The organism is Microbacterium istanbulense (genome assembly GCF_037204145.1).
GTDB lineage: Bacteria > Actinomycetota > Actinomycetes > Actinomycetales > Microbacteriaceae > Microbacterium > Microbacterium istanbulense.
On the sequence record NZ_JBBDGN010000005.1, the window covers coordinates 115344 to 172881 of the forward strand.

The 57538-nt window shown below is 68.7% G+C and carries 49 protein-coding genes and 1 pseudogene (2 of these 50 only partly in view); 17 read left to right on the forward strand and 33 right to left on the reverse strand.

Features of this window, described 5'->3' with window-relative positions:
• From WDU93_RS07105 to WDU93_RS07115, 3 genes are all read right to left on the reverse strand, one after another.
• Positions 1–1202, reverse strand: the 5' portion of a protein-coding gene (locus WDU93_RS07105; protein WP_337319009.1) for an iron ABC transporter permease. 853 nt of this gene lie to the left of the window's left edge; 1202 of the gene's 2055 nt are visible here — the first part of the coding sequence; its start codon is at positions 1200–1202; the stop codon falls past the left edge of the window.
• Between the two features lie 101 nt (positions 1203–1303).
• Complete coding sequence (locus WDU93_RS07110) at positions 1304–2338, reverse strand: iron-siderophore ABC transporter substrate-binding protein (RefSeq protein WP_337319011.1); 1035 nt, start codon at positions 2336–2338, stop codon at positions 1304–1306.
• Positions 2339–2394: 56 nt separating this feature from the next.
• A complete protein-coding gene (locus WDU93_RS07115; protein ID WP_337319013.1) occupies positions 2395–3252 on the reverse strand; it encodes an ABC transporter ATP-binding protein in 858 nt (285 codons plus the stop codon).
• A 29-nt stretch (positions 3253–3281) separates the two neighbouring features.
• Between WDU93_RS07115 and WDU93_RS07120 the strand changes: the two genes are divergently transcribed.
• The 3 genes from WDU93_RS07120 (at position 3282) to WDU93_RS07130 (ending at position 7232) form a co-directional block, all read left to right on the forward strand.
• A complete protein-coding gene (locus WDU93_RS07120; RefSeq protein WP_337319015.1) occupies positions 3282–4181 on the forward strand; it encodes a siderophore-interacting protein in 900 nt (299 codons plus the stop codon).
• A gap of 84 nt (positions 4182–4265) precedes the next feature.
• Positions 4266–6356: an APC family permease gene (locus WDU93_RS07125; RefSeq protein ID WP_337319016.1), complete on the forward strand. Its 2091-nt coding sequence runs from the start codon at positions 4266–4268 to the stop codon at positions 6354–6356.
• A 291-nt stretch (positions 6357–6647) separates the two neighbouring features.
• Entirely contained in the window at positions 6648–7232 is a 585-nt protein-coding gene (locus WDU93_RS07130) for a GNAT family N-acetyltransferase (RefSeq protein ID WP_337319019.1), read from the forward strand.
• A 160-nt stretch (positions 7233–7392) separates the two neighbouring features.
• On the opposite strand, the gene WDU93_RS07135 is transcribed toward WDU93_RS07130, so the two are convergent.
• From WDU93_RS07135 to WDU93_RS07150, 4 genes are all read right to left on the reverse strand, one after another.
• Positions 7393–9474 (reverse strand): heavy metal translocating P-type ATPase, encoded by a 2082-nt coding sequence (locus WDU93_RS07135; protein ID WP_337319021.1) that lies wholly within the window; start codon positions 9472–9474, stop codon positions 7393–7395.
• Positions 9467–11794 (reverse strand): heavy metal translocating P-type ATPase, encoded by a 2328-nt coding sequence (locus WDU93_RS07140; protein ID WP_337319023.1) that lies wholly within the window; start codon positions 11792–11794, stop codon positions 9467–9469. Before WDU93_RS07140 ends, WDU93_RS07135 begins: the two co-directional genes overlap by 8 nt.
• 41 nt (positions 11795–11835) lie before the next feature.
• Positions 11836–12045: a heavy-metal-associated domain-containing protein gene (locus tag WDU93_RS07145; RefSeq protein WP_337319025.1), complete on the reverse strand. Its 210-nt coding sequence runs from the start codon at positions 12043–12045 to the stop codon at positions 11836–11838.
• Between the two features lie 164 nt (positions 12046–12209).
• Positions 12210–13973, reverse strand: a complete 1764-nt coding sequence (locus WDU93_RS07150) for a glycoside hydrolase family 35 protein (protein WP_337319027.1) — start codon at positions 13971–13973, stop codon at positions 12210–12212.
• A gap of 95 nt (positions 13974–14068) precedes the next feature.
• On the opposite strand from WDU93_RS07150, the gene WDU93_RS07155 reads away from it, so the two are divergent.
• Positions 14069–15100 (forward strand): LacI family DNA-binding transcriptional regulator, encoded by a 1032-nt coding sequence (locus WDU93_RS07155; protein WP_337319029.1) that lies wholly within the window; start codon positions 14069–14071, stop codon positions 15098–15100.
• Between the two features lie 65 nt (positions 15101–15165).
• On the opposite strand, the pseudogene putP reads toward WDU93_RS07155, so the two are convergent.
• Positions 15166–16681, reverse strand: a pseudogene (gene putP / locus WDU93_RS07160) (sodium/proline symporter PutP).
• Positions 16682–16795: 114 nt separating this feature from the next.
• Here putP and WDU93_RS07165 point away from each other — a divergent pair.
• Positions 16796–17461 carry a DNA alkylation repair protein gene (locus WDU93_RS07165; RefSeq protein WP_337319032.1) on the forward strand — a complete coding sequence of 222 codons (666 nt, stop codon included), beginning with the start codon at positions 16796–16798 and terminating at the stop codon, positions 17459–17461.
• A gap of 359 nt (positions 17462–17820) precedes the next feature.
• Here WDU93_RS07165 and WDU93_RS07170 read toward each other — a convergent pair whose 3' ends face one another.
• Positions 17821–18930, reverse strand: coding sequence for a DUF998 domain-containing protein (locus WDU93_RS07170; RefSeq protein ID WP_337319034.1), 1110 nt, complete (start codon positions 18928–18930; stop codon positions 17821–17823).
• A gap of 17 nt (positions 18931–18947) precedes the next feature.
• Between WDU93_RS07170 and deoD the strand changes: the two genes are divergently transcribed.
• Both deoD and WDU93_RS07180 read left to right on the forward strand, forming a co-directional pair.
• Entirely contained in the window at positions 18948–19658 is a 711-nt protein-coding gene (gene deoD, locus WDU93_RS07175) for a purine-nucleoside phosphorylase (protein ID WP_337319036.1), read from the forward strand.
• 166 nt (positions 19659–19824) lie between these two features.
• The gene (locus tag WDU93_RS07180) at positions 19825–20862 is read left to right on the forward strand and encodes an FUSC family protein (RefSeq protein ID WP_337319038.1); all 1038 of its coding nucleotides are present in this window, start codon (positions 19825–19827) and stop codon (positions 20860–20862) included.
• Between the two features lie 13 nt (positions 20863–20875).
• Here WDU93_RS07180 and WDU93_RS07185 read toward each other — a convergent pair whose 3' ends face one another.
• Positions 20876–21895, reverse strand: coding sequence for a GGDEF domain-containing protein (locus tag WDU93_RS07185; protein ID WP_337319040.1), 1020 nt, complete (start codon positions 21893–21895; stop codon positions 20876–20878).
• Positions 21896–22013: 118 nt separating this feature from the next.
• Here WDU93_RS07185 and WDU93_RS07190 point away from each other — a divergent pair, with 118 nt between their 5' ends.
• A complete protein-coding gene (locus tag WDU93_RS07190; RefSeq protein ID WP_337319042.1) occupies positions 22014–22748 on the forward strand; it encodes an EAL domain-containing protein in 735 nt (244 codons plus the stop codon).
• On the opposite strand, the gene WDU93_RS07195 is transcribed toward WDU93_RS07190, so the two are convergent.
• The 6 genes from WDU93_RS07195 to WDU93_RS07220 form a co-directional block, all read right to left on the reverse strand.
• A complete protein-coding gene (locus tag WDU93_RS07195; RefSeq protein WP_337319044.1) occupies positions 22710–22919 on the reverse strand; it encodes a hypothetical protein in 210 nt (69 codons plus the stop codon). The genes WDU93_RS07190 and WDU93_RS07195 overlap by 39 nt on opposite strands.
• Positions 22916–24349 carry a glycosyltransferase family 2 protein gene (locus tag WDU93_RS07200; protein ID WP_337319046.1) on the reverse strand — a complete coding sequence of 478 codons (1434 nt, stop codon included), beginning with the start codon at positions 24347–24349 and terminating at the stop codon, positions 22916–22918. Before WDU93_RS07200 ends, WDU93_RS07195 begins: the two co-directional genes overlap by 4 nt.
• Before the next feature lie 134 nt (positions 24350–24483).
• Positions 24484–26031: a hydantoinase/oxoprolinase family protein gene (locus tag WDU93_RS07205; protein WP_337319048.1), complete on the reverse strand. Its 1548-nt coding sequence runs from the start codon at positions 26029–26031 to the stop codon at positions 24484–24486.
• Complete coding sequence (locus WDU93_RS07210) at positions 26031–27146, reverse strand: DUF917 domain-containing protein (RefSeq protein WP_337319050.1); 1116 nt, start codon at positions 27144–27146, stop codon at positions 26031–26033. The genes WDU93_RS07205 and WDU93_RS07210 overlap by 1 nt, the downstream gene beginning before the upstream one ends.
• The gene (locus WDU93_RS07215) at positions 27143–28462 is read right to left on the reverse strand and encodes a cytosine permease (protein WP_337319052.1); all 1320 of its coding nucleotides are present in this window, start codon (positions 28460–28462) and stop codon (positions 27143–27145) included. Before WDU93_RS07215 ends, WDU93_RS07210 begins: the two co-directional genes overlap by 4 nt.
• A 55-nt stretch (positions 28463–28517) precedes the next feature.
• Positions 28518–29096: a TetR/AcrR family transcriptional regulator gene (locus WDU93_RS07220; protein WP_337319054.1), complete on the reverse strand. Its 579-nt coding sequence runs from the start codon at positions 29094–29096 to the stop codon at positions 28518–28520.
• A gap of 83 nt (positions 29097–29179) precedes the next feature.
• On the opposite strand from WDU93_RS07220, the gene WDU93_RS07225 reads away from it, so the two are divergent.
• Complete coding sequence (locus WDU93_RS07225) at positions 29180–31693, forward strand: DEAD/DEAH box helicase (RefSeq protein ID WP_337319056.1); 2514 nt, start codon at positions 29180–29182, stop codon at positions 31691–31693.
• Between the two features lie 78 nt (positions 31694–31771).
• Here WDU93_RS07225 and WDU93_RS07230 read toward each other — a convergent pair whose 3' ends face one another.
• The 8 genes from WDU93_RS07230 to WDU93_RS07265 all read right to left on the reverse strand — a co-directional run bounded on the left by WDU93_RS07230 (position 31772) and on the right by WDU93_RS07265 (position 42059).
• The gene (locus WDU93_RS07230; RefSeq protein ID WP_337319057.1) at positions 31772–32419 is read right to left on the reverse strand and encodes a hypothetical protein; all 648 of its coding nucleotides are present in this window, start codon (positions 32417–32419) and stop codon (positions 31772–31774) included.
• Positions 32416–33429 carry a DUF1266 domain-containing protein gene (locus WDU93_RS07235; RefSeq protein WP_337319059.1) on the reverse strand — a complete coding sequence of 338 codons (1014 nt, stop codon included), beginning with the start codon at positions 33427–33429 and terminating at the stop codon, positions 32416–32418. The genes WDU93_RS07230 and WDU93_RS07235 overlap by 4 nt, the downstream gene beginning before the upstream one ends.
• A gap of 72 nt (positions 33430–33501) precedes the next feature.
• A complete protein-coding gene (locus WDU93_RS07240; protein WP_337319061.1) occupies positions 33502–35013 on the reverse strand; it encodes an SDR family NAD(P)-dependent oxidoreductase in 1512 nt (503 codons plus the stop codon).
• Between the two features lie 27 nt (positions 35014–35040).
• Positions 35041–35799 (reverse strand): SDR family NAD(P)-dependent oxidoreductase, encoded by a 759-nt coding sequence (locus tag WDU93_RS07245; protein WP_337319063.1) that lies wholly within the window; start codon positions 35797–35799, stop codon positions 35041–35043.
• 17 nt (positions 35800–35816) lie between these two features.
• Entirely contained in the window at positions 35817–36962 is a 1146-nt protein-coding gene (locus WDU93_RS07250) for an ATP-NAD kinase family protein (RefSeq protein WP_337319065.1), read from the reverse strand.
• Between the two features lie 8 nt (positions 36963–36970).
• Positions 36971–38557: an aminomethyl-transferring glycine dehydrogenase subunit GcvPB gene (gcvPB, locus tag WDU93_RS07255; protein WP_337319067.1), complete on the reverse strand. Its 1587-nt coding sequence runs from the start codon at positions 38555–38557 to the stop codon at positions 36971–36973.
• Positions 38554–39954 (reverse strand): aminomethyl-transferring glycine dehydrogenase subunit GcvPA, encoded by a 1401-nt coding sequence (gene gcvPA / locus WDU93_RS07260; RefSeq protein ID WP_337319068.1) that lies wholly within the window; start codon positions 39952–39954, stop codon positions 38554–38556. Before gcvPA ends, gcvPB begins: the two co-directional genes overlap by 4 nt.
• Positions 39951–42059 carry a beta-galactosidase gene (locus WDU93_RS07265; protein ID WP_337319070.1) on the reverse strand — a complete coding sequence of 703 codons (2109 nt, stop codon included), beginning with the start codon at positions 42057–42059 and terminating at the stop codon, positions 39951–39953. Before WDU93_RS07265 ends, gcvPA begins: the two co-directional genes overlap by 4 nt.
• A 147-nt stretch (positions 42060–42206) precedes the next feature.
• On the opposite strand from WDU93_RS07265, the gene WDU93_RS07270 reads away from it, so the two are divergent.
• Entirely contained in the window at positions 42207–42863 is a 657-nt protein-coding gene (locus WDU93_RS07270) for a GntR family transcriptional regulator (protein WP_337319072.1), read from the forward strand.
• An 11-nt stretch (positions 42864–42874) separates the two neighbouring features.
• Here WDU93_RS07270 and WDU93_RS07275 read toward each other — a convergent pair whose 3' ends face one another.
• From WDU93_RS07275 to WDU93_RS07290, 4 genes are read right to left on the reverse strand one after another with little or no spacing between them, the layout of a single operon-like run.
• A complete protein-coding gene (locus WDU93_RS07275; RefSeq protein ID WP_337319074.1) occupies positions 42875–44524 on the reverse strand; it encodes an amylo-alpha-1,6-glucosidase in 1650 nt (549 codons plus the stop codon).
• Positions 44511–45455: a carbohydrate ABC transporter permease gene (locus tag WDU93_RS07280; protein WP_337319076.1), complete on the reverse strand. Its 945-nt coding sequence runs from the start codon at positions 45453–45455 to the stop codon at positions 44511–44513. Before WDU93_RS07280 ends, WDU93_RS07275 begins: the two co-directional genes overlap by 14 nt.
• The gene (locus WDU93_RS07285) at positions 45452–46408 is read right to left on the reverse strand and encodes a carbohydrate ABC transporter permease (protein ID WP_337319078.1); all 957 of its coding nucleotides are present in this window, start codon (positions 46406–46408) and stop codon (positions 45452–45454) included. Before WDU93_RS07285 ends, WDU93_RS07280 begins: the two co-directional genes overlap by 4 nt.
• Positions 46409–46410: 2 nt before the next feature.
• A complete protein-coding gene (locus WDU93_RS07290) occupies positions 46411–47721 on the reverse strand; it encodes an ABC transporter substrate-binding protein (RefSeq protein WP_337319080.1) in 1311 nt (436 codons plus the stop codon).
• Positions 47722–47912: 191 nt separating this feature from the next.
• Here WDU93_RS07290 and WDU93_RS07295 point away from each other — a divergent pair, with 191 nt between their 5' ends.
• The 4 genes from WDU93_RS07295 to WDU93_RS07310 are packed head-to-tail and all read left to right on the forward strand — an operon-like array spanning position 47913 to position 50529.
• Entirely contained in the window at positions 47913–48983 is a 1071-nt protein-coding gene (locus tag WDU93_RS07295) for a M4 family metallopeptidase (RefSeq protein WP_337319082.1), read from the forward strand.
• The gene (locus WDU93_RS07300; RefSeq protein ID WP_337319084.1) at positions 48958–49371 is read left to right on the forward strand and encodes a protealysin inhibitor emfourin; all 414 of its coding nucleotides are present in this window, start codon (positions 48958–48960) and stop codon (positions 49369–49371) included. The genes WDU93_RS07295 and WDU93_RS07300 overlap by 26 nt, the downstream gene beginning before the upstream one ends.
• A 21-nt stretch (positions 49372–49392) precedes the next feature.
• Positions 49393–50286 (forward strand): VOC family protein, encoded by an 894-nt coding sequence (locus WDU93_RS07305; RefSeq protein ID WP_337319086.1) that lies wholly within the window; start codon positions 49393–49395, stop codon positions 50284–50286.
• A gap of 18 nt (positions 50287–50304) precedes the next feature.
• Positions 50305–50529, forward strand: a complete 225-nt coding sequence (locus WDU93_RS07310) for a hypothetical protein (protein WP_337319087.1) — start codon at positions 50305–50307, stop codon at positions 50527–50529.
• A gap of 6 nt (positions 50530–50535) precedes the next feature.
• On the opposite strand, the gene WDU93_RS07315 is transcribed toward WDU93_RS07310, so the two are convergent.
• Positions 50536–52518 (reverse strand): BCCT family transporter, encoded by a 1983-nt coding sequence (locus WDU93_RS07315; RefSeq protein ID WP_337319089.1) that lies wholly within the window; start codon positions 52516–52518, stop codon positions 50536–50538.
• A gap of 64 nt (positions 52519–52582) precedes the next feature.
• On the opposite strand from WDU93_RS07315, the gene WDU93_RS07320 reads away from it, so the two are divergent.
• Positions 52583–52909, forward strand: coding sequence for a hypothetical protein (locus WDU93_RS07320; protein WP_337319092.1), 327 nt, complete (start codon positions 52583–52585; stop codon positions 52907–52909).
• A 15-nt stretch (positions 52910–52924) separates the two neighbouring features.
• Here the strand turns inward: WDU93_RS07320 and WDU93_RS07325 are convergent, their stop codons facing one another.
• Positions 52925–53437 carry a hypothetical protein gene (locus WDU93_RS07325; protein WP_337319094.1) on the reverse strand — a complete coding sequence of 171 codons (513 nt, stop codon included), beginning with the start codon at positions 53435–53437 and terminating at the stop codon, positions 52925–52927.
• Positions 53438–53479: 42 nt separating this feature from the next.
• Between WDU93_RS07325 and WDU93_RS07330 the strand changes: the two genes are divergently transcribed.
• The gene (locus WDU93_RS07330) at positions 53480–54301 is read left to right on the forward strand and encodes a ribonuclease H family protein (protein WP_337319095.1); all 822 of its coding nucleotides are present in this window, start codon (positions 53480–53482) and stop codon (positions 54299–54301) included.
• A gap of 1 nt (position 54302) precedes the next feature.
• Here the strand turns inward: WDU93_RS07330 and WDU93_RS07335 are convergent, their stop codons facing one another.
• Entirely contained in the window at positions 54303–55337 is a 1035-nt protein-coding gene (locus WDU93_RS07335) for a mechanosensitive ion channel family protein (protein ID WP_337319097.1), read from the reverse strand.
• A 93-nt stretch (positions 55338–55430) separates the two neighbouring features.
• Here WDU93_RS07335 and WDU93_RS07340 point away from each other — a divergent pair, with 93 nt between their 5' ends.
• Complete coding sequence (locus tag WDU93_RS07340; protein WP_337319099.1) at positions 55431–56351, forward strand: SGNH/GDSL hydrolase family protein; 921 nt, start codon at positions 55431–55433, stop codon at positions 56349–56351.
• Between the two features lie 29 nt (positions 56352–56380).
• On the opposite strand, the gene WDU93_RS07345 is transcribed toward WDU93_RS07340, so the two are convergent.
• Together WDU93_RS07345 and WDU93_RS07350 are read right to left on the reverse strand one after the other, a co-directional pair.
• Positions 56381–57358 carry an SRPBCC family protein gene (locus WDU93_RS07345; protein WP_337319100.1) on the reverse strand — a complete coding sequence of 326 codons (978 nt, stop codon included), beginning with the start codon at positions 57356–57358 and terminating at the stop codon, positions 56381–56383.
• Between the two features lies 1 nt (position 57359).
• Positions 57360–57538, reverse strand: the final stretch of a protein-coding gene (locus WDU93_RS07350; RefSeq protein ID WP_337319101.1) for an ArsR/SmtB family transcription factor. It continues 283 nt past the right edge of the window; the window shows 179 of its 462 coding nt (coding positions 284–462); its start codon lies beyond the right edge, outside the window — the gene reads right to left on this strand; its stop codon occupies positions 57360–57362.

Here is a 57538-nt window from a genome sequence, read left to right on the forward strand (position 1 = left end):
TCGCCCTGCAGCCAGAGCAGGATGTCGCCGGTGAGCAACGGGGTGCTGCCCAGCAGCATCCCGCCGATCACCACGGCACCGACCGCGACGACACCGATGACGAGCACGACCCAGAAGCGGCGGTCACTGCGCACCCCGAAGCGGATGCTCGGCGGGCGACGCGTCGGGCCGGAGTCGCGCAGGCGCCGTGCCATCACCACGAGCACGATCGCGCCGAGCACTGTGGTCGCCACCCCGGTGGGCACCGCGATCGCGCCTTCGGCCCCGATGACCGCACGCAGCAGCGCATCGGCGAGAATCACGACGATCGCACCGATGAGGCCCGACGCCGGAATGAGCAGCAGGTGCCGACCCAGCGCCGGCACGATGCGCGCGAGCAGGCGCGCGAGCACCGGCGCACACAGACCGACGAAGCCGATCGGGCCGGCGAGGGTCACCGCCGTGGCGGTGAGCAGCACCGAGAGCAGGATGCCGAAGACCCGCGTGGAACGGATCGGCACCCCGAGCGACGAGGCGGTGTCGTCACCGAGGGCGAGCACGTCGAACCGGCGGGCCATCACGAGGGCGAGCGCCACCGCGACGAGCACGACGGGAGCGGCCCGCAGAAAGCTCTCCAGCCCCAGCTGCGACAGGCTGCCGCTGCCCCACGCGAGCAGTCCCTTGGTCTCTTCGGAGAAGAGCACGAGCAGCGCCGAGGTGCCGGCCTGGAACGCGAGCGCCAGGGCGGTGCCGGCCAGCACGAGGCGGGTCGTCGAAGTGCCCGCTCCGCCGGCGAGCCCCAGCACGATCACGGCCGCGGCCAGCCCGCCCGCGAAGGCGACGAGACCAGAGGCCCAGATCGGCACGGCGATGCCGAACGCCGCCACCGCCGTGACCGCCAGGTACGCACCCGCGGTCACGCCCAGGGTGTCCGGCGAGGCGAGGGCGTTACGGGCCAGCGACTGCATGAGCGCACCAGCCACGCCCAAGGCGATGCCCACCGCGACCCCGGCCGCGAGCCGTGGGATGCGCGATCCCCACAGCACGTCAGGGTCGGCGAAGATCGCCCCGCTCGTGCCCTGGGTGAGATGCCACCCGGCCACGAGGACGAGGCTGACGACGAGAGCGAGGAGGATGCCGAGACCCGCGGCCGTGCCCCCGAGGCGGGTGGCGCGCGGCGCATCCCGCCGCGCGTCGTTCCCGCGCGAGCCCGTGGGGGTCATCCGAGGGTCCGGCGTGGGTGGGGCATCCGCCCTGGGCGCGAGCCCGGCATCCTGCATCACTGGATCAGACTTTCGTGATCGTCCTTACTTGGTCATCACGCTTACTTGGTCATCACGCCGACGTAGGCGTCGATGATCTGCTCGGCCGAGCGCGGGCCGCCGAAGGTCCAGATGCCGGCGGGGAAGGCCTGGATGCGGTCCTCGGCGACGGCCGGGATGGATGCCCAGGCGGGGTTCTTGGCGGCGGCGTCGACGAAGCTCTCGGAGTCGGGGTCGGACGTGCCGGTGTAGAAGAGGTTGGCGTCACCGATCGTGGTCATGCCCTCGATGTCGGTCTGGCCGAGGCCGTAGGCCGGGTCGACCTCGCCGGTCCAGGCGTTGGTGAGGCCCAGTTCCTCGCCGAGCTCGCCGACCAGCGATCCCTGACCGAACGGACGCAGCGACACGTTGCCGCCGTCGACCCAGCCGTCGAAGAAGACGAAGTCGGTGACGGCCGGCTTGGCGTCGGCGACCTCGGCCTTGGCATCCGCGAGGTGCTGCTCGAACTCGTCCACGACGACCTCGGCACGCTCCTCCCGGCCGGTGGCCTGAGCGATGAGCTCGAAGGTATCGACCATCTGGCCGATCGGGTCTTCGGCGTTGGCGCCGATGGTCGCGAGCACGGGCACGCCGTACTTCTCGAGCTGGGAGATGATCGCGTCGTCGCGGGTGTAGGCCTCGACGATGACCAGGTCAGGTTCGGTGGCGAAGAGGGCGTCGAGGTTCGGCTCCTGCCGGGTGCCGACGCTCTCGACATCTTCGGGCAGCTCTTCGGCGGTGTCCCACGTGCGGTAGCCCTCGGCATCCGCCACGGCCACGGGGGTGAGGCAGAGCGAGAGAACGTCTTCGATCTGCTGCCACTCGAGCACGGCGACCTTGGATGCCGGCTTGTCGAGGGTGACCTCACGACCGAACGCGTCGGTCAGCTCGACCGGGCCGGTCGACGTCGTCGTGGTGTCGGCCTCGCAGCCAGCGCTGGTCGACGACGAGGCGGCGGGCGCCTCCGTCTCGGCGGCGGTCGGCTGGGTGGTGCCGCAGGCGGTGAGCGCGAGGGCGAGGGCACCCAGGGTCGCGAGGGCGGCGAGGGGCTTGTTCATCGGGGTGTTCTCCATGGGGTGGGGTGGCATCGCGGGATGCCGGGCGGGGGAGGGTGTCAGACCGAGACGGCGTCGGTGCGGCGGGCACGGTCGTGGTGGCGGCCGCGCGGGGTGACCCGCACACGCCCGGTCTCGGCATCTGTCGTGGTCTCGATCGGCAGGCCGTAGACCGCGCTGAGGTTGTCGGCGGTGAGCACCTCGGCCGGGGTTCCGGCGGCGTGCACGACGCCGCGGTGCATGAGCACGACCTCGTCGGCGATGGATGCCGCATGGTCGAGGTCGTGCAGGACGACGCCGACGGCCGTGCCCCGGTCGGCGAGATCGCAGATGAGATCGAGCGTCTCGACCTGGTAGCGCAGGTCGAGGTGGTTGGTGGGCTCGTCCAGCAGCAGGATGCCGGTGCCCTGGGCGAGGGCGGTGGCGAGCCACACGCGCTGTAGTTCGCCGCCGGAGAGCTCATCGACGGGGCGCTGGGCCATGCTGCTCAGACCGGTCAGGTCGAGGGCATGGTCGATCGCGGCGCGGTCGACGTCGCGCAGGCCGGAGAAGCGTCCCCGGTGCGGGTGGCGGCCGTAGGCGACGACGTCGCGCACCTCAAGGCCGGAGGGATGCGGACGCGACTGCGAGAGCATCGCGACACTGCGGGCGAACTCCTTGGGCGAGAGGGATGCCGCGTCACGGGCGCCGGCAGCGTCGTCGATGTGCACGCTGCCGCTGTCGATCTTGTGCAGGCGGGCCAGGGCCCGAAGGGCCGTGGACTTGCCGCTGCCGTTGGGCCCGATGAGGGCAGTGACGATGCCGGGGCGCAGGTGCAGCGACACGTCGTGCACGACGCGGGTGCGGCCGTAGCTGAGGGCGAGCGCGTCGCCGTGCAGCTCGCCAGCGGCGGGCTCGTGAGTGTCGGGGGAGATCACGTTAGGAGAGCCTAACCTATACTCGAAGGGTGATCCAGCACCCGTATCGCACCTTCCGCACGACCGTGGCGCGCCGTGAAGTGCTCGGCCCCCACTTCACCCGCATCACCTTCGCGGGCGATGACCTCGAGCACTTCGGTACCGATGGACTCGACCAGCGGATCAAGCTGATCATCCCGTTCGACGATGGATCGGTCACCGATGTCGGGCAGGCTGACGAGGCACAGGGGATGATGGACTGGTACCGGCGCTGGCGGGAACTGCCCGATGAGAAGCGCAATCCGATCCGCACGTACACCGTGCGGGCGGTACGGCCGGAGGCGCGCGAGATCGACGTCGACTTCGTGCTGCACGGCACCGAAGGTCCGGCATCCGCCTGGGCGACGGCCGCGCAACCGGGCGACCCGCTCTACATCGTCGGCCCGAACGCACGCTCGGTCGAGGCCCCCGGCGGTCTGGAATGGAAGCCGGGCGACGCCACGTCGGTGCTCATCGCCGGCGACGAGACCGCCGCCCCCGCGATCTGCTCCATCGTCGAGACGCTGCCTGCGCACGTCACCGGTGAGGTCTGCATCGAGGTGCCGACCGAGGCGGATGCTCTGCCGCTCGCCGCCCCCGATGGGGTGACCGTGCGCTGGCTGGCGCGCGGCAGCGCCCCGCATGGCGTGCGGTTGAGCGCCGCGGTGCATGCCTGGGGGCGGGCGCGTTCGTCGTCGGCGGCCCCTGTGGTGGAACTCGCCGAGCCCGACGAGGACGAGGTGCTCTGGGAGGTGCCCGAGCAGGCGGATGCCACCGAGTACGCGTGGCTCGCGGGTGAAGCGGGCACCATCACCGCCCTGCGCCGTCACCTCGTGCGAGACCTCGGCATCGACCGCAAGTCGGTCGCGTTCATGGGCTACTGGAAGGTCGGGCGGGCCGAAGGGGCGTGAGAACGCCGCCCGAATAGTCACGATTCGACACACAATCCGGAGTGTCGGGAATACGGTATTGGCGTGCGCCCACCCACAGGCGTAATGTCCACGGTCGTGACATACGAAGGCCGTGAGGCTTCAGACGCTCCGCAGCTGGCGAAGCGCATCATCATCGGTGACCCGCTGACCTCACAGCAGGTGGACGAGCAGCTGCTCCCCAAGCGCATGGCGCTGCCGATCTTCGCATCCGACGCACTGAGCTCTGTGGCCTACGCCCCGCAGGAGCTGCTGATGATCCTGCTCATCGGCGGGCTCGCGTTTCTGTCGTTCGCGCCGTGGGTGGCGGCGGCGGTCGTCGTGCTGCTCGTGGTCGTCGTGCTCAGCTACCGGCAGCTGATCAAGGCATACCCCTCCGGCGGTGGCGACTACGAGGTGGCATCGAAGAACCTCGGCGAGATCCCCGGTGTGATCGTCGCGGCCGCCCTCCTCGTCGACTACGTGCTCACGGTGTCGGTGTCGATCGCCTCCGGTGTCGACAACATCATCTCTGCGGTCCCCGAGTTGAACCCGGCCCGCGTCGAGATCGCCGTCGGCTTCGTCATCCTCATCGTCATCGTCAACCTGCGCGGGGTGCGCGAAGCATCCACCGTGTTCGCGATCCCCACCTACCTGTTCATCGGCTCCGTCGCCGTGATGATCGCGACCGGGCTCATCCGCACCTTCCTCGGTGACCCGCCCGTCGCCTCCAGCGCGGAGTTCGCCGTGCACGCCGAGAGCCTGACCCAGGCGGCCGTGATCCTGCTGGTGCTGCGCGCATTCTCGAGCGGATGCTCCGCCCTCACCGGCGTCGAGGCCGTCTCCAACGGTGTGCCGGCCTTCCGCGCGCCGAAGATCCGCAACGCCCAGACCACCCTCGCGTTGATGGGCACGATCGCCGCCCTGCTGTTCGTCGGCCTCACCGCGCTCGCCCTGATCTCGGGCGTGCACTACGCCGAGAACCCCTGCCACCTCATCGGCTTCGACTGCACCAAGCCGCAGCCGAGCCTCATGGCACAGGTCGCCGCGGCGACGTTCGGCGCCGGCAGCATCCCGTTCTTCATCATCCAGGCGGCCACCGCCTGCGTGCTGCTGCTCGCCGCGAACACCGCCTTCAACGGCTTCCCGCTGCTCGGCGCCGTGCTCTCGCGCGACGGCTACGCACCGAAGGCGCTGAACACCCGCGGCGACCGGCTCGTCTTCTCGAACGGCATGATCCTGCTCGGCATCGCCGCAGTGGTCGTGCTCGTGATCTTCCAGGCGAACCTCACCACGCTCATCCAGCTGTACATCATCGGCGTGTTCGTGTCGTTCTCGCTGGGGCAGATCGGCATGGTCAGGCACTGGAAGCGGCTGCTGCGTGAGACCCGCCACCGCCCGCTCGATGAGGTCGCCGCGCAGCGCCGCTCGGCCCACATCGGCCTGGCGATCAACACCTGCGGCGCCACCCTCACCGTGACTGTGCTGCTGATCGTGACCATCACCAAGTTCACGCACGGCGCGTGGATGGTGTTCTTCGCCATCCCGATCCTCGCCGTGCTGATGATGGGCATCAAGCGGTACTACCGCGACGTCGAGCACGAGATCACGATCGACGACACCACCCACTTCGGCTCAGAGGGCGACGTCGCCATCGTGCTCGTCAGCAAGCTGCAGAAGCCGGTCATCAAGGCCCTCGACTACGCCATCGCGGCCAACCACGACAAGACGATCGCCCTGCACATCGCCCTCACCCCGCAGGACGGCGAGGAGCTGCAGAAGCTTTGGGCGCAGCACAACATTCCCGTGCCGCTGGTGATCGTCGACTCTCCGTACCGCACGTTCGCGCAGCCGGTCGAGCAGTTCATCAAGCAGTACCGCGCTAAGCACGGCCCGAGCGTCGTGACGGTCTACCTGCCGCAGTACATCGTGGGGCACTGGTGGGAGTCGTTCCTGCACAACCGCCGCGCCCGCCGCATCGCCAACCAGCTGATGCTGGTGCACGGGGTGACGATCACCCTTGTGCCGTGGCTGCTCGACTCGTCGGAGCTCATCTACGGCCGGCGGTCCCGGCCCGTGCCCGGCCAAGAGCGAGCAGGCCGGCCGCTCGCGCTCTACGGCGGCTCCACCGGAGGCCGCCGCGCCCAGCGCCCACAGGGTCCGCCCGAGGCCGGCTGACCCCAGCGGCCTGCGCTTCGCGTGGGCCCGTGTGGCCCAGGTGGGTCCGGCCAGCATGTCCCACTTTCCGCTGTACGTGTCCCACTTTTCGCAGAGCATGTCCCAATTTCTGCTGTGAAGGCGGTGCTTTAACAGCAGATTTTGGGACAGGGTCGGGGGCGCGAGCACGGCGGAAGCGCGGCGCGGGCGGAGGCGGGCGGAGGCGCGACGCGCGCCGGACGGGCGGGGGCGCGCGAGGGGCGGATGCCGGGCCTACCCTAAAGTGGCGGATGCCGGACCTACCCTGAGCTGATGAGCTCTTCGCCCGATGCCTGGCCGATCCACACCGCTCGCCTCCGCGTGCGCCCCTGCGCCGTGGACGACCTCGACGCCGTGTGGGCCTACCGGCAACTGCCGGAGGTGAACGAGTGGCTGGGTCGCGCACCGGCGACCCGCGACGCGTTCCACGCGACGTACTCCGAACCAGACCGACTCGCCATGACGTACGTGATCGAGCTGCGCGGAGCGGAGCTGCGCATCATCGGCGACATCATGATCCACATCGAGGACGGCTGGGCCCAGGCCGAGGTACTCGATGCCGCCACCAACGTGCAGGCCGAGCTCGGCTGGGCGCTCGACCCCGTCTACACCCGCCAGGGGTACGCGTTCGAGGCAGTGCGCGCGGTGATCGACACCTGCTTCGGCGCCCTCGGCCTCCGCCGCGTGCATGCCGGATGCTTCACCGCCAACGAACCGTCGTGGCGCCTCATGGAGAAGCTCGGGATGCGCCGCGAAGAGGACAGCCGCAAGTCGGGCTTGCACCGCTCAGGCGAGTGGATGGACGGGCTGAACTACGGCCTGCTCGCCGAGGAGTGGCCGCGCGTCGCAGCATCCTGACCCCTCTCACCGCCGCCGAGACCCCGCTTTTCCGCCGAGACCCCGTGCTGCAGACGCCCACAGGTGGGGGTGTCGGCGAGAACACGGGGTCTCGGCGAAGGAGAAGGAGGAGAAGTAGAAGGGGGCGAAGTAGGCGAAAGAAGAGGAAGAAGGGGGAGCGTCAGTGGCGGACGACGACGTCGGGGCGGAGGTCCAGACGCCGCAGCGACTGGGCGTTCAGCGCGACGACGACGGTCGACAGTGACATCAGCACGGCGCCCACCGACATCGGCAGCACGAATCCGATCGGCGCGAGCACGCCGGCCGCGAGCGGCACGGAGATGAGGTTGTACCCGGCGGCCCACCACAGGTTCTGCTTCATCTTGCGGTAGCTCGCCTGCGACAGCTCGATCACCGAGACCACCGAACGCGGGTCGTCCGAGGCGAGGATGACCCCTGCCGAGGCGATCGCGACATCCGTGCCGGCGCCGATCGCGATGCCGACGTCGGCCTGCGCCAACGCGGGGGCGTCGTTCACGCCATCGCCGACCATCGCGACCTTCTTGCCCTCGCGCTGCAGCTCGGCCACCTTCGCCGACTTGTCCTCCGGGCGCACGCCCGCGAACACCCGCTGGATGCCCAGTTCGGATGCCACAGCCAAGGCCACCGCCTCGGCATCCCCCGTGATCATCACGACCTCGACCCCGCGCCGCTGCAGCGCCTCGACGGCCTGCCGTGACTCGGGCCGGATCTCATCGGCGAGCTTCAGACCGCCGATCACCACCCCGTCGCGCACGACGTGCAGGATGATCGCGCCCTCGGTGCGCCAGACCTCGGCATCCGCCACCTCGCCGGCGCCCACCTCGCTGAGCAGGTGCGGGCCACCGACGCGCACCTGGTGCCCGTCGACCTCGGCCGTCACGCCCACGGCAGGCGACGATGTGAAGCCGGTCGCCCGGGAGACCGGGAAGCTGCGATCGGATGCCGCACGCACGATCGCCCGCGCCAGCGGATGCTCACTGTCGGCCTCTGCCGCGGCGGCGAGCGCCAGCACGGCGTCGGCATCCCACCCGTCCACCGGCGCGATGCCGGTCACGGTGGGCTCACCCTTGGTGAGCGTGCCCGTCTTGTCGAACAGCACGGCGTCGATGTCGCGCATGCTCTCCAGCGCCAGGCGGTCCTTCACCAGCACACCGGCGCGCGCGGCGCGCTCGGTCGCGATCGACACGACCAGCGGAATGGCCAGACCCAGTGCGTGCGGGCAGGCGATGACGAGCACGGTGATGGTGCGCACCACGGCGGCATCCGGGTCGCCCACGGCAGTCCAGACGATCGCCGTGATCACGGCGGCCCCGAGCGCGAACCAGAACAGCCATGCGGCGGCACGGTCGGCCAAGCGCTGCGCGTGCGAGCTGGACGCCTGCGCGTCGGCGACGAGCTTGCGGATGCCGGCGAGCGCGGTGTCATCGCCGATCGCGGTGACCTCGACACGCAGACCGGAATCGGTCGCCACCGTGCCGGCGGTGACCGAGTCGCCGACCGTGCGCGCGACCGTGCGGGATTCACCGGTCAGCATGGACTCGTCCATGTCGGCGCGGCCATCGACGATGCGGCCGTCGGCGGGAACACTGCCACCGGGACGCACGATCACGACATCGCCCACTCGCAGGTCGGTCGGAGCGACCTTCGTGATGGTGTCGCCGTCGACACGCTCGGCCTCGTCGGGCAGCAGGGCCGCGAGCGAGTCGAGAGCCGAGGTCGTCTGGGCGAGGGAGCGCATCTCGATCCAGTGGCCGAGCAGCATGATCACGATCAGCAGGGCGAGCTCCCACCAGAACTCGAGCTCGTGATGCAGTAGCCCGAGACTCGCGCCCCACGAGGCGAGGAACGCCACCGTGATCGCCAGGGCGATGAGCATCATCATGCCCGGCTTGCGGGCCTTGAACTCAGACACCGCCCCGGTGAGGAACGGGCGCCCGCCCCACACGTACATCACCGTGCCGAGCACCGGTGCAATCCACCGCGCACCGGGGAAGTCGGGGATCGTGTAGCCGATGAGCATGGCGAACATGCTCGAGAAGGCGACGACCGGCACGGCGAGGATCAGGTTGATCCAGAACAGCCGGCGGAACTGCCCGACATGATCGCCGTGGCCCGCATGGCCGCCGTGACCCGAGTGGTCCATCGCCGGCATCCCTGCCATATCGTGCCCGGTGTGCATGTCGTGCTCGGCATGGTCGTGATGTGCGTGCGGATCAGACATGAGTTTCCTCCAGGATCTGCGAGCGGAAGCGGCGCAGCCGCAGGCTGTTGCCGACGACGAAGACGCTCGAGAACGCCATCGCCGCGCCGGCGATCATCGGATTGAGCAGGCCCAGCGCCGCCAGCGGGATCGCGGCGGTGTTGTAGGCGAAGGCCCAGAACAGGTTTCCCTTGATGGTGCCGAGCGTACGGCGCGAGAGACGGATGGCATCGGATGCCGCCCGCAGGTCGCCCCGGACGAGGGTGATGTCGGATGCCTCGATGGCGGCATCCGTTCCCGTGCCCATCGCCATGCCCAGGTCGGCCTGCGCTAGGGCGGGCGCGTCGTTGACGCCGTCACCGACCATCGCGACCACACGACCCTCGGCCTGCAGACGATGCACGACAGCGACCTTCTCGGCGGGCAGCACCTCGGCGATGACCTCGTCGATGCCGACCTGCGCGGCGATATGGCGCGCCGCCGCCTCGTTGTCACCGGTGAGCAGCACCGGAGTCAGCCCCAGGGCGCGGAAGGATGCCACGGCCTCGGCACTCGTCGCCTTGACCTGATCGGCCACGACGATGAGCCCGCGAGATGCGCCATCCCAGGCGACGAGCACGGCGGTCTGCCCCGCCGACTCCGCTGCCGCCTTCGCGGCGAGCAGGGCCGGTGAGGGGTGAATCGACCAGTCTTCGAGCAGCGAGTGGCGGCCGACGAGCACGGCATGCCCGTCGACGATGCCGGTGACGCCGCGGCCCTCGATGTTCTGGAACCCTTCGACAGGGACCCAGCCTTGGGCCGCTGAGCCTGTCGAAGCGTCAGGGACCCAGGGCGCTTGGGCCGAGGGCCCTTCGACAAGCTCAGGGACCACACGGCCGAACGCGGCGATCGCGCGAGCGATCGGATGCTCCGAGGCATGTTCGGTGGCACCGGCGAGGCGCACCAGCTCCGCAGCATCCGTCCCCTCCTCGACGACCACGTCGACGACGCTCATGCGGCCCTCGGTCACGGTGCCGGTCTTGTCGAGCACGACGGTGTCGACGCGGCGGGTCGACTCCAGCACCTCCGGGCCCTTGATGAGGATGCCCAACTGCGCCCCGCGGCCGGTGCCGACCAGCAGCGCGGTCGGCGTCGCCAGCCCGAGCGCGCAGGGGCACGCGATGATGAGCACGGCGACCGCGGCCGTGAAGGCCGCCGCCGTCGAGAAGCCGAGCACCAGCCAGGTGGTCAGCGTGGCCACGGCGATCACCAGCACGATCGGCACGAAGATGCCCGAGATCCGGTCGGCCAGGCGCTGCACCTCAGCTTTGCCGGTCTGCGCCTCTTCGACCATTCGGGCCATCTGCGCGAGCTGGGTGTCGGCGCCCACGCGGGTGGCGCGCACGACGAGGCGCCCGCCGGCGTTCACGGTGGCGCCGGTGACGGCATCCCCCACGGTCACTTCGACCGGCACCGACTCCCCGGTGATCATCGAGCGGTCCACCGCCGATGCGCCGGACGTGACGACACCATCCGTGGCGATCTTCTCGCCAGGGCGCACGACGAACTCGTCGCCGACGCGCAGCTCCTCTGTCGAGATCCGGGTCTCCACGCCGCCGCGCAGCACGGCGACATCCTTCGCGCCGAGTTCGAGCAGCGCCCGCAGGGCGGCACCCGCGCGACGCTTCGCGCGCTTCTCGAAGTAGCGTCCGGCGAGCACGAACATCGTCACGCCGGCGGCGACCTCGAGATAGATGTTGCCCGCGCCATCACTGGGTGCGATCGTCCACTCGAAGCCGTGCGTCATGCCGGGGTGCCCGGCGGTGCCGAAGAACAGGGCGTACAGCGACCAGAGGAAGGCGGCCGTCGTGCCGAGGCTGATCAGGGTGTCCATCGTGGCCGCGCCGTGCCGCAGGTTCACCCAGGCGGCGCGGTGGAACGGCCAGCCGGCCCACACGATCACAGGCGCGGCCAGCGTCAGCGACAGCCACTGCCAGTAGGTGAACTGCAGCGGCGGGATCATGGCGAGCAGGATGACGGGCACCGACAGCACGACCGCGCCGATGAGACGCTGGCGAAGGCTGCGCAGTTCTGGGTCTTCGGCATCCGCTTCAGCCGCGGCCTCGGCAGGCGCGGGCGGGGTGGGCAGGGCCGCGGTGTACCCCGCGTCTTCGACCGTGGTGATGAGCACGGCCGGGTCGATGTCGCCCGCGACGGTGACCTGCGCCTTCTCGGTGGCGTAGTTCACCGTCGCGGTGACGCCGTCGAGCTTGTTGAGCTTCTTCTCGATGCGCATGGCACACGAGGCGCAGGTCATTCCGCCGATCTCGAGATCGATACGGGACTGCTCTGCGGTGCTCATGATGCTCCTCGACGGTGTGGTTCAGATTCGATGCAGGGTGGTCAGGCGGTGACGGCCTGGTAGCCGGCCTCGTCGACGGCGGCGATCACGGCCGCGGCATCGACGGGGGTGTCAGAGGTCACGACGAGCTGGCCGGATGCGGCGGAGACCTGGATGCCGTCGACGCCGGCGACCTTCGCCACCTCTTCACGCACGGACATCTCGCAGTGCCCGCAGGTCATGCCGGTCACCTGGAACTCAGTGGTGGTCATTCTCTTCTCCTTCGTCCTATACCCCCTTGGGGTACTCCATGAATACTACTACACCATACCCCCCTGGGGTATTCCCATCTCATCTTTCGAGATCGTCGGGCACACGAGAAAACCTCCCCCTCGGTGATCACTCACCCAGGAGGAGGTTCGCCGTGCGGCACCCGCTACGAGCCGATGAACTCCTCGACCTCACCGAACTCCGGAGCCTGACGGATCTCTACTGCAGTACCCAGACGGTCCGTGTCCAGCACGACGATCTCGTTGCGTCCGGAGCGCCACAACGACCCCGGCGCATACAGCGTCACCTGCGGTCCACGCTCCCAGTACCGCCCGAGCAGAAAGCCGTTCAGCCACACCATGCCCTTGGCGCCGCCGGGGAAGGCGAGCCAGGCATCCGCCGGTTCGTCGATCTCGAACACGGCCGAGGCGGATCCGTCTGCGTGCGAGGTCACGTGCGAGGTCAAGGTGTCGGATGCCGCCGGCGCAGCATCCCCGAAGATCCGGTGAGTCCACCCGTGCACGTAGCGGCGCCCGATCGTGACGCCCTGCAGAATCCCCTTGGCCTCGCCCGTCAGCGGGCCGTAGTTGATTCGCCCGAGACTCTCGACGACGATCGTGAGCGTCCCCGCTCCACCCTCGGCGGGCAGCGCGAGCTCATGCGCGCCGTCGTGCTCCAGCGTGCCCAGCCGGACGTCGTCGAGGAACACCGTCGCCCGATCCCGCAGCCCACGGATACCCAGCATCGCGTCTGCGGGGAACGACACGGCCGCCTGGTAGGCGACGAGCCCATCCTCTGCACCGAGCTCTTCGAAGGTCAGCGGCACCGGTGAGGTCGCGCCCACCGGCATCCGCTCGACGAGCTCGCGCAACCCCACCGATGCGACGAGCGGGGCGGATGCCGCAGGCAGGAACATCGGATCGGCCGGCACCTCCGGCAGCGGACCGGCATGGAACGGCGCGAACGCGCGACGCAGCGCGTGGAACTTCTCGTTGACGGTGCCGTCCTCGCCGATCGGGGCATCCGAGTCGTAGCCGGTGATCGTCGGTTGCAGCACCTGGTCGTGGTTCGCGCCGTTCCAGAAGCCGAAGTTCGTGCCGCCATGCGCCATGTAGACGCTGACCGAGCCGCCGGCGGCGAGCAGTTCGTCTACCGTGCCGATCATGCTCGCGGCCGAGCGCACGTGATGCTTCTCGCCCCAGTGGTCGAACCATCCACCCCACAGTTCACTGCACATGAGGGCCTCGTCGCCGCGGCGCAGGGCGACGGCGGCCGGCACGCCCGTGCCGAAGGTGAAGGTGCCCATCGCGCCGGCGACGCTGCCGTGCTCGACCATGTCGGCGGTGATCCCATCGGCGGTGGTGAGCAGCTCGGTCAGCCCGCGTGCACGCAGTCCGTCGCGCAGGTGGGTGAGGTAGGCGGCGTCGCTGCCGAAGGATCCGTACTCGTTCTCGACCTGGATCAGGCAGATGGGCCCGCCGTTCGCGGCCTGCAGGGCGGCCAGGCGCGGGATGAGCTGGTCGTACCAGGCGTCGACCGCGGCGAGGAAGACCGGGTCACTGGTGCGCAGGGCGCGCGTGCGCCCGCTGAGCCAGAACGGGATGCCCCCGTTCGACCACTCGGCACAGATATACGGACTCGGCCGCACGAACACGTCGAGACCGACCTCGCCGGCGATGCGGATGAAGCGCTCGACGTCGCGCCATCCGGTGAAATCGTATGCGCCCTCGGTGCGCTCGTGGAAGTTCCAAGCGATGTAGGTGTCCACCGTGTTGGCGCCCATGGCGGCGAGCCGGCGCAGGCGGTCCTCCCAGTGGTCGGGATGCACGCGGAAGTAGTGCACGGCGCCGGAAAGGATGCGGTGCGGGCGGCCATCGCGCTCGAGCGCGCCGTCGCGCCAGGTGAGACGAGGGGATGCGGACGTGGACATGGCTCTCCCTGACAGAATTGTTTGCGCTCACATTACTGCAGTTCTGCCGATTGTCGGCACCGGAATGTCGACGTCTGATCGCTAACATGATCACCATGTCGCCACGTCGCCACTCCCAGGAGCGCGCCCCGAGCCAGATCGACGTCGCCCGGCTGGCGGGGGTGTCGGCCCAGACCGTCTCGCGCGTCATGTCCGGCCAGCCGCAGAGCGTGCGCCCCGAGACGGCACGCCGGGTGCTCGCCGCCGTCGACGAACTCGGCTACCGGGTGCACGCCGCCGCGGCATCCCTCGCCTCAGGGCGCAGCCGCATCCTCGGGGTCATCATCGTCTCCACCGACCGGTACTCGTCAGCCGCGCTGGGCGTCGGCATCGAACAGGCCGCCGCCGCCAACGGCTACACCGTGACGACCGCGGCGGTGCCCGACCACGCCTCGAGCGAGGCGTTCCTCGACGCCTTCGACCGTCTCGAACGGCAGGGCGCGGAGGGCATCGTGCTCGGCGTCCCTGTCGAACTCGACAGCCCAGCCATGCGCACACGCACCGAACGCACCCCGTCGACCCGCAGCGAGCGGACCTCGATGGATCCGGATGCCCCGCACGCCGTCGACCAGCGCGCCATCGCCCGACTCGCCGTCGACCACCTGCTCGACCTCGGGCACACGACCGTGTGGCACGTGGCGGGCGACACGTTCTGGCTCGAGTCCGATCAGCGCCGGGAGGCGTGGGAAGAGGCGCTGCGCGAGCGCGGCATCACCCCACCGCCGGTGATCCCCGGCGACTGGACCCCCGAATCGGGCTACCGCGCCGGGCGCACCATTGCCGAGATCCCGTCGGCCACCGCCGTCTTCGCCTCCAGCGACGAAATGGCCTTCGGTCTCATCCGCGCCCTGCACGAGGCCGGCCGCAGCGTGCCGGAGGACGTCTCGGTGGTCAGCGTCGACGACATCGCGCTGGCTGCCTACGCCTCCCCCGCACTGACCACCGTGCGGCAGCCGTTCGAGGCGATGGGGCGCGCCGCCGCGCTGCGGCTGATCGCTCGGATCGAGGGGAAGGATGCCGTCGGCGCGGTGCCTGATGTGCATCCGGAACTCGTGATTCGGGCATCCACCGCCCCGCCTCGCGCCTGACGCACCCCGCACCGGACGCACGTGGTGCGGCCGCCGTGTTCAGCGACCGCACCGCGCGCGCGAACTCAGGGGGTGTCGCCGACCGCGTGCGGCCGCGGCAGCGTGACCATGACGCCGGTGTCGGTGAATTCCTTCTGGATCTCGTCGTTGTGCCGGTAGGTGGCGGCACTCACGATGACCGCGGCGAGCATGCCGAGCACGAAGCCGGGCAGCAGCTCGTAGAGGCCCGTGTTGAACAGCGGCCAGATGAAGACGGTCGCCGCTCCGACGAACATGCCGGCCAGCGCGCCCCAGTTGGTGAGGCGCCGCCAGTACAGGCTGAGCAGGATGATCGGACCGAAGGCCGCGCCGAAGCCGGCCCACGCGAACGACACGAGTTCGAGGATGGTGCCGTTGGGGGTGATCGCGAGCACCATCGCGATGATCGCGACGAGCAGCACCGCGCCGCGGCCGAGCAGCACGAGGCGCTTGGGCTCGGGGGCGGTCTTGCGGAACACGGCGTAGAGGTCTTCGACGAGCGCCGAGGAGCAGACGATCAGCTGGCTGGAGATCGTGCTCATGATGGCGGGCGATGACGGCGGCGAGCACGAGACCGGCGACGAAGGGATGCAGCAGCGTCTGCGACATCAGCAGCACGACCGTCTCGGGGTCGGTCAGGTCGATGCCCTTGGACGCGATGTACGCGATGCCGACCAGACCCGACACGATCGCGCCGACGAGCGAGACGATCATCCACGAGATGCCGATGCGGCGGGCGCTCTTGGCCTCCTGCGGCGAGCGCAGCGCCATGAAGCGCACGATAATGTGCGGCTGACCGAAGTAGCCCAGGCCCCACGCCAGCGACGAGACGATCGCGAGGATCGTCGCACCGGTGACGACGTCGCCGCCGAACATCGAGAGGTGGCCGGCGCCGGCGTTCTCGGCGATGAGTTCGGCGGTGCGGTCGATGCCACCGATCGAGAAGACCGCGATCACGGGGACGGCGATCAGGGCGATGACCATCATCAGGCCCTGTGCGACATCGGTGAGCGAGGCGCCGAGGAATCCGCCGAACAGCGTGTACGACAGCGTGACGATCGCGACGAGCAGCATGCCCCACAGGTAATCGCCGTTGAACGAGCTCTCGAAGAAGACACCGCCGGCGACCATGCCGGCCGAGATGTAGAGGGTGAAGAAGACGAGGATGACCACACCCGAGAGGATGCGCAGCAGGCGGGTGGTGTCGCGCAGGCGGTTCTCGAGGAAGCTCGGCACCGTGATGGAGTTGCGCGAGACCTCGGTGTAGGCGCGCAGACGCGGCGCGACAAGCAGCCAGTTCAGGTAGGCGCCGATGGTGAGACCGATCGCGATCCATGCCTCGATGAGGCCGGAGACGTAGATGGCGCCGGGCAGACCCATCACCAGCCAGCCCGACATGTCGGAGGCGCCGGCGCTGATGGCGGCGACCCACGGCGGCAGGTTGCGTCCGCCGAGCATGTAGTCCTCGTGGTCGGTGGTGCGCCTGAACGCGAGGTAGCCGATGAGCAGCATGCCCGCGAAGTACAGCCCCAACGCGCCGTACAAGAAGATCTGGTCAGACATCGTCGTCCCCTCCTGCGATGGCGGTCACCGCATCCGGTCGCCTTCGATCCTCCCAGTGTGCGCCTGGCCGGCGCCAGATGCGGCTGGGGACCGGGCGCGTCGTACTCTGGCGGGATGACGGATGCCGCCCAGCACGTGCTCGATGAACTGGCCGCCCTCGAAGACCCGAAGGCCCGGGCCGTGAACGAACGCCACGGCGATGCGCACGGCGTGAACCTGACGAAGCTGCGGGCAGTCGCGAAGGCCGCGGGTTCGGATGCGGAGCTCGCCCGCGAGCTGTGGGCGAGCGACGATGTGGCCGGTCAGCTGGTGGCGTTGCTGATGCTCAAGCCGCGCGTGCCGGATGCCGAGGAGTTGGACCGGATGCTGCGCACCACCCGCAGCGCGAAGGCGCACGACTGGTTCGTGAACTACATCGCGCGCAAGTCGCCGCTGGCCGAGCAGATGCGCGTGCGCTGGTTCGACGACACGGATGCCGACGCGCGGGCCGCCGCGTGGTCGCTGACGACTGACCGGGTGGCGAAGAAGCCGGACGGTCTGGATCTTGACGGCCTGCTCGACCGCATCGAGGCGGAGTTGGCGGATGCTCCGTCTCGCGAGCAGTGGGCGATGAACGAGACGCTGGCGAACATCGGCATCCATCATCCGGCGCTGCGCGAGCGCGCCGTCGCGATCGGTGACCGTCTGCAGGTGCTCGCCGACTACCCGGTCGCCCCCGGATGCACCTCCCCCTTCGCCCCCGCCTGGATCGCCGAGATCGTCCGCCGCCGCGAGTCCTGACCCCCCGATTCCCATGCCGGGTTCGGCACGTCTTGCCAGATTTGGACACGGCTTGCTGGGTTTGGGGCGGATTCTCGCGTTTGGGGCGCCCAGGCGCCGCCCCAAAGTCAAGAACGCGCCCCAAGCCCCGGAGGAAGGGGATGCCCCGGGGGCCGGGCGCACAGCACGACGCGACGTGTGGGCACACACCCGCCCGGTTTGGGGCGGATTCTCGCGTTCGGGGCGCCCAGGCGCCGCCCCAAAGTCGAAAACACGCCCCAAACCCGGCAGGGCAGGCACGCCGGCCCGGCAGGGGCAGGCACGCCGGCCGGCAGGGGCAGGCACGCCCCAAACCGGGCAGGGGCAGGGGGCTGGCGGGGTCAGGGGTGCAGGAGGGTGGGGCGGGCGGAGACGCGAGGCGTGGCGGGGGCGAGCACGGCGAGGAACTGCACGAACGTCGACAGCCACAACAGCACCAGGACGATCACGATGCCCTCGAGCACGGTCACGCTCAGCATCCGGAACCCGAACGTCAGCACCACGGCCACCGCGACCAGCACCACCAGTCCCCCTGTCGCCACCCGCAGGGTGCGCGGCCCCGCCGGTAGGGCGCGCGCGGTGATGACCGCCGCGACGAGCATGAGCACCAGTGCGGCGAAGGCGGCGATGAGGTGCGGCACGCGCATCGTGTGCACCGGGAACAACCCCACGGCAGTGAGCGCAGCCCCCGCCAGCGCCCACACGATCACGATCGTGCCGATCCGACGCAGCGCGGAATCACCCCGCATCCGGTGCAGGTCGCGCCCGATATACGAGCCGACGGTCGCGACGAGCACCCCGGCGACGATGAGCGTGCCGTTGAACGCCCACGACCCGTCGCCGATGCCGAGCTGGGAGAAGTTGCGCTCCCACCAGGTCGGATCGCCGGCGGTGATCATCGCGAACAGCGTGCCGATCACGAGAAAGGAGAACAACAGCCCGGCGAGGCTCCGGGTGCTCAGGTCGATGCCCATCCGGAACGCCAGTCGGCCCCCGATCGCCGAGGCCACACCCGTCAGGGCACCGCCTCCGATCGCCGAGAGCTCCAGCCCTTGCAGACCGGATGCCAGCACCTCGCCAGCCAGCAGCACCCCCAGCCCAGCAACCCCTCCGAGCGCGATCGTGACCGCCACGGTGCTGAGATTCGAGATGAGTGCCTGCCACGGCGGCATCCCCTCGGTCTCACCGGCCCGGTGCACCAGCGTGCTCACGACGAAAGCGGCACCAGTGATGACGCCCGCGATGAGCGCGGCCGGCAGGATGACCGACCCGCCGCCCGCGAAGGGACGAGGATTCCCCCACAGCACGGCCGCACCCGCCAGCGCACCGAGCACGAAACACGCCACAGTCGCCCACAGGGCACGGGACTGCTCGCGAAGAGCGTCGGCGTCGGCATCCATTCCCTCATCGAACCACGGGGCGCCGACGCCACCGGCAGACTCCCCGCGCACGCCGATAGCCTGATCGCATGAGCACCCACATCGCTGCAGCCCCCGGAGAGATCGCCCCCATCGTCCTGTTCCCGGGCGACCCGCTGCGGGCGAAGTGGATCGCCGAGACGTTCCTCGAGGACGCCGTCTGTTACAGCGAGGTGCGCGGGATGCTCGGCTTCACGGGCACCTGGAACGGCCACCGCGTCTCGGTGCAGGGCTCGGGCATGGGCCAGCCGTCGATGGCGATCTACGCCACCGAGCTGTTCTCCGACTACGACGTGCAGACCATCGTGCGCGTGGGCTCTTGCGGGGCACTGACCGAGAAGGTCGGCATGCGCGACATCATCATCGCGAACGGCGCCTGCACCGACTCGGGCATCAACCGGGTGCGATTCCACGGCCTCGACTACGCCCCGGTCGCCGACTTCTCCCTGCTGCGCGCCGCCGTCGAGGCATCCGAGACCGTCGAGCTCGACTCGGCCGTGCATGTGGGCCTGCTGTTCTCGAGCGACCAGTTTTATAGCACCCGCCCCGAGCTCACCGAGCCGTTCGTGCAGCACGGCGCCCTCGCCGTCGAGATGGAGGCCGCCGGCCTGTACACGCTCGCCGCCTTCCACGGCCGCCGGGCGCTCGCGATCTGCACCGTCTCGGATCACCTCGTCACCCACGAAGAGACCACCGCGCAGGAGCGCGAGCAGACCTTCCGCGACATGGTCGAGATCGCGCTGCGCGCCGCGACCGCCTGAGGCCCCTCCTCGGGCCCCTCCGCTGGGCGTCGGGAGGAGATCTCTGCGTGGGGAGGAGCCTGAGAGCAGCATCCACCTCCCGTGCCTGTGATCTCCTCCCGAGCGGCGGGCAACGCGGCGGGCAACGCGGCGGGGCCCGGCGGGCAGGGGGTCTACCGTGGGAACCATGCGCATTCCTGCATCGATCCGTGCGGCCAAACGCGCGCCTCTGCTGCAGGTCGTGAAGTCGGCGGCGGCCACGATCGCCGCCTGGCTGCTCGCCGGATGGATCGTGCCGGGCCAGCTGCCCGTGTTCGCCGCCATCGCGGCCCTGCTCGTCGTGCAGCCGAGCATCAACCAGTCGCTCTCGAAGGCCCTCGAACGCAGCATCGGCGTGATCGCCGGTGTCGTGATCGCACTGATCCTCGGACTGCTGCTCGGCTCACCCGGGTGGATCGTGCTGGTCGCGATCGTCGTGGCGATGGTCGTCGCCTGGGTCTTCCGCGCCACCCCCGGCACGGGCAACCAGGTCGCGATCTCGGCGATGCTCGTGCTGGCGCTGGGCTCGTCGAGCCCGGAATACGCCCTCGCCCGGATCGTCGAGACTCTCATCGGCGTCGCCATCGGGATCGTCGTGAACGCGGTGATCGTGCCGCCCGTCCTCGTCGAGCCGGCTCGCCGCGACATCGGGATGCTAGGTGCCGAGCTCGCCGCATCCCTCGATCGCCTCGCCGGGGCCCTGCCGCAACGTCAGTCCGCCGCCGCGCTGCACGAGCTGTTGCTCACGGCCCGGCTGTTGCGTCCGATGCGGGATGCCGCCGAGGCATCCGTCATCGCCGGTGAGGAATCCCTCACGCTCAACCCGCGCCGCTCACGCCACCGCGACGAACTCGCCGAGATGCGACAGCTGCTCGACCGCCTCTCGCCCGTCGTCACACAGGTGATCGGGATGACCCGCGCCTACTTCGACCACTACGACGACGCGATCGCCGATGAGCCGACCGTGCCGGCGATCTCCGAGCAGTTGCGCCGCGCCGGTCACGATGTGCGCCTGCTCGTGCAGCTGGCCGAGGTCGCCCCCGAAGCCGAGGCGCTCACCTCGGCGATCCCGGCGCTGACCGCCCCGCTGGTGGTGCAGCCACCGGCATCCGATCACTGGATCCTCATCGGATCGCTGCTCGAAGACCTGCGCCGCATCCGCGGTCAGCTCGTCGAGGCGGAGTGAGGCGGATGCCGCCTCAGCGGCGCTTGTCGTCGTACATCGCCTGATCGGCGCGGGCCAGGACATCCTCCACGCTCTCGCCCGGCGCCACCTGCGCCACGCCCCACGACCACGGGTGCCGCGCGTGCACCCGCATCCGGCGCAGCATGGCCCGCGCCGACTCGGCGTCGGTCTCGGGCAGCAGCATCGCGAACTCGTCGCCGCCCAGGCGCCCGACCAGATCGGTCGGACGGGAGAGCGACATCCACTGCGCGCTCACGGACTTCAGCACGTCATCGCCTGCGGCGTGACCGGACTCGTCGTTGACCTCTTTGAACTTGTCGAGGTCGAGCACGGCGATCGTCAGTGGCCGGTCGTACCGCTCGGCACGGCGCAGCTCCATGTCGGCCCGCACGACGAACCCGCGACGGTTCAGCGCGCCGGTGAGATCGTCGGTGTGCGATTCGACCCGGATGCGGTGGCGCACGAAGAGTCCCGCCTCCAGGCACATCCAGGTGAACAGGGCTGCGCCGATGAGGTTGGCCGGCCCGAACAGCGGGCGGATGCCCTCTGGCGTGGCGCCGGCGAAGGGGCCGTAAAGCACCGCGGCGCCCATGACGATGAGGATGACCAGCTCACCCATGCGGGCGATGCGAGCGCCGTAGAACCACGAGAAGTACATCGCCATCAGCGGCAGTTCCTGCAGGGCGGCGACGGCGTTCTGTCGTTCGTCGGAGAACGCCAGATAGTAGGTGTTCACAACGGAATGCAGGATGACGAGCACGAGGCCGAGCCACGTCGGCAACTCAACGCCGAAGAACACGACGAGCACCGTGACGGTCAGCCCCGCGAGGAAGATGCCGATCGAGATGAGGACTTCGAGCAGCGAGATGTCGTCTTCGAACAGTTCGAGCACGCCGAGCACAGAGAACAGCAGCGTGAGCGAGGCCGTGACGATGGAGTACGTCGACGTGCGCTCGCGCAGACGAGTGAGCCAGCCCGCGCCGAGCCACCGAAGCTCTTCGGCATCCGCTGCTCGGATGTTCTGTACGACCATGTCATCCTCCCAGGGTCGTGAACGCGGCTACCTTCGAGAGTATTCGTTTTCCAGGCAAGATGTCGTTTTACTGCCTAATTTCTCGTGGCTCGAGCGCGGCAGTGTCTTACACTGAACCGTGACCTTCAGCGCCGATGCCCCCGACTGGGGCCTGCCCGCACGCGTCGTCTTTCAGCCGCTCGTCGATCTGCACGAGTGGGCGGTCGTGGGCTTCGAGGCGCTGGCACGATTCGAGGGTGTGGCGTCGCCGCTGGAGGCGTTCGCGCGCGCAGAACGTGACGGACGACGCGAAGAACTCGAGCTCACGCTCATCGAGTTGGCTATCGCGTCGGCGCCTCAACTGCCTGAGGGGCTGTTCATCACCCTCAACGCCTCGGGAACGACGATCCTTGAGCCGCGACTGCCGGTGATGCTCGCGACCATGGCACGCCCCTGGGGCCTGGAACTGTTCGAGGCTGCGACCCCTGTCAACCTCACGGTCGTGCGGGAGCGGGTGACAGCGCTGGGCGGTCAGCTGCTCGTCGATGACGCGGGGGCCGCGAACGCCGACGTGCCGCGCATCAGCGAACTGCGCCCCGACGTGGTCAAGATCGACCGCGCCCTGTTCTGGAAGGTCACCTCCGACACCCAGGCGCGCGCGCAGCTGGAAGACCTGCTCGTCGCCGCACGCGCCATCGGCGCACGCGTGCTCGTCGAGGGCATCGCCGAGGCCGAGCATGTCGACCTCGCCCGTTCGCTGGGCGCCGATCTTGGTCAGGGTTTCCATATCGGCATGCCCACCCCGGCCGCGGAGGTGCCCGCGATGCTGCGTGAGCTACACCGGAGCAGCGGGGTGGATGCTCCGGGTCTCTGACCGCCTGCTGGCGCCGCGGTACTGCGGCATCCGCAGCTTGGGCAGCAGCTTGATCATGCCGAGCACCACGTAGATCACCGTGTTGATGGCGACGAAGGTCGCGAGCACACCGAACCAGTCGGTGTACAGCAGCGACTCGGGCAGCAGGATGCCCGTCGGCAATGCGTTCATACGCGCACCTCGCTCTGGTTCGCGGTGTGCTCGACGTGCTTCCAGGTCGCGCGGCGCCCGAAGGCGATCTCGAATACGCCCTTGAGGAAGGCGAGGTTGAGGAAGCAGTCGTAGACGAGTTCGGGGAAGACGAGCACGGCCACGGCTCTGGCACGCCAGCCGCCCTTCCACGCGGTCACCGTGCGTTCGACCGCGAAGAGGAGGCCGACGCCGAGCCAGAACGGGAACCACACCCAGGTGTCCATCGCGAAGATCATGAGCAGGATCAGAGCGAAGTAGCTGAACAGCGCCAACACCCCATAGCCGATGCTGATCTGCTGGGCCCAGTACCGCATGGTCTGGGGGGTCACCCCGTACGCGCCGAGATTCTCCAGCGCGCCGCGCTGCCAGCGCAGGCGCTGCGCCCACAGCATCCGCCAGGTGGGCATCAGCTCGGTGACGACCGTGCATTCGAACGGAGAGATTGTGAGCCCACCGAGCGACTTGATCGCGATCGTGAGTTCGTTGTCTTCGGTGAGGGCCGCCGTGTCGTAGACCTCGCCATGCGTGCCGGGCAGCGAGCTGCCGCGGGCGTCGGCGATCGCGCGCAGCGCCGCGGAACGGAAGATGGATGCCGTGCCGGTGAGCACGAACACCCGCCCGTCGCGGCGGCGGATCTCACGCTGGTAGCGGATGTACTCGTTGCGCTGGAACTGACCGAGCAGCCCGTGCCCGTCTTCCCCCTCGAACAGGCCGCCGACGGCCATCAGGGCGCGGTCGTTCGTGAAGCGCCGCGATGCGGCCTCGATGAACTCGTCGCCGATCTGGCTGTCGGCATCCATCACCATGACGCAGTCGTTATCGCCGAGCGTGGGCAGCAGGTCGGTGAGCGCCTGGTTCAGCGCGCCGCCCTTCTTGTGCACGTTGTCGACGCTCTCGAACACGTCGGCGCCGTGTGCGCGGGCGACGGCGACGGTGTCGTCGGTGCAGTTGTCGGCGACGACGAGCACCCGGGTGGGCGGCGTGGTCTGCTTCTTCAGCGACTGCAGGGTGAACGGCAGCGATGCCTGCTCGTTGTGCGCGGGGATGAGCACGGTGACGGTGACCTCGCCTGCAAAGACGCCGCGCGTTCGGGCCATCACCGCGCGCGGTGCGAGGGTGAGCTTTCCGGCTTCAAGGCCCGCGCGACGGTAGCGCGAGGCGACGACACGTTCGCTGACGACGACGAAGAGCACCAGCAGCAGGGCGATGCCGAGCGCGGTGGCGAGTACGCCGAGGTTGGGCAGCTCTGCGTTGTAGAGCACGTCCCAGAACCCGGCGAGCGTGACATGCACCGGTTCCCATAGCGCGGGCGGATCGGTGACGGCGATGCCCCACCAGAGCAACCCGGCGGCGAGCAGCACGATGACGATCACCGCCAGCCCGACGGTGCGTTGGAAAAACCGGTTCACGCATCCTCCTCTGTGGCGCGTACGCCACATAGACCCAAGGTTGCGTCCCCCGACTTTCCCCCCCGACCACGATGCCACGTTCAGCGGCCCGATGCGAGTGCACCGGCCAGCGCGTCTCATCCGACGAGGCGGAATCAGTCGGCCAGGCGACCCACCGCGCGAGCACGAATGAGCACCTGCTGCCCGTCGGAATAGGCGGCGGGCAGCTCTTCGATGGCGACCACCTCGATGGTCGACGGTGCAGCTCCGGCGCGTCGCGCGCGCTCGATCGCCTCCTCCGAGGCGTCCGCACGGGCCGCCCGTCGTCCTTCTTCGGTACCTTCGACCCGGTAGATCCGCTCGACCTGGCCGGCCACATCCCCGAGCGCCGCGCCAACCGCGTTAGCTGCGCCGAAGTGATCGGGACGGATGAGCTCGCTGACACCATCGAGCGTGTCGGGCGCGATGATGCCGCCGCCCCCGACGAGGATGACCGGTACCGCCGCCGCGCTCGGCTTCATGCGGTCGACGGTGTCTTCCAGCGTCTCGCGCATGCCGGCCCACGCCGTCTCGACGACGGTGGCATCGACCGCAGGCGCAGAGACCCCCTCGATGACGGCCGCGCCCGCGGCGAGCGCGATATCCGTCGCCGTGAGGGTGTCGCCGCCAAAGGCGATGGCCTCCTGCGGCAGCCGGTAGCCGACGCTGTCGGGGCCGAGCACCTCGCCGGCCGCGCGCACGATGGTGCCGCCGCCGAGACCGACCGACAGCACGTCCGGCATCCGGAAGTTCGTGCGGATGCCGCCGATCTCCACGGCATGTGCAGACTGGCGCGGGAACCCGTCGACGAGCACGCCGACGTCGGTGGTGGTGCCGCCGATGTCGACGACGAGCGCGTCGGTCGCCCCGGACAGGTGCGCGGCGCCGCGAATGGAGTTGGTGGGTCCGCATCCGATCGTGAGCACCGGGAACTCCAGTGCATAATCGAGCTGCATCAGGGTGCCGTCGTTCTGCCCGAAGTAGGGGGTCGCCGGGATGCCACGATCGCGCAACGCCGCGACGAAGCCGCTCGCCATCTGGCGCAGGGTCTGCATGAGCGCCGCATTGAGCACGGTGGCGTTCTCGCGTTCGAGCAGGCCGAGCGAGCCGATACGCGCCGAGCGTGAGACGGGCACGCCGAGTTCCTCCGCGACGATGGCGGCGACGTGCTCTTCCTGGGACTCGTCGATCGGCGAGAACACACCGACCACGGCGACTGCATCCACCTCGTCGCGCATGACGTCGCAGGCCGCGCGGACGGCGTCGTCGTCGACGTCGCGCAGCACGCGTCCGTCAACCTCGAAGCCACCATCGAGTACGAAAGCGTGGTCGCCGATGGCCGCACGCAGATCAACCGGCCAGCCCTCCAGCGGTGGAACGGCGGTGGTGGCGGGCGCACCCAGGCGCAGGATGCCGACGCGTCCGAGTCCGCGCCGTTCGACGATGGCGTTCGTGCAGTGCGTCGTGCCGAGCATGGCGTGCGCGACCAGGGTCGGATCGACGCCCGAGGCGGCGAGCACCGCGTCGATCGCGTCGGCGACGCCGTCGCCGGTGTCGGCCGTCGTCGGGCGCTTGACGGATGCCACGACCTCGAGGTTCTCGTCCAGGATCACGGCGTCGGTGTTCGTGCCTCCCACGTCGATGCCGATGCGGTATCCAGCCATCACCTGGCTCCCTTCCGCTGATGCGCGAGTTCTTCCACGGGTGTCCATTCGACGTCGTAGCCGAAGTGAGCGGGACCGGCAGTGTGCAGCCCCGCCGGCGTGCGCCATTTCTCGTTGCAGGGGATCGCGATCACCGCGACGCGCGCGCCGTAGCGGACGGCATCCGTGGTGATCGGCATCCCGGTGGCCAGGTCGAGTACGGCGATGAGGTCGGGTGTCACCGCAGCGACCTCCCCGTCTCGGCGGGCCAACAGCATCTCGTTCTGGAAGTCCAGACGGAACGTGCTGCCACGGTCGGCGCCGACGCCATCCAGTTCGGCAGTGCCACGCGTGAACCCGCCGTCGACCGCACGCTGCAGGTCGCGTACCTTGCCGTCGAAGAGACGGAAAGCCCCGAGGTCGTCGCACAGAGCATCGATGCGCTCGTCGTCGCGGAGCTCTCGCCCACAGGCATCCCGTCCGCGCAGGATGGCGCCGATGCGCTGGGCCAGCGTGAGCGTGTCCGGAATCACGCACTCGCGCGCGACGCTGCCGCCGTAGGCGTAGTCGATCATCGTCGCCCCGCCACCCATCTCGACCGTCACCGCACGAGCAAGACGCTCAGACCATCCACCGTCGACCGGTCGGCTGATGACCTCGTTGCCATGGTGGTCGACGAGCACAGTGGTGCCCGGCCCGTAGCCGGCAAGGTGGAAGGTGACCATCTGCGCCTCCGGGAAGGCGCGGCCCATCGCGTCACCGTCGACCACCGGGAGCCCGGCGACCGCGGCTGCGGCGATCGGGATCATGGAGTTACCTCCACCGACCTCGATCGGCATGATCGCCGTCGGGCGGCGCCCCGTGCCGCGTTCGATGGCGTCGAGCGCCGCGAGCAGTTCCGACTCGGCGATGATGCGTTCCACGCTCACCGACGGCGCGCCGATACCGCCAATCGGGACGACGAAGTCGTCATCGGAGAGCTGGTCTACGGTGATCCGCGGGACGGGCCCGTGCACGCGGATCATCCGCTTCGCGACGAGTGCACCGACGTGCGGGTCGCCGCCACCACCGGTTCCGAGCACGGCGGCGCCGAGGGCGATCTCATCGATGTCGGCCTCGGTGATCACCGCGGTCATGCGCTCTGCTCGCGATCGCCGGCAGGAACCACGGCGTCATCGCCGTCGCGACGCCGCAGGGGCAGCAGCGCGAGCTGGACCACGAAGGCGACGATGAGGCCGTCCAGAGCCGAGATCGTGGTGAGGGTGAACCAGCCGAAGCCCGGCCCGGCGGCGGGATCGGTCGTGGCGAGGGCGACGAGGATGCCGGCCGCCCAGGCGATGATCGACGGCAGGTCAACCGTCGGCACCTCCGCGCCGTGCTGCCAGCGAGCGGTGCGGCGGCCGGTGAAGAAGGACGCCAGGTACACGCCACCGTAGGGTGCGATCACCGTGCCGATGAGCAGGATGAACGGCACGAAGTAATCGGCGGCCCCGATGACGCCGACGACGATTCCGATCACTCCCAGCACGAGTGTGACCGAGCGACGGTTCAGCCGCGGGCTGATCGATGAGAAGGAGAGGCCGGCCGAGTACAGATTGCTCGTGTTGGTCGTCCATTGAGCCAGGATGAGCACGATCACTGCGACGCCGCCGAGCCCGAGGGCGAAGAAGATCGTCATCAGCTCGGTTTCGTTCATGATGCGGGCCAGCACGATTGCGACGACGAGGATGATCGAGTTGCCGAAGAAGAAGCCGACGAAGCCGGCTGCCATGGCCTGCTTCGGTGTGCGCGCCCACCGGGCCATGTCCGGGGCCATCACGACACCGAGGATGAAGATGCCCATCACCAGCGAGACGGCGGCTCCGAAGCCGATGGTCGTCTCAACCGGCGTCGCGAGACCGGCGCTGCCGCGGGTGGAGAAGGCGACGACCACCCCGACGATGAGCAGCACGAGCAGCAGCGGGACGGCGAGCGAGCTCAGACGGTTGATCGAGCGGTAACCCCAGAACGCGGTGACCGCCATGAGCACGCCGCCGATGCCGGTGAAGATCTGCACGGGCACCTCGACGCCGGTGAACTCGGTGAACGCGATCTGCGCATTCTGCCCGAAGAAGCCGGCCTGCACGGCGAACCAGCCCACCATGCTGATGGTGATCGCAAGCGCGAGCACGGCCCCTCCGATGCGCCCGAACACGGCGCGCGAGATCATCGCGGTGGAAAGTCCGGTGGATGCGCCGACGTAGGCGCAGGCCATGGCGAGCAGGCCGAGCAGCAGAGAGCCGAGTCCGGTCGCGGCCAGTGCGGGACCGAAGTCCATGCCCGCGGCGAGGGCGACGCCGAGGAAGGCACCAGAGAGGTCGATGCCGATGGCGATCCAGACGAACGCGATCGAGAGCCAGCTCCGGCGCTGGTCTTGGGGCACGACGCCGTGCTCGTAGTCAGTGGTAGTCATGCGGTGTCCTTCGCAGAGGCGCGCCGAGGCGCGGAGGGGACCCGCCAGGGCGGGTTCAGGAGGTGAGGATGCGGGAGAGGTGACCCCAGGCCTGGTCGAACCGCTGCGCGTACAGCTCGGGGCTGTAGTGCGCGAGCTGTAGGAAGAGGCCGTCCATGATGACCAGCACCAGCGCGATGAAGCCGTCCGCGTCTCCCGCGGTGAAGTCACCGGACGCGACGCCTTCGTCGTAGGCCTGCCGCACGGCGGCGGCCAGCGTGGACTCGGAGTCGAGGAAGATCTGGCGCAGGGGCAGCCCATCCGGCCCGTACTCGTCGGCCGCGGCGCGCAAGCTGAACGCATGCTCGTCGGGACGATCCCGGTAGTAGGCACCGATGCCGCTGAGCAGACGGTGCAACCGAGGAAGTGGGTGCAGGTGGGCGCTGGTGCGCGCGAGCTCGTCGAAGAACGCGGTGTGCTCTGCGGCGACCTCTGCGTAGACCGCCTCGTACAGCGCCGCCTTGCTGGGGACGTGCGCGTACAGCGAAGGCGTCTTGATTCCGACAGCCTCGGCGATCTCGCGAAGACTGGCCTGGGCATACCCCTGGCGCGCGAAGACCGTACGGGCTTCGGCGAGGATACGGGCGCGGGTCATGTCTTACCTAACGATCATTAGTTAGGTAGAACATACGCTCAGGGTCGACGCCAGCGCAAGGGTTCGAATGAAAGGATCGGAGGATGACCTCTCTCGATGCGGCTCTCGTCCGTGGCGCAGAACCGGATGCCGTCTACGCGGCGTTCGTCGAGTGGGCGGAGTCGACGGGCATCCAGCTCTATCCCGCACAGGACGAAGCAGTCATCGAGATCGTCTCGGGCAACAACCTCATCCTCTCCACCCCCACCGGCACCGGGAAGTCACTGGTGGCGATCGGCGCGCACTTCTCCGCGCTCGCCGACGGGCGGCGCACGTACTACACGGCGCCCATCAAGGCCCTGGTCAGCGAGAAGTTCTTCGCTCTGGTCGACGTGTTCGGAGCGGCCAACGTCGGCATGATCACGGGCGACTCGTCGGTGAACGCCGACGCTCCGATCATCTGCTGCACGGCCGAGATCCTCGCCAATCTTGCCCTGCGGCAGGGGGAGTCGGCCGAGGTCGGCCAGGTCGTGATGGACGAGTTCCACTTCTACGGCGACCCCGACCGCGGGTGGGCGTGGCAGGTGCCGCTGCTGGAACTGCCGCAGGCGCAGTTCATCCTCATGTCTGCCACGCTGGGCGACGTCACCGAGCTGGCCGCCGATCTCACCCGGCGCACGGGCCGCGAGACCGCGGTCGTGACGGGTGTGGAACGGCCGGTGCCGCTGCACTTCTACTACGAGACCACGCCGATCCACGAGACCATCGACGAGCTGCTCTCGACGGGTCAGGCACCGATCTACATCGTGCACTTCTCGCAGGCCGCCGCGATGGAGCGCGCGCAGGCGCTGGCGAGTGCGAAGGTCGCCACGCGCGAGCAACGGGATGCCATCGCCGAGCTCATCGGCGGATTCCGATTCACCACCAGCTTCGGCAAGACCCTTTCGCGCTTGCTGCGGCTCGGCATCGGCGTGCATCACGCCGGGATGCTGCCGAAGTACCGGCGTCTGGTCGAGCAGCTCGCCCAGCGCGGCCTGCTCCGCGTCATCTGCGGCACCGACACCCTCGGGGTCGGCATCAATGTGCCCATCCGCACGGTGCTGCTCACGGCGCTGACGAAGTTCGACGGCAGCCGGATGCGGCAGTTGAACGCGCGGGAGTTCCACCAGATCGCCGGGCGTGCGGGTCGCGCCGGTTATGACACCGCCGGCACGGTCGTGGCGCAGGCGCCGGAGCACGAGACCGAGAACCTTGCGGCGATCCGCAAGGCGGGCGATGACCCGAAGAAGAAGCGCAAGATCATCCGCAAGAAGGCGCCGGATGGTTTCGTGTCGTGGGGGGAGCCGTCGTTCCGCAAGCTCATCGACGCGGAGCCCGAGACCCTCACCTCGCACATGCAGATCACCAGCGCCATGATGCTGAACGTCATCGCCCGCGGCGGCGACGTCTTCGGCAATGTACGCGCGCTGGTATACGACAACCACGAGTCGCGGCAGAAGCAGCGGATGCTGGCGCTACGCGCCCTCGGCATCTACCGCACCCTGCGCGAATCCGGCGTCGTGGAGCAGGTCCCGTCCCCACCGACCATCCGACTCACGGTCGACCTGCAGCCCAACTTCGCGCTCAACCAGCCGCTGTCGCCGTTCGCCCTCGCGGCCTTCGAACTGCTCGAACCCACCGATCCCGGCTTCGCGCTCGACATGATCTCCATCGTCGAGTCGACACTCGATGACCCCCGCGCCGTCCTCAGCCAGCAGGAGTTCGTCGCCCGCGGTGAAGCGGTCGCGGCCATGAAGCGAGAGGGCATCGAGTACGACGAGCGCATGGAGCTGCTCGAGCAGATCACCTATCCGAAACCGCTGGAGGAGCTGCTCACCGCCGCCTTCGAGACGTACAGCGCCGCGCAGCCGTGGATCCGCGACTTCGAGCTGCATCCGAAATCCGTCGTGCGCGACATGTACGAGCGCGCCATGTCGTTCGGGGAATATGTCGCCTTCTACAAGATCGCCCGCTCCGAAGGTGTCGTGCTGCGCTACCTGTCGGATGCCTATCGCGCGGCCTCGCAGACGATCCCCGAGCATCTGAAGACCGAAGAGCTGCGCGATCTCATCGAGTGGCTCGGAGAGCTTGTGCGCCAGGTCGACTCCTCACTGCTCGACGAGTGGGAGGCCCTCCGTCTCGATCCGGCTTCGCCGGGTGTCGCTCAGGAACCGGACGGCAGCGGGACGCAGGGCGACATCGTTCCGCCAGCGCCGAAGCGGCTCACCACGAACACCCGCGCGTTCCGCATCCTCGTGCGCAACGAGCTGTTCCGCCGCGTGCAGTTGGCGGCCCGCGACGACCTCGACGCCCTCGAGGCGCTCGACCCCGACTTCGACGGGTGGGGCGCTGCGCTGGACGCGTACTTCGACGAGCACGCCGAGATCCTCACCGGTGCGGATGCCCGCAGCACAGCATTGCTCATCCTCGACGAGTCGGGCCGTTCGTGGACGGCGCAGCAGATCATCGACGACCCGGCCGGCGACCACGACTGGCGGATCACCGCGACCGTCGACCTGGATGCCAGCGACGAAACCGGCGAAGCCGTCGTCGCGGTCACCGCGTTCTCGCGGCTCTGAGCCCGCTCAGGTCGGGAGCACGGTCGACGCCCGCGGAATCTGCTCGGATGAGTTCGCGGATGCGGCGCCGGGCTCGACTCAGCGCCGCATCGGCCAGCCCGGCTGCGCCCAGGGCGCACCGGGCCGGTACAGCATCCGCGGCGGAGTGACCTCGGCCGACGGCCGGCGCGCGAGCGCCTCGTCGATGAGGTCGCCGAACCGCAGCCAGTCGGTCACCGTGCTGTCCAGGTGTGCGGTGGCAGCCTTCGTCGCCTGCCGCGCCGCATCCGCGCTCTGCACGCCCCCGGCGACGGCGAGGCGCTGCAGCCAGGCGTACTCGCTCACCGCCCAGGCACGTTCGGCCGGAGTGTAGGTACGCGTGATCGCCTCGGATGCCGCCCGCTCTCGCTCGGCCCACCGCGAGCTGGTCACTCCGGCCGCCGCCACGAGCCCGTCGATGATGCCGAACCCGCCCGGGTCGGCCGAACGGCCGAGGTCCCAGGCGCGATCATCGAGGCCGGGGCGCACGGCGTGCGGGGCGGCGAAGCCCAACAGCCACGCATCTTCGGCATCCACCCCGATGCGGTCCTCGCCGCGGTACGGCGGCACGACCACGCCAGCGATCGGCGTGTAGCCCTCGCCGCCGCGATCGGGATCGACGCGCCGCCAGCGCCAGATGACCAGCCAAATCACCAGACCGGCCGCGATGGCCAGTCCGGTGATGACGATCAGGAGCGTGTAGGTCATGTGCCTGCGGTGTCGGCCGGCGGCGGAGTCCGACGGGCGACCTCTTGCTTCAGACGTGCCGCCCACGGTCGCGGTGCCTCCGCGACGCCCTCCAGGTGGAAGACGGCCGCGTCTTCGGCGAGCGCATCGGCGAACAGCATCCGCGACGCGGGCAGCCGCAGATCCCACGGCACCGCACGCCACGGCCCGTCGACGCCGAGCAGCACCTGCTGCCGGTTGCGATCGTGCAGGTCGGTGGAGCGTTCGCCCTCGCCACCCTGGGCGTTCCAGAACCAGCGGCCGAGCAGGAACGATTCGCCCAGCTCCCCCCACGACGAGTAGTGCCGGCGCAGGTCGTCGGCGATCATCACGTGGAAGTCCTCGGCCTCGGCATCCGAGAGGTAGCCGGCGGTCGCGCCGGCGCGCGCGAGCATGGCCGCGCGCACGAAGTCCCATGCGAGGAAGTCGGCCTCACGGATGCCCCGATCGTTCGCCCGCACACGACGGAACCGCCAGAGCACCTCGGCCGACGAGACGTCATCGCGGGCATAGCCTCGCAGCAGCTTCTCGTACGCCGCCGCGTCCGCGTCATCCAGAGCGCTCCAGCGCTCGACATCGAGCCGGTACTGCTCGCGGTGTCCGGCGACGAGCAGGTCATACAGCGTGCGCAGCATCGTCAGCCGCCCCTGGATGCCCCAGGCCTCGGCGATACCCTCACGCACGGCCTCGACGTCGTTGTGACGCAGGCGGTCCCAGTCTTCCCCGGCGCAGAGCGCGAACGGCGCGGCGACGCCGAGCCCCCAGTGGCGCGGCTCGGCGCGGAAGGTGCGGTAGTCGCCGGTCCAGTGCGGGGTGTGATGGCGGGTGAGCGCCACGATCTCGGCGTTCTCGGCATCCGCCTTCTTGCGGCGCTTGCTGAAGATCGCCAGTCCGACGATGAGCACGATCAGTCCGACGAGCACGAGTACCGCCGGCACCCAGTCGAACGGACCTGCCGTCGGCACGGGCGTGACAGCCTGCAGAACCCCCATGGTTCCCTCCCCCACGCAGTGCCTGTCACCGCGTCTGCCCTCCCATTGTGTCGGACGCCGCCGACACGTGTGTCACCAGGGGCTGGGTTCGTAGTCCTTCAGGAAGACGCCGCGGATGTCTTCGCCCGCCTCGCCACGCACGATCGGGTCGTATACGCGTGCGGCGCCGTCGACGAGGTCGAGCGGGGCGTGGAAGCCCTCCTCGGCCAGGCGCACCTTCGTGTAGTGCGGACGTTCGTCGGTGATCCAGCCGGTGTCGACCGCGGTCATCAAGATGCCGTCGGTCTCGAACATCTCGCCCGCGCTGGTACGGGTGAGCATGTTCAGGGCCGCCTTGGCCATGTTGGTGTGCGGATGCCCCGGACCCTTGTACCGGCGCGAGAACTGACCCTCCATCGCCGAGACGTTGACGACGTACTTGCGGCGCGCGTCGGAGGCGGCCATCGAGGCGCGCAGCCGGCTGATCAGCAGGAACGGCGCGGTCGTGTTGGCCAGCTGCACCTCGAGCATCTCGAGCGGGTCGACCTGGTCGACCGACTGCACCCAGCTGTTCACGCGGTTCACGTCGGGCACGAGCCCACCCGCGTCGATCGCAGTGCCGTCGGCGTGCTTCTCAAGCGACGATGACCCGGGCGCCATCGCCAAGCGGGCGAGGTCTTCGGCGGTAAGCGCCTGCCCGCCCTGCTCGGCCACGGTGCCGCCGAGGGCAGCGACCGACAGCAGCGGGTGTGCGTCGACCGAAGCCTGCAGCGCCTGCGGATGCGGGTCGGCGGTGTGCCCGAAGGTCTCCATCTCGGGGAGGGGCCCGTCGGGCAGCGGCTGCAGTTCGGCGTCCGCCAGCAGCGAGTACGCACCGGGCGAGCGCCGCACGGTCTGCGCCGCGTTGTTGATGAGGATGTCGAGGGGGCCCTGGGCTGCGACGGAGTCGGCCAGGCCGATCACCTGTGCCGGGTCACGCAGGTCGATGCCGACCACACGGAGCCGGTGCAGCCAGTCGGCGGCGTCGGGCAGAGCCGAGAACCGGCGCACGGCGTCACGCGGGAAGCGGGTCGTGATCGTCAGATGCGCGCCGTCGCGCAGCAGGCGCAGGGCGATGTGCATGCCGATCTTCGCCCGGCCACCGGTGAGCAGCGCGCGACGTCCGGTGAGGTCGGTGCGCGCGGTGCGCTTGCCGTGGCTGAACCGAGCGCAGTCGGGACAGAGCTGGTGGTAGAACGCGTCGACGATCGTGTACGGCTGCTTGCAGATGTAGCAGTTGCGGGGCTTGATGTACTCGCCGGCGATCGGGGCGTCGACGACGCTGGAGGTGAGGTCAACGCCCCGCGTCTCGTCGTCGATGCGATCGGCGGCGCCGGTCGCGGTGGCGGCCACGACGGCCTTGTCGGCCTCGGCGATCGCGTCGCGGATCTCTTTGCGGCGCACCCGCTTGACGGCCTTGAACATCGCGGCGGTCGCGTGGCGGACGGCGACGAAGTCGGGATGCTCGTTGTCGATCGTGTGCAGCTCGGCGAGCACGCGCAGGGTCGTGGCGAGATCGTCGGGGTCGATGCCGCCCGCGACGTCTGCGGCGGGGGCATCGGTCATTGTCCCGATTTTACGCGAGGTGGCTGCCTAGGCGATGCCACCGCCGTCGACCACCAGCGCGGCGCCCGTCACGTACGAGGAGTCGTCGCTCGCGAGCCACACCACCGCCTGAGCCACCTCGCCAGGCTGCCCCATCCGCCGCAGCGGCCGGTCAGCCGCCTCGGCGAGGAACGATGCCTGGTCCTGCCCGAGCTGCCGGGCCTCGTCGCTCAGCATCCCGGTGTTCACATCGCCGGGGTTGACCGAGTTGACGCGGATGCCGGCGGGGCCATGGTCAATCGCGAGGGCCCTGGTCATGTTCACCACGGCGCCCTTGGAGGCACAGTACGAAATCGCCTGACCGCCGCCCTTGAGGCCCCAGCCAGACCCGGTGTTGATGATCGACCCGCCGCCCGCCGCTTCCATGATCGGCACGACGTGCTTGCACATCAGGAAGATCGCCCTGACGTTGACGCCGAAGACGCGATCCCACTCCTCGACCGTCGTCTCGACCGCAGTCGTGCGGCGGATGATGCCCGCATTGTTGAAGACGACGTCCACGCCGCCGAACTCGGCCTGTGCGGTAGCGACGACGCGTTCAATGTCGGCCTCACTGGAGACGTCGGCAGCGATCGCGACGGCCGTGCCTCCGGCCGACCGGATCTCCTCGGCGACCGCCTCGGCAGCCTCCGCATTGAGGTCGACGACGGCGACGGCAGCGCCCTCCGCGGCGAGCGCGAGCGAAGTCGCACGCCCGATGCCGCCGGCACCTCCGGTGACGATGGCCTTCTTGTTCTTGAGTCGCATAGGTCTTCCTTTCGGGTTCAGACAGGGAGGGGTTCCGCGGTCGAGACCGCGTAAAGGCTGCTGGTGCCCACACCGGTGATGACGCGCACATGTCCGGCGAGGGTGGCGTCGAGTTCAGCGTCGCCGGTGTCGACCAACAACGGACGGCCGCGCAGGTCGAGGAGCTTCTGCTCCGGCGCCACAACGAGCAAAGGGTCGCGGCCAAGGATGCGAAGCACCGCCGCCGAGAGTTGTTGGTTCCCTCGGCCGAGCAGAAAACCCTGGCCGCCGATCACGGTGACGACCGCCCGCGCGGGCCCCAAGCCGATCTCGGCCAGAAGCTGCTGCTCGCTCGCCCCGCGCACGCGCAACTCGCCGTCAAGCACGACATCGACGCCGAGCGGCGAACCGTCGACACCGAGCTGACGCGCGATCTCGGCAGTGGTCCCGCCGGGTCCGAGGAGGTAGCGGATGCCGGGGCGCATGAGCGCGATGACCCCGCGAGCGGCCGCGACGACCGCCGCCGCCTCACTCGCCGGAGTAGGCGACTTGCGCGCCTGTGTCCGGTCAGGGCGCAACGGAACCGGCAGCAGCGCGTACAGCTGTGGCTCAACACGGGCGTGGCGCATTGCCGCCTCGTCGATATCGAGCACCTCGCGCTCGGCCACCGGGAGCCCACCTCCGTCGACCCAGTCCGCGGCGATCGCACCGGCGGCGGCAGGACTGACCGCGAACACCGGCGAGTACATCTTCACCCCGGCCGGCACTCCGAGCGCGGCAGGCGTTCGCGCGCCCTCAGCCAGACCGGCGGAGACGTCACGCAATGTGCCGTCGCCGCCGACCACGAGCACCAGGTCGGCGCCGGCTGAGCAGACCGCCGCGGCAGCACGGGATGTGTCACCGGCATCTGTCGTTCCGGCGTCTCCCCCGGCGGGCGTGTACACGACCGCGGGTACGAGGCCAGACGCACGGACGGCATCGGCCCCCATAGCCCCGGCGGCGGTCACGATCGTGATGCCGGGATGCCGGGATGCCAGCACCCGCAGCGCGTCTCCCGCCCGCTCTTGCGCGCGGGCATGTGCGCCGCGCGCCACCGCAAGCCGCTGCACGTCCGCCCCGTCGGAGCCGGCCAGGCCCGCGGGCCCGCCGACGCCGGCGACAGGATTGATGACCAGTCCGATCATGGGCCGGACTACGCGCCCGGGCGCGCCGCTACCTCGGGATACTTGCGCAGGTAAGCCCGCCACGTGATCGCCCATCGGTCAGGGTCGTCGAGATCATCATGATGCGTGTGGTGCACCGTCTGGTTGTGCGGAGCGGTGCGCACCACATCGGGTTGCTCGCGCGCCTCGCGAGCCACCTGGGCGAGCGCTGCCACATACTCGTCGAGCTCGGCCTTGGAGTAGGACTCGGTGGGCTCGAGCGTGAACGGCTGCGGCACCACGTAGGGGTGGTGGCTGGTCCAATAGTGCATGCCGAAGTCGCTCAGCCGCACCCCGATCTCCTCCGAAGAGATGCCGGTCTGTTCGAACAGCTCCTCCCACGAGTAACGCACCTGCTCGATGCGACGACGGCCCCGCGCGTAGGGCGCGGAAGCCCCGGGGATCTCGAGCACTTTCGCCATCAGATAGTTGTTGTTGAGCACAGCCGTCTCCGCCGCGGCAAGCAACCCGGGCGCGCCCAGCGCGCGGATCCACGCGTACGCCTTCACGAGGGCGGGGATCACACCGTAGAACGGTGCCACCGCGCCGATGGAGAGTTCTCCGCCGTCGACGACGCCGAACGTGCCATCGTCGGCGCGCACGACGCGTGGCCCCGGAAGGAAGGGCGCGAGGGCGGCGCTGACGGCATTCGCCCCAGAACCAGGTCCACCGGACCCGTGCGGGGTGCCGAACGTCTTGTGCAGGTTGAAGTGGCACACGTCAAAGCCTGCGTCGCGGGCGCGGGTGATACCCAAGATGCCGTTCGCATTCGCCTGGTCGTAAGAAGCGAGCGCGCCCACGGCGTGGGCGGCGTCGACCCACTCGCGGATCGCCGGATTGTAGATGCCGGTGTCCTCAGGGTTAGTGACCATGATCGCGGCCGTACGTTCCGACAGCGCCGCCTTCAACGCGGCGAGGTCGGGGTAGCCATCGGCGTCTGGGAAGACCGTGATGACGTCGTATCCTGCGGCCTTCGCGGCGGCCGCGTTGGAGGGGTGGCTGAAGATCGTGGTGATGACTTCGCGACGCTGCTCACCCTCGCCGTTGGCCTCGTGATAAGCGCGGATCATGGCGATGTTCGCCCAGATCGCTGCCGATCCACCTTGAGTGTGGAGCGAGACTTCATCCATACCCGAGATCTCCGCCAGCATCCTCTCGAGCTGCCAGACGATCTCCAGCACGCCCTGCGCATCACCCGGGTCCTGATGCGGGTGCATCGCGGTCAGCTGCGGCACCCCAGCGAGCTGCTCGTTGATCTTGGGGGCGTACTTCATCGTGCAGGTACCCTGGCCAATGTCGATGTTGAAATCGGCGCCAAGGTTCTCCTGTGACAGGCGCAGATAGTGCTTGAGCACGCGCATCTGCCCCATTTCGGGCAGCGCCGGCGGTACCGAGCGACGGAGGGATTCGGGCAGTGCGGCGACCACGTCGCCGACTGCTTCACGAACGCCGGGCTCGATCTGAGAGACACGCACGCCGCGCTCCCCTGGGGTGGAGAGCTCGAACACGATCGGCTCGTCCCAGCGTGCCTGGTGGAAGCGACGCAGGGCCGGCTTGGGGGCGACGGGAAGGCTCACTTCGCCTGCTCCTCTCGGACGGGCGCGGTGACGCGCGGTGCGGATGCAGTGGTCTGCGCGATGAGCTCGGCCAGGCGGTCGATGTCGGCCTGCGTGGTCATCTCGGTGACGCACACAAGGAGCCGGTGCTCGCCGACGATCAAGCCAGGTTCTATGCCCTCGGCGCGGCCGGCGGCGACAATCTCCGCCGCCGGGACAGGGAGAGTCACCGTGAACTCGCGCAGGTGTACGGCGTTGTCGTCGAGCGAGACGCCCTCGATGGCTGACAGGGCCCGCTGCGCGTAGCGGGTGCGGGCCAGAAGCACCTCGCCGAGCTCAGCCATGCCTGCAGGGCCCATGAGGGCGAGATAGACCCCGGCGGCAATACCCCAGAGTGCCGCGGCAGTGCCGACCCATTCCTTGCCCTCCTCGCGGTGGGCAAACGACGTACGATCGTAGGCCACATCGCCGAATCCGTACTCTCCGGGCACGTCGGTCGTCTCCAGGCCGAACAGGCGCGAGGGCATCTCCATCACGAAGGCGGGGTCGTCGTGTACCGCAATGAAGCCGCCGTGGGCGCCGCCGAACCACTGATGCAAGCCGAGCGACTGAATATCTCCGGTGACGATGTCTGCTCCGGCGAGGGCAGGCGGCGCGAGCACACCGTACCCGATCGGGTCGGTGCCGACGACGAGCACGGCGCCGGCCGCATGCGCGGCGTCCGCGAGTTCCCGTAGAGACGCCTCGACGGCGCCGGTCGCACTGGGCGTCTCGACCCACACTGCTGCGACATCGTCACCGAGTGCCGCTCGCACCGCGGCGAGGTCGGCGGTGCCATTGGCCGTCGGCAGCTGCTCAAGCGTCAGGTGGGCCCGAACATAGTCCGTGACCTTCGACAGCTTCGCCGGCAGCACATCGCTGACAACGAGTACACGGGGTCGCGAGGTGATACGCCCGGCCATGGCGAGTCCGGTGGCAGCGGCCTGATACCCGTCGTAAGTCGGGACGTTCACGACGTCCATCTCGAGTAGCTCGGCCATGAGCGACTGGTACTGGAAGAGCGCCTGGAAGCGACCGTGATCCTCGTAGGGTTCTCCCGCGTACGCAGTCAGGAATTCGCTGCGTCCGATCACCTCGTCGACGACGGCAGGGACGTAGTGGTTGTAGGTCCCACCGCCGAGGAAGCTCAGGCGCTCCTGCGTGGAGTGGTTCTTGGCGAGCAGTCCGCGCACGTGGCGAGCGAGATCTTGTTCGGCGACGAGCGCGTCGGGGAGGTCGAGCAGACGCCGCAGCCGAAGTGATTCGGGGATGTCGGCATAGAACTCGTCAACGGATTCGGCCCCAACTGCGGCAAGCATCGCTGCCCGCGATTGCGGCGCCGTGTTGGGGATGTAGGGATGCACGAACGGCTCGGTCATGCGTCCTCCTTCGCGATCGGGGTGTCGGTGGACTGTGGGGTGGGCGCGAGCCGCGAAAACGGCACGTGGTCGGCGCGCGGCGAGGCGAGCACGGCAACCCCGTAGCGACCCAGGTCGAGCCGCTCGGTGTGCCGGATGCCGGTGAGCACGTCGGTTGCGGGCCGATCGAGGATGAACGACACCGGGGTGTGTCCATGGTTGAGATGGAAGGTGTAGTCGGTGTCGTCGTCGGCACGCGTCAGCACCTCGACGTCCGTGTCGACGTCGTCGCGGGTCGGCAGCCCCGCACCGGTAAGCACGTCGCGGAAGAGGGGGAGCATTCCGTCGGGTTCGATGATGGCGCTGACGTACCAAGCCGACCCCGCGCCGACGAGCCGGCGGGTGATGGCGGGGTGCCCGCGGAGCTCGCCGGAGTCGTACACGCCGCGCACCTCAGCATCGGCTTCCGCCTCGATCCATTCGCTCCAGTGCGGCACGCTGAGCCGCTGCCCGACGTAGTCGATGCTGACGGCAGCGCCGTCGGGGAGCGGCCATTGCTCATCGACCTCGACACCCAGCAGCCCACGCAGAGGTCCGGGCGCTCCGCCCTCATGCACCTTCTCGGTGTCGTCGACGACACCGGAGAAGGGCCCGACGACGAGATGGCCGCCACCCGCGACGAATGCTGTGAGCGCCTCCGCCTGGGGCAGCGTCGTTATGTACAGGTTCGGCACGAGGACGACGTCATAGCCGTCGAACGGCCCTGTCGCGCGAACGGCGTCCACCGGATGACCCAGGGTGTACAGCGCCCGATGCCACGCCCGCGCCTGCTGGTCCCACTGCAACCGCTGTGAGGGAAGCGACTCGACGGCACTCGTGCCCCACCATGAATCCCAGTCGACGACCAGTGCCACACGGGAGCGCACACGGGTGCCGCGCACCGGCTCGAGACGCGTCAGCTCGTGCCCGAGGGCGCGGGTCTCGCGGAAGCTGCGGGAGCGTTCGCCACGGTGGCCGACCATCGATGAATGGAACTTCTCTTGCCCGTAGCGGGCTTGCCGCCACTGGAAGAACATCACCGCATCGGACCCGTGAGCGACAGCCTGCAGGCTCTCGACGCGGATCTTGCCCGGGGGCTTAGGCACGTTCACGTCACGCCAGCTCGTGGCGCTTGCCGAAGACTCCAGCAGCAGCCAGGGACGCCCACCCTTGAGTGAGCGCATGAGCCCGTAGTTGAGCGCCGCCCCGATGTGGGAGGTGGGGTCGGCGGGCTCAGGGTACGCATCGTCGGTGACGACGTCTTCACGGGCCGCAAAGTCCCAGTAGTCGAGATCGCGGAACATGCTCATGAAGTTCGTCGTCACCGCGACGTCTGGGGTGACCTCGCGGAGCACGTCGATCTCGATCTGGAACAGTTCGAGGAGGGCGTCGGAGCTGAATCGCTCGAAGTCCAATAGCTGGGTCGGGTTCACGGGGCCCGGTGCCTTCTTCGGGGTGTCGATGTGCTCCCACAGCGTGTAGCGCTGACCCCATACATTCACACCCCACGCCTCGTTGAGTGCATCGAGGTTGCCATAGCGATCCTTCAGCCAGCGCCGAAAGTGCCGCGCGGATTCCGGGCACCAGCACCGCGAGACATGGTCTCCGTACTCGTTCGAGATGTGCCACATCGCCAGACCGGGGTGCTGACCGTAGCGTTCGGCCATGGCTCGCGCCATGCGTGCCACGTTCTCCCGCCATGCCGGCGCGGACGGGCAGTAGGTCTGACGCGATCCGAACTCCAGCCGATGACCCTCGGCATCCCACGGCGCCATTTCGGGGTGGGCGCGCAGCAGCCACGACGGCGGTGTTGCCGTGGCGGTGGCGAGGTCGATCTTGATGCCGTTCTCGTGCAGCAAGTCGAGGATGCGATCGAGCCAGCCCCAGTCGTAAACGCCGGGCTCGGGCTCAAGCTGCGGCCAGCTGAAGATGGGCAGGCTCACCATGTTCACCCCTGCCTCGCGCATGAGGCGGATGTCTTCCTGCCAGGTCTGCTCAGACCACTGATCGGGGTTGTAGTCGCCGCCGAAAGCGAGCGCATCGATGCGGACACGCCGCTCCGGTTGGAGCTCGGCCTCTGCGGACACGGACTACCCCTCTCTGGGTCGGCGGCGGTTGACGAACGCGGCTGTGGTGCAAACCTCATCCGCGTTGTATTCTGTATACACAACACTAGATCCTCCCCCGAAAGTCGTCAACCCATAGGCTGACGGGCAGGAGCGCGAAGGGATCCCATGGCCATCGAACGCAAGAATCTGCGCTCGCAGGTGCGCGAGGAGCTGCTCGCTCGCATGAGGGCCGGACTCGTCCAACCCGGCGAGGGCATCAACGAAGTCCAGCTGGCCGGCGAGCTCGGCGTGAGTCGCACTCCGCTGCGCGAAGCGCTGATCGCGCTCGAGTCCGAGGGCCAGATCGAGAGCGAGAACGGTAAGGGCTTCCGCTTCGTGCCGCTCAGCGCGGCGGAGTTCCGCGATCTCGCGCCCGTGCTCGCTGCGCTCGAAAGCCTCGCGCTCGAGCTGAGTCCCCCCGACGAGTTGCGCGTGATCGGCGCCCGACTGCAGGAGCTGGCCAGCGCATTCGTCGACGAACTCGTCGAGCACCGGTTGATCATCACCAAGGACGACGAGTGGCACAACCTCATGCTGTCCGCCTGCCCGAACACCCGACTGCTCGCTGTGATTGAGAGCGTGCGCACGTCGTTCCATCGCTATGAGTCGCTTCTCGTCCCAGAAGACGTGAAGATCGAGCGCGTCGCGGCCGAGCATGCCGAGATTGCCCGCTGCCTCGCGGACGGCGATATTCCTGGTGCCGTTGATGCCCTCAAGCTCAACTGGCTGCACGGCATGCAGCGCATTCTCGACAACGCCTCCAGCCCCTACTTCTCCGCCTAACAGACCCTCGCTTAGGAGAGCCGCACAGCCAGGTCGATGAACAGCGCGGCCGACCATCCGAACGCGGTGGTGGCCGTGGCGGCCCGTAGCCCTGTGTGGGGGTTGAAGTACTCGTGCGGCCCGCCGCCGTGGAGCACGAGCGCGACGGTCTGCTCACGAAGGTCGCGGGCGCGCTCCGCGTACCCCGAAGCATCCAATCCCTCGGCGATGAGCATGTTGGTGTTCACCCAGATCGGGCCACGCCACATATGCTCGGGCGAGAAGTCGGGGTCCGACGCCGCGACCGTCGGCAGCGACCACTCCAGCGCGTACCGCCGCGGATCGTCGATCGCGAGACGCAAGGTCTCCGCGATGGCGTCTGGGAGCAGACCTGTCAACAGCGGCATGAGACCCACGATCGTGTCGCTACTCTGTGGCTCGCCCCCGCCGACGGCGATGAATCGTCCGCGTTCTGCATCCCACATGCGCATGAGGGCTTCCTGCGTGGCAGCCGCTCGTTCGCGGAAGCGTGCGACGTCGGCATCAGGCTCATAGCGCTCGAGCAGATCAGCCAGCTCGAGATCCTGGCGCACGAGATAGGCACCCAGGTCGGGCGCCGCCGTGGGCAACGGGCCGTCGAAGATCGGGCTGTCGTCCAACCCCGACGAATATGGATGCCCGTACTCCGGCATCCCGTCATGGTCGAGATCACTGCCCGCGAACCACCAGTCCTGGGATGCGACAATTCGGGGCAGCTGCTCACGAGCAAACGCAGGGTCGTCCTGCGCCTCGAGCACTCGGCGCAACGCCCAGGCCGCCAGTGGGGGCTTGGTCAACGGCACGGGCACGCTCGGATCAGCGATCTGCGAACCGGCGCGACGCAATGTCGCACGATCGCTCTCGGGTAGATCATCGCTCGTGGCCAACACACCGCGCTCGTGCACGACGTCGGGCAGCTGCCCGTCGGGCTGCGGGAAGCGGAACGCGATCGCCAGCTGCTCGCGGGCGAGTGCGGGGTTTCCGTGGCACAACCCGACCGCGATGAAATAGGCGTCCCACTGCCACAGGCCCACGTAGCCGATCTTGGAGGGCACGATCGCACGGGCGTCGCCGAGCGACGGCAGCTCGACGATGTTGGCCCCCAGCACCCACCAGCAGAACGCCGTCATCGGCTGCAGGTCGGCGCGCACAGCAGGGCAGGTAGAGAACCAGTCATCCCAGACAGCAGCAGTCGCCCGCAATGCCGCCCCGTGGTCGCTTGGGCCGACGGTGACCCAGCGGTCGGCGCCGACGTGCAGCGCGACCCCGTCAACCAGCAAATGCTCCTCGACGGGCCCGTCCGGTCGCCGCAGGCGCACACGCAGGCCAGATGATCCTCCGACGCTCAGCGTCCGCTCGTCGGAGAAGGTGAGTGTAGCCGTCCCGCCCGGCCCGGTGAAGTACACGCGCGCCGGCCGCACGTCGTGGATGCCGAGAGGCCGTCCCTCGGCATCCAGCACCGTCAGCGCGTCGAGTACGCGGCACTCCTCCAGACCCCTCTCGTACTCGGAGGTGTGCACGCGCACACCGTCGCCTTCTCGAAACACCAGGACGCGCGATCGCGGGAGCGTGAAAGGCGCCGAAACGAGATCCAGGTAGTCACCGGCGAGTGCCGCGGCATCCAACATCTCAGCGACCGCCAAGGCCCGAGGCGGCCATGCTGTTGAGGATCTTGCGTTGGCCGATCACGAACACGATAAGCATGGGCACGGTGGCGATCGCGGAAGCGGCCATCACCAGCCCGTAGTTGATCGATCCCTGCTGGCCTTCGAACGCGTTCAGCAGCAACGGCACTGTGAACAGGTCGGGGCTGTTCAGGAGCACGAGCGGGAACAGGAACGCGTTCCACACATCGAGCGCCACGATGATGCTCAGCGCCGCCAGTCCCGGCTTGAGATTCGGGAGCACGACGCTCCAGAAGATGCGCCAGCGGCCAGCACCGTCGACAATTGCCGCCTCTTCAAGCTCCCGCGGCAGACTCAGCACGAACTGCCGCATAAGGAACACCGCGAAGGGGTTCGCCATGATGCCTGGAACGATGAGCGCCAGGTGCGAATCGACCCAGCCGAGGTTCGACATAAGGAGGTAGAACGGGATCAGCGTGACCTGCTTGGGAATCATCTGGGTCGCGAGGAAGAGGATGAACAGCACCTTGGCACCGCGGAACGGGATGCGCGCGAACGCATACCCGGCCATGGACGCGGTCAGCAGGGTTCCTGCCACCACCAGCACGGCGATGTAGGCACTGTTCAGGTACGCCTGACCGAAAGGCACAGCGTTCCAAGCAGTGCTGTAGTTCTCGAATGTCCACGGGTCAGGCAGGAACTGCAGAGGATTCTGCAGTAGCTGCTTGAGCGTCTTGAAGGACGTGAGCAGCATCCAGATGAACGGGAACACCATCGCGATGCCGGCGACCACGAGGGCGACGTGCAGCAGTGCTGATCGGAGGCGACGGCGGGCACGGTGACCACCCGCACCTCCGCGACCGTCGGGCCGGTAACCCGGCGCCGTAATCGCGATGGTCGAGTCGGTCGCGGGGGCAGGGGTGCTCAGGGCGGAGTCACGTGCGATCATGCGGGGTCATCCTCGTAGTGGACGAACTTCTTCTGTGCACCGAATTGGATCGCCGTGATGACGAGCGTGAGCAGCAGCAGGATGACGCTGGCCGCGCTGGCCGGTCCGAACTCGAACTTCGTGAAGCCGAGATCGAAGATGTGATAGACGATCGTGCGCGTGGCGTTGTCAGGGCCGGCGTTCTGCACGAGCACATACACAACGTCGAACGTCTGCAGCGACGAGATGAACGCGACCACCGATGAGAAGAACACGATCGGCGACAGCAACGGCAGGCGGATGCTCCAGAACAGGCGCACGGGACCGGCTCCGTCGATGCGGGCGGCCTCGATCACGGAGGGCGAGATGTTCTGCAGCCCGGCGAGGAAGATCACGACGTTCAGGCCCATGGACGCCCAGATCGTGACAATGCAGACGGCGAGGAGGGCAAGGCGGGGATCCTGCAACCAGTCCGGTGGGGTCACGCCGAAGATCTTCGAGATTGAGGTCGAGAGCAGACCGTCGGCGCGGAACATCTGCTGCCAGATCATCGCCACCGCGACCGTCGAGGTCACCACGGGGGCGAAGAAGAGAATCAGGTAGAGGGTGCGGGTCTTCAGCCGCTCGAGTGCGACCGCGACAATCACCGAGAGGCCGAGACCGATCGGCACGGTGATGATCGCGATGAGCAGGGTGTTGACGATGGCCCGACCGAGCAGTGGGTCCTGCAGCTGGTCGACGAAGTTCGCCAGGCCAACCCACGTGAAGTCGGTGAGGCCGTCCCAGGAGGCGAACGCGAGCACCATGCTTGCCGCGAAGGGCAGGACGACGAACACCGCCATGCCCACCAGCTGGGGTCCAACGAAGAAGTAGCCCCACCACCGGTCGCGCCGGCGCCACGTCGACTCCTTGCGCACGGGGGCGGATGCCGCAGGGTCGCCCCGAAGCATCCGCCCGTCTGTCAGCGTGCTCACGCCTACTCCGCCGCCTGTTCCTTGACCAGCTTCGCGATCGTGTCAAGCGTGGTCTGTGCGTCCGTCTTGCCCTCGTACAGCTTGAGGAATTCCTCCGAGATGGTGCCAGGCAGACCAGGCACGCGCGCCTCGGCGGGGTAGTCCTCGAACCCGATGTCGCGCATGTCGAGGAACGTCTGAGCGTGCGCGGGGTAGTCACCCTCGAGCACGACCTCGTCGGCGCCCTTGATCGACGGAACGGCGTTGCCGCCGCCCTGCAGGCGGAAGGTCTGGCCCTCAGCCGAGAGGAACTCGGTCCAGAATGTGAAGGCCGCATCCTTCACCTTGGTCTTGCCGTTGATGGCCAGGAACGAGGTAGCAACTCCGGTCGGTGCAGCAGTCCCGTCGGGGGTGGGCCAGCGCACAATGTCATAGCTGTCTTGCTCACCGGCCGCGGTGACGGTACCGATCGTGTACCGCCCCTGCACGAAGAAGCCCGCCTTGTGAGTCACGAACATGCTGTCGGCGCCGGCGCCGTCTGGCATCGTGTCGGCCAGGGCGAAAGTGCCGTCCTGGAACAGCTCACCGAACTGCTGCAGAGACTCCACCGTGTCCGCGTCTGTGTTCGCGGTGAATGCGCCGGCGTCGTCATAGGGCGCGGCAAGGCCCTGCGACGAGAGCCAGCTCCAGTGCGTGGCCCAGTAGTTCCAGTACATGCTGCCGATGAGACCGGCGTCGTGGAGCTTGGCGTTCATCTCGAGGAATTTCTCGGTGGTCCACTCATCGTTTTCGGCAAGAGTGGCCGGGTCTTCGGTGATTCCGGCGGCGGCGAGCGCCTCCTTGTCGTACCAGAACACGTCGGGGTTCGAGTCGTTGGGCGCGGCGTAGATCTCGCCGTCCTGCTCGGCTGCGCCGAAGAGCCCGGGGAAGAAGTCGTCGGGCTTGGTCTCGCTGGCGCTGGAGTCCATCAGTTCGCTGAGCGGCATGAGGCGATTGGATGCCACGAACTGACCGATCTTGTCGTCGCCGACGTAGAACACGTCGGGCGCGGTGTTGCTGGTCAGCTGGGCGAGCAGCTTGGAGTGGTAGTCGCCGTAGTCGGCCACCGGCTGCAGCTTCACCGTGATCTCGGGATGGCGTTCCATGAAGTCGGCATTGAACTCCTCGTAGCGCGTGAGCTCCTCAGCCGTGCCCCAGGTCGACCAGACGACGGTGGCCGAGCCGTCGGCAGCGACTCCGCCGCCACCCCCGCCGCCGCTGCACGCCGCGAGCCCCAGGGCCAGCGCTGCGGCGACACCTCCTGCCAGATACCGCGTCACGTTCGCACGTGCCATCTCGCTACCTCTTTCATCATCGGAAAAGATCGTGTCGGGAGAACCCTCAGGCTCGTTCGTATTCTGTATACAAAACTCAGAAGTGTCAAGGGCCTCTGGGCTCCGATACCATCTCGTGACCGCGGTTCAGGGTGCCGAATGTCGCACCCCCGGCGTATCGTCGCCCCCAGTCGGAGGGAACGGAGACGGGGATGAACACACAGCACGCACACGAGGTCACGGGGATCATCCCGGGTTATCTGCTCGCCAATCTCGCCGCATCCGGCCGCTTCACGCGCGCCGCCGAGGCCGCCCGGCAGACCCTCGTCGCCGGCCGGCCCGCCTACCACTCCACGCTTGAGCTCTCGATCGGCGAAGACGGATCGCTCATCGCCGAGGTGAGCGCCGCGCCCACCCGCACGATCTACGACGCGCAGAACACCGAGCAGTTGCCGGGGCTCATCGTGCGTGAAGAAGACGACGCCCCCGGGGCGGATGCCGCGGTGAACGAGGCGTACGACGGGCTGGGCGCCACCTTCCGGCTGCTGCTCGAGGCCTTCGAACGCGACTCTCTCGACGGTGCGGGGGCGCCGCTGCACGCCACCGTGCACTACGGCGTCGACTACGACAACGCCTTCTGGGACGGCACCCGTATGGTCTTCGGCGATGGCGACGGCGAGGTGTTCCGCGGGTTCACCCTGTCGGTGTCGGTGATCGGCCACGAGCTCGGACACGGGGTCATCCAGAGCGCCTCCGGGCTGGTCTACCAGGGCCAGTCCGGTGCCCTCAACGAGTCGGTGGCCGACGTGCTCGGTGTGCTCACCGAGCAGTTCTTGCGGGGACAGACCGCCGATCAGGCCACCTGGCTGGTCGGTGAGGGCATCTTCACGGATGCGGTGCAGGGGCGTGCGCTGCGCTCGATGATCGAACCGGGCACCGCCTATGACGACGACGAACTGGGCAAGGATCCGCAGCCAGGGCACATGCGCGACTACGTCGACACGCTCGAAGACAACGGAGGTGTGCACATCAACTCCGGCATCCCCAATCGCGCCTTCGCACTGACGGCGACCACACTGGGCGGCAACGCCTGGGAGCGCGCGGGGCTCGCCTGGTACCGGGCCCTGACCAGCGGCATCTCACCGCGGGCGACCTTCACCGACTTCGCCGAAGCCACCCTTGCGGCCGCGGCCGACCTCGGAGACGATGTGGAGGCGGCCGTCGCCGCCGCGTGGAGAGAGGTGGGGGTGTTCGAGGATGATCGAACCCGCTCCCCCCGGTAACCCGGGAGGAGACGACGGCGCAGCGGATGCCCGTGACGCCGACGACCGCGTCATCGTGATCGTCGTGCGCAGCGGTGGCCTGCTGGGGCGCAGCGTGCGCTGGGTCGCTGAGGCGGCACCACCCGAGACCGAGCAGTGGGTGACGCTCATCGAACGCTGCCCCTGGGATGCACAGACCGATGCTCCGACGGGCGCCGACCGGTACATGTGGCGCATCCGGGCGACGCTGCCCGGTGAGCGCCACGAGCAGGAACTGCCCGATGCCTCCCTCGACGGCCCCTGGCGCGACCTCGTCGACGCCGTGCGCGAGACCCCTGGATCCCGCGTCCCCCCGACCCCCTCACCACAGCCGGGAAGCACCCCCGACGATCCGGCCACCGGCCGCTGACACGACGACGAAAGGCCCACCATGCCGCAGAAGATCATTCCCAACCTCTGGTTCGACCACAACGCCGAAGAAGCCGGGGCGTTCTATGCCGCCACGCTGCCGCACACGACCGCCAAGGTCACCGCCCGGTACCCCGATGAGGTGCCCGACTGGCAGGCCTCGTTCGCGGGACAGGCGCTCGTCGTCGACGTCATCGTTCGGGGGTTCCGGCTGACCCTCATCAACGCGGGGCCGGAGTTCCGCCCCAACCCGTCGATCTCGCTCATGCTGAACTTCGACCCGCTCTTCTGGGACGGCGACGCGGATGCCGCGCGCCAGGCGCTGGATGCCACGTGGGCGGCCCTCTCCGACGGCGGAGAGGTGCGCATGGAGCTCGGCGAATACCCCTACAGCGCCCGCTACGGGTGGGTGCAGGACCGCTACGGCGTGAACTGGCAGCTCATGCTCACCGATCCGACCGGTGACCCGCGGCCGTTCGTCATCCCCCAGCTGCTGTTCACCGGCGCGGTGGCCGGCAAGGCCCGCGAGGCCGCAGAGCTGTACACGTCACTGTTCGACGACGCCGCCCTCGGCACGGTCGTCGAGTACCCCCAGGGCGACGACGCCGGCACCGTGATGTTCGGCGAGTTCCGCATCGGCGACCAGTGGTTCTCGATGATGGACTCGTCTTACCCGCACGAGTTCGCGTTCACCTGCGGCGTCTCGCTCGAGATCAGCTGCCGCGATCAGGCCGAGATCGACCACTTCTGGGACGCCCTGTCGGCTGTGCCCGAGGCCGAGCAGTGCGGCTGGCTGGCCGACCGCTATGGCGTGAGCTGGCAGATCATCCCCGAGAACATGGGCGAACTGATGGCCCGCCCCGACGCCTACCCGAAGATGATGGCGATGAAGAAGATCGTCATCGCCGACTTCTGAGCCCGAAAGGACCTCCGCATGGGCGTGTTCTCACAGCGACCGGAAGAAGAGCTCAACGAGTGGGCGGGCCTGCCCGCCGAGCCGCGTGACCCCGATGCCGCCGACGTGCTGGATGCCGCACCGGCCGTCGACCCGTTCAGCGTCGGGCTCGGCGCCCAGTACTCGACCGTCGCGTTCCCCGTCGCCGCCCCGGCGCCCGACGCCGCAGACGCGACGAATGCGGGCCCCGGGGACGACGACTGAGGCGGCTCAGCGCACCGGGTCGGGGTCGGCCGCGGATGCCTCGGGGTCGGCATCCGTCTCCGCCCTCTCCAGCGCGGGGGCGTCCACGACGCCCGACTCGAGCTCGGGTGCATCCGGGTTCGCTGAGGGGATGATGTCGATCGCCTCGGTCGCCGCTTCGTAGACCTCGGCGAGGGTGCCATCGACCTCGGCCTCGTCGACCCAGGCGAGGTCGTCGGACGAGTGGTCGTACTCGACCGGGACGAGCGCGAAGTCGTCGCCGTACTCCTCCAGACCCGCACGCACACTGTGCCGCACGGCCTGCACGGCGTACTTGTCGCGGAGGATGAGCGGATCGCTGCGCAGATCCTTCATGAACGCGACCATCATCAGCGCCATGATCACCGCGAACGGCAAGGCCGCGACGATCGTCACGTTCTGCAGCGACTGCAGACCGCTGCCCTCCTCACCCGAGACGAGCACGACGGCGGCAATGACGCCGACGAGGGTTCCCCATGTCGCCGCGACCCAGCGCGACGGGTCGGGGCGACCCTGCTGCGAGAGCGTGCCCATGACCAGCGACGACGAGTCGGCGCCGGTGATGAAGAAGATCGCGATGAGCAGGATGAGGCCGACGCTCGTGATGAGGGTGCCTGGCAGGTTTCCGAGCACGCCGAACAGCACCTCTTCGGGCGGTGAGGTCTGCAGCCCGGCGCCGTCCATCTGCTGCTGGATGGCCGTCGTGCCGAAGATCGCGAACCAGATCAGCGAGATCACCGCGGGCACGAGCATGACGACGGTCACGAACTGGCGCAGGGTGCGTCCGCGCGAGATCTTGGCGATGAACATGCCCACGAAGGGCGACCACGAGATCCACCACGCCCAGTAGAAGATCGTCCAGCCCGACAGGAACGTCTCGGCCGCCTCACCCTGCGACGCCGAGCGCGCCACGAGCTCGGGCAGGTCGCCGATGAACTGCACGGCCACCGACGGGATGACGTTGAGAATGAGCATGGACGGGCCGACGAAGAACACGAACAGCGCCAGCGCGAGCGCCGCCACGGCGTTGATGTTCGACAGCGCCCGGATGCCCTTCGAGACGCCCGAGACCGCCGAGGCGATGAAGCAGGCGGTGAGCACGGCGATCACGAGGATGAGGATGTCGTTGCCGACCGGCCCGATGCCGGCGATGATCTCGATGCCGTGGCCGATCTGCAGGGCGCCGAGGCCCAGCGATGCGGCGGTGCCGAAGAGCGTGACGATGATCGAGAAGATGTCGATCGTGCGGCCCAGCGGCCCTGTGGTGCGGCCCTCACCGAGTAGCGGGGCGAAGATCGACGAGATGAGCGGGGTGCGCCCGCGGCGGTATGCGCCGTAGGCGATCGCACCGCCGACGAGGGCGTAGAACGCCCAGGCCTGCGGACCCCAGTGGTAGAGCACCTGGGTCTGCGCGGTGTGCATGGCCTCGAGCGTGTTCGCCTCGACCGTGCCGGGTGGCGGGGTCTCGAAGAATGTCAGCGGCTCGGCAGCACCCCAGAACACGAGGCCGATGCCCATGCCGGCGGCGAACAGCATCGAGATCCACGAGAACATCGAGAACTCGGGCTCTTCGTCATCACGCCCCAGTGGGATGCGCCCGTAGCGGCTGTAGCCGACGAAGAGCATGAACACGAGCACGACCGTGGCGATCGTGGTGAAGAAGACGCCGAAGTACTCGAGCACCCAGTCGAGCACGGTCTGCGTGGTGCCGGCCAGGTTGTCGCCGGCGAGGATGCCCCAGGCGATGAAGCCCAGCGCGAAGGCCGCGGCGATGCCGAAGACAAGCGGGTCAGTGCGGTAGGTGCGGCCCGTGTCCTCCACCGCGACACCGGGCACGAGGGCCGGGTGGACGCTGCGCGGGGGCACCGTGGAGATGTCACGGACGATCCGGCGGGCGGTTTCGCCGGCGCGGATCGGTTGCGTCTGGTGGTGGTCGGAACGGGTCGTCTTGTGGTCGTCCGGAGTTCCCATGACAAACCATCCTGTCAGACGCGCCTGCCGGGGCCTCGGCGCGGGCGGGTTCTACACTGGCCGCATGCCGCATCCCGACGACGCCTCACGACTGCTTCAGCTGGCCCACGAGGCCCATGCCCGGGGTGACGCCCTGCTGCATCTGCAGCTCGACATCGCCCAGCTCACCGGGCAGACCTCGACGTGGGGTTCGGCCGACAATCGCATGATGCGCGACGATCACGTGGGCTACTTCCTCAGCGAGGTGGAGAAGATCGGCTGGCGCCTCGAGCACACCGGTTATGCCTTCGTGCAGAGCGGCGCGACGACCTCGGCGCGCATCTTCGGCACCGGCGAGGGCCAGGTCATGCACGGCGGCGTGGACGGGTACTTCACGTTCCGCGCCGTGTGACGGCATCCGCCCCGGTCAGCGCCCGGCGCGTTCGCGTTCTTCGATCGCGGCGTAGAGCACCGACAGGTCGTAGAAGCTGGGGTTCACGCGCAGCCGCTCGCGGCCGGCGCGCACCGTCAGGTGTGGTCGGGCCCCGCCGACCGTGCCCTGATACGAGGTGATGTCGTCGTAGCGGATGCTTTTCTCGCGCCCCCACAGGGTGCGGAACTGCACGGCGTCACGACCCGGAGCGATATACCGGTTGCGGTACGCGATGAGGAAGAGGATGCCGGTTGCCAGCACGACCACCGAGGCGATCCGCAGCGGGATGAGCTCGGGGCCACCGGTGGTGAAGGACGCGAGCACCATCATCGAGCCGATCACGACGAACACGGCTCCGACGATCGCGACCGTGCGTGGCATCCGCTGCCGGCCTGGGTATCCGCGCACGGTGTTCGGCTTGCCGCGCCCGACGGTGCGCCACACCATGCCGCCGACGATGACGGCGACGAGCAGCACCAGACCGAACTTGATCACGAAACCGGACACCCCTCGACGGTACCAACCTGCGCGGCACCGTACGGTGGAGGGATGACGATCACCGCCGCCGCAGACGGCTCCGCTCTGGGCAATCCCGGCCCGAACGGCTGGGCCTGGTACATCGACGACGCGAACTGGGCGGCCGGCGGTTCACCGCACGGCACGAACAATCAGGGCGAGCTGCAGGCCGTGCTCGAGTTGCTGCGCGCGACCGCGGCGACCGACGACAACCTCGTGATCGAGTGCGACAGCCGGTATGTGATCGATTCGGTGACCAAGTGGATGCCGGGGTGGAAGCGCCGCGGGTGGCGCAAGGCCGACGGCGCCCCGGTGCTCAACCGCGAGCTGCTCGAAGGCATAGATGAGGCGCTGCGCGGGCGCGAGGTGCGCTTCGAGTGGGTGAAGGGTCACGCCGGGCATCCGCTCAACGAGGCTGCCGACGAGCGAGCGAATGCGGCCGCGAAGGCCTACCAGCAGAAGGCCGAGCCCGCCCGCGGCCCCGGCTTCCGTTCGGCCCCTCAGAAGGCTGGGTCCCTGAGCCCGTCGAAGGGCCCCAGCGCCACCCAAAATGCTGGGTCCCTGAGCCCGTCGAAGGGCCCCAGCGACCCTCAAAATGCTGGGTCCCTGAGCCCGTCGAAGGGCCCCAGCGACCCTCAAAATGCTGGGTCCCTGAGCCCGTCGAAGGGCCCCAGCGCCGCGGCCCTCTGGGCCGAGGCATCCTCACTGCTCGACGGCCTCGATGACACCGCCCCCGCGGCATCCGAACCCCTCGACCTGCGCATCTCGCTCACGGGCGACGAGCACGCGCGCCTGCGCGATCTCGCCGATGCGCAGGGCGTCTCGCTCGAAGAGGCGCTGCGCCGGCTGATCTGAGTCAGCCCTCCAGCGCCACCCGGGTGCGCGGCAGTGCCTCGGGGTGCTCCTGCTGCAGCCAGGTCATCAGCTTCTCGCGCACCTCGCAGCGCAGCGCCCACTGGTCGTCGGAGTCCTTCGACGACATCACCAGACGCACGGTGACGTAACCGCCCTCCGAACCGGTGACGTACACGCTCTTGCTGCGGCGGTCCCACGCCGGCGAGGCGTCGAGGATCTCATCGAACTTCTCACGCAGAGCCTCCATGGGCACCCGCCAGTCGAGATCCATGTAGACGGTGCCGAGGATGGCATCCGATCGTCGCGTCCATGTCTCGATGGGCTTGGTGGTGAAGTAGCTGCAGGGCAGCACGAGGCGCCGTTCGTCCCAGATGTAGACGACGACGTACGAGAGGTTGATCTCGCCGATGCGGCCCCATTCGCCCTCGATCACGACGACGTCGCCGACGCGGATCGCGTCGCTGAAGGCGACTTGGATGCCGGCGATGACGTTGCCGAGGATCGACTGAGCGGCGAGGCCGGCGATGATCGATGCGATACCGGCGGATGCCAGCAGGCTGGTGCCGACCGCGCGCATCTCGGGGAAGCTGAAGAGGGTCACGCCGACGGCGACGATGCCGATCACGACGAGGATCAGGCGGTGGATGACCAGTAGCTGGGTCGTGCGGCGGCGTCCCTCCGCACCGCCGAGGCTGCCCTCTTCACGGGCGATCATCCACTCGAAGCCGAGCGAGACGGCTGCCGAGAGCAGCCAGGCGCCTGCGGCGATGGTGGCGATGAGGAACACGCGCGACACGGCGGGCCACCACGGCTCGTCGCCCGGCCACGACACGGAGCTGCCGATCCAGAGCGCCACGACGAGCGCGGTGAACGACAGCGCGTTCTGCACGCGTCTGCCGAGGTTGCCCACCCAGGCGATCTTGCGGCCGATGACGCTGATCAGCACGCGGATCGCGATGACGGCAATGGCGGCGATGGCCACGGCGAGCGCGATGGCGGCGACGGTTCCGATCCAGGAGTCCCATTCGAAAGGCATCGATCCACCCTAAACGGCGTCGAATGTGCGCCCGCCGGGTGCGCGCAGGAGTCGCCTCTTGTCGGCCCCCACCTGCGGGTCTACTGTGTGCGCATGAGCGCCAGATCTTCCCGATTCGGCCGCGCCCTCCACTACGCGACTGACCCTGTTCTTCGCACGGCCTCCGTCCTGGCCGCCACGGCATCTGCCGCACCCTCGCCCGCCCGTCGGGCGCTCGCGATCTTCACTTCTCTGCTTCTCGCCGCCGGGCTCGCCGTCGGTACCGCGGCTCCCGCTTCGGCGGGCAACGAGAAGGGTCCCGGTGGTGGCGGCGGCAAGCCGACGACCTCGGTGACCTACGCCGCTCTCGGCGACTCCTTCGCGGCCGGCCAAGGCGCCGGCAGCTATCTGAACACGAGCTGCTACGTCAGCTCGAAGGGCTACCCCGCGCTGATCGACGCCGACCGCAAGATCACGCTCGTCGCGCGCCCCGCATGCTCGGGCAGCTCGACCACCGAGGTGATCGGCCAGCAGGTGCCGCAGGTGCCCGTCGACACCGCGCGGGTCACGCTGACCGTCTCGGGCAACGACGTGGGCTTCGGCACGGTCGTGCAGAACTGCTTCGTGCTCGTGAACAACAGCGCCTGCACCACGGCGATCGCGAATGGCGATGCGATGGTCGCCAACGGCACGGTCGCCGCCCGGGTCGCGGCGACGGTGGATGCCATCCAGGCGAGGGCTCCGGGTGCGAAGGTGATCGTCACCGGATACCCGCGACTGTTCGCTCCGACCGCGACACGCGCCTATGCCCAGCAGGTGAACGCGAGCACGACGGCGCTGAATGCTGCGATCCGCTCGGGAGCGCAGAGTTCGGGCGGCGTGTTCGTCGACGTGGAGGCGGCCTTCGCTGACCACGGGATCGGCAGTGCGACCCCGTGGATCAACGACTGGAGCTGGCTGAACACCTCGGCCGGGTTCCACCCGAACGCGAGCGGATACTCGGCCTACGCGGCGCAGATCAAACTGGTCTGGTGACGCGGGCGTCGTGTTGGTGACGCGGGCGCTCAGACGGTGAGCACCTGCGCCTCCAGGCGGGCGAAGGATGCTTCCATGCCGTCGGCCATGCCGGTGGCGAGGATCATGTCGCGGGTCTCCTTGTCGGGGTACTCGATGAGCACGGTGACGAGGGTCGCGCCGTCTTCTTCGTAGAGGTTGAGGTCGTTGAGCGTCTCGACGGGCATCCCCTGCATCCGCTCGGTGGTGACCGCGCGGCGCGGGGCGTCGACGAGCAGCACTTCGCCTTCGAAGCCGAATGGCTCGCCCTCGGTGTCGCCGACGGGCGCCCACGAGTTACGGTACGTGTCGCCGGGTGCGGTGCCGACGACGCACTCGGTCATCTCCCACCCGTCCGGGCCGAGCATCCACAGCCGGATGAGGTCGGGTTCCATGTGGGCACGCCAGACGAGCTCGCGCGGGCCTTCGACGAGGCGGGTGATGCGCACGTGGGTGTCGTCGAGCAGTTCGACGCGGGTGCCCTTGCCCTGGGCGTAGTCGCGCAGATCTTGCAGCACAGCATCCAGCTGCGCCATCGCCATCCGCGTGCCCTCGACGGCGCCCATGGCGACGATCTGCTCAAGCGCCTCGGCCGAGTCGAAGTAGCTGGTGTTGACCATGCGGGAACCCTCGGTCGTGGGCTCGAAGGTGAAGGTCATGCGCATAGCGGGGAACCCGTCGAGCGGCTTTCCGTCGTCGTCGACGAAGGCGTCGAGCACCTCGAAGGCGCGCGGGGCATCGATGCTGAGGAACTCCCAGGCGCCGGCCGACTTTTCGCCCCGCGGGCCGCGCATGGCGTACTCGGCCTTGCCGCCGGGTTCGAAGTCGAATGCGGTGAAGGTGGCCGGCCACCCGGGAGGACCCCAGAAGCGCTCGAGCTGGCGCGGTTCGGTGAAGGCGCCCCACAGGCGCTCGACCGGGGCCGCGAAGTCGGCGATGACGGTCATCGTCAGCTTCTCGGGGTCGGTGATGATGTCGGTGACAGGCATGTCAGTCTCCTTGATCGGTCGGTACGTTTTGCTCTTCGGTCCCTGAGCGAGGAGCGAAGCGACGAGACGAAGGGTCGTCCCCTTCGGTCCCTGAGCGAGGAGCGAAGCGACGAGACGAAGGGCGCCCGTCACCTTCGGCAAGCAGGTCGTCAAGTCGCGAGATCCGTGCCCGCCACATCT

Excerpts from the sequence above, each read along its gene's own strand:
- WDU93_RS07210 (WP_337319050.1), bottom strand. The coding sequence starts at position 27,146 with ATGACCGCGGTGATCACCGAGGCCGACATCGATGAGATCGCCCTCGGC.
- WDU93_RS07165 (WP_337319032.1), top strand. The coding sequence starts at position 16,796 with ATGACGGATGCCGCCCAGCACGTGCTCGATGAACTGGCCGCCCTCGAA.
- WDU93_RS07155 (WP_337319029.1), top strand. The coding sequence starts at position 14,069 with ATGTCGCCACGTCGCCACTCCCAGGAGCGCGCCCCGAGCCAGATCGAC.
- WDU93_RS07330 (WP_337319095.1), top strand. The coding sequence starts at position 53,480 with ATGACGATCACCGCCGCCGCAGACGGCTCCGCTCTGGGCAATCCCGGC.
- WDU93_RS07270 (WP_337319072.1), top strand. The coding sequence starts at position 42,207 with ATGGCCATCGAACGCAAGAATCTGCGCTCGCAGGTGCGCGAGGAGCTG.
- WDU93_RS07310 (WP_337319087.1), top strand. The coding sequence starts at position 50,305 with ATGGGCGTGTTCTCACAGCGACCGGAAGAAGAGCTCAACGAGTGGGCG.
- WDU93_RS07110 (WP_337319011.1), bottom strand. The coding sequence starts at position 2,338 with ATGAACAAGCCCCTCGCCGCCCTCGCGACCCTGGGTGCCCTCGCCCTC.
- WDU93_RS07140 (WP_337319023.1), bottom strand. The coding sequence starts at position 11,794 with ATGAGCACCGCAGAGCAGTCCCGTATCGATCTCGAGATCGGCGGAATG.
- WDU93_RS07250 (WP_337319065.1), bottom strand. The coding sequence starts at position 36,962 with ATGATCGGACTGGTCATCAATCCTGTCGCCGGCGTCGGCGGGCCCGCG.
- WDU93_RS07295 (WP_337319082.1), top strand. The coding sequence starts at position 47,913 with ATGAACACACAGCACGCACACGAGGTCACGGGGATCATCCCGGGTTAT.
- WDU93_RS07125 (WP_337319016.1), top strand. The coding sequence starts at position 4,266 with ATGTCCACGGTCGTGACATACGAAGGCCGTGAGGCTTCAGACGCTCCG.
- WDU93_RS07150 (WP_337319027.1), bottom strand. The coding sequence starts at position 13,973 with ATGTCCACGTCCGCATCCCCTCGTCTCACCTGGCGCGACGGCGCGCTC.
- WDU93_RS07315 (WP_337319089.1), bottom strand. The coding sequence starts at position 52,518 with ATGGGAACTCCGGACGACCACAAGACGACCCGTTCCGACCACCACCAG.
- WDU93_RS07220 (WP_337319054.1), bottom strand. The coding sequence starts at position 29,096 with ATGACCCGCGCCCGTATCCTCGCCGAAGCCCGTACGGTCTTCGCGCGC.
- gcvPA (WP_337319068.1), bottom strand. The coding sequence starts at position 39,954 with ATGACCGAGCCGTTCGTGCATCCCTACATCCCCAACACGGCGCCGCAA.
- WDU93_RS07235 (WP_337319059.1), bottom strand. The coding sequence starts at position 33,429 with ATGGGGGTTCTGCAGGCTGTCACGCCCGTGCCGACGGCAGGTCCGTTC.
- WDU93_RS07340 (WP_337319099.1), top strand. The coding sequence starts at position 55,431 with ATGAGCGCCAGATCTTCCCGATTCGGCCGCGCCCTCCACTACGCGACT.
- WDU93_RS07305 (WP_337319086.1), top strand. The coding sequence starts at position 49,393 with ATGCCGCAGAAGATCATTCCCAACCTCTGGTTCGACCACAACGCCGAA.
- WDU93_RS07230 (WP_337319057.1), bottom strand. The coding sequence starts at position 32,419 with ATGACCTACACGCTCCTGATCGTCATCACCGGACTGGCCATCGCGGCC.
- WDU93_RS07145 (WP_337319025.1), bottom strand. The coding sequence starts at position 12,045 with ATGACCACCACTGAGTTCCAGGTGACCGGCATGACCTGCGGGCACTGC.
- WDU93_RS07240 (WP_337319061.1), bottom strand. The coding sequence starts at position 35,013 with ATGACCGATGCCCCCGCCGCAGACGTCGCGGGCGGCATCGACCCCGAC.
- WDU93_RS07130 (WP_337319019.1), top strand. The coding sequence starts at position 6,648 with ATGAGCTCTTCGCCCGATGCCTGGCCGATCCACACCGCTCGCCTCCGC.
- WDU93_RS07320 (WP_337319092.1), top strand. The coding sequence starts at position 52,583 with ATGCCGCATCCCGACGACGCCTCACGACTGCTTCAGCTGGCCCACGAG.
- WDU93_RS07280 (WP_337319076.1), bottom strand. The coding sequence starts at position 45,455 with ATGATCGCACGTGACTCCGCCCTGAGCACCCCTGCCCCCGCGACCGAC.
- WDU93_RS07290 (WP_337319080.1), bottom strand. The coding sequence starts at position 47,721 with ATGGCACGTGCGAACGTGACGCGGTATCTGGCAGGAGGTGTCGCCGCA.
- WDU93_RS07180 (WP_337319038.1), top strand. The coding sequence starts at position 19,825 with ATGCGCATTCCTGCATCGATCCGTGCGGCCAAACGCGCGCCTCTGCTG.
- WDU93_RS07135 (WP_337319021.1), bottom strand. The coding sequence starts at position 9,474 with ATGTCTGATCCGCACGCACATCACGACCATGCCGAGCACGACATGCAC.
- WDU93_RS07345 (WP_337319100.1), bottom strand. The coding sequence starts at position 57,358 with ATGCCTGTCACCGACATCATCACCGACCCCGAGAAGCTGACGATGACC.
- WDU93_RS07300 (WP_337319084.1), top strand. The coding sequence starts at position 48,958 with ATGATCGAACCCGCTCCCCCCGGTAACCCGGGAGGAGACGACGGCGCA.
- WDU93_RS07335 (WP_337319097.1), bottom strand. The coding sequence starts at position 55,337 with ATGCCTTTCGAATGGGACTCCTGGATCGGAACCGTCGCCGCCATCGCG.
- WDU93_RS07225 (WP_337319056.1), top strand. The coding sequence starts at position 29,180 with ATGACCTCTCTCGATGCGGCTCTCGTCCGTGGCGCAGAACCGGATGCC.
- WDU93_RS07245 (WP_337319063.1), bottom strand. The coding sequence starts at position 35,799 with ATGCGACTCAAGAACAAGAAGGCCATCGTCACCGGAGGTGCCGGCGGC.
- deoD (WP_337319036.1), top strand. The coding sequence starts at position 18,948 with ATGAGCACCCACATCGCTGCAGCCCCCGGAGAGATCGCCCCCATCGTC.
- WDU93_RS07185 (WP_337319040.1), bottom strand. The coding sequence starts at position 21,895 with ATGGTCGTACAGAACATCCGAGCAGCGGATGCCGAAGAGCTTCGGTGG.
- WDU93_RS07215 (WP_337319052.1), bottom strand. The coding sequence starts at position 28,462 with ATGACTACCACTGACTACGAGCACGGCGTCGTGCCCCAAGACCAGCGC.
- WDU93_RS07195 (WP_337319044.1), bottom strand. The coding sequence starts at position 22,919 with ATGAACGCATTGCCGACGGGCATCCTGCTGCCCGAGTCGCTGCTGTAC.
- WDU93_RS07205 (WP_337319048.1), bottom strand. The coding sequence starts at position 26,031 with ATGGCTGGATACCGCATCGGCATCGACGTGGGAGGCACGAACACCGAC.